Below are 54441 nucleotides of genomic sequence, written 5' to 3' on the forward strand. Positions count from 1 at the left end.
TGAAGGGGCCCGATCGGGCCCCTTCATCGTTCAAGCGGCCGACCGCCACTGGCCTGGTTTTACTCCGCCGCAGCGGCCTGGAATTGGTCCGCCCTTTACATTGTGAAGCGGGCAAACACTGGAGGCACTTGCGGATATACTCCCTCAGAGTTTGCCCCGTTTAACCTGATGAATGCGGACAATCCTTGGATACGAGCACACTTGTCGCATCCGGCCGTGAGGGTGAATCGGTCCCCGCCGGCAATGGCGCAGGGCGGCTCCTGCCAGAGTTCGATCCGGGCGCCCCCCTCGACCACTGTGTGGGACCGGACGTCATTGGCGAGTCCCGCATTCGCTCCCGAGTTCCAAGTGAGCCGCCCGCCGCTGAAGCGGCCGGCGGGAAAGGCGCCGGCCAGGGCCGTCAGCATCTCGCCGGGCTGCGCCGGCGCCAGAACGGTCCCGGTGGTGCGGAAGCGCGGATCGGCGAGATCGACGCGGCAGCGCGCATCGCCGAGATCGGCCCCGCAGGTGGCCCGGAAGGTCCGGCCGCGCTCCTCGTCGAGGCGGTCCATCAAGCCGCGCAGCTCCGCGACGAAGGCGGTGCCGGCCCGGCGGATTTCGCCGATCGTGCCCACATCGAGGAGGAGACGCGTTCCCGGATCGGTCCAGTCCACGAGCCACGTCTCGACGCCCGCCGTGTCGTAGAGCCCGCCCGCCACGTCCGCGTCGGCGATGCCGAGCGAGGTCAGCGCCCCGGCCACCTCGCCGCCCCCCACCGCGAAGCCGAGCTCCGCGCTCGCTTCGGCGGCCTCTAACCCGGAGCGCGCAGCGAAGGTGATGCCGGAGAAGACGAGGTCGCGGTCGTGGTCGGTGAAGCCGAGGGTGAGGCCGTCGCGCCGGGTCAGCGACCAGCAATGGCACAAGGTGGTGGACCCGCCGGCGAGATGCGCGGCGAGGGCGGCGGGGATGTCGCGCATGCGTTCAGGCTCCGGTCAGGGCACGATCTCAATGAGCGGCACGTTCGGGATCTCTCCGGCGCTGAAGGCCTGGAGGTCCACGCTGAGCTCGTCGGTGTCGAAGCGGACGGGCACGTCGAACCAGAACCCCGCCGTCACCGGCGCGCCCGCGGCGGGGGCCGTCGCCAGGGTGACGAGGCCCGTGGTGCCGTCGCAGGTGAAGGAAGAGGCCGGTCGCTCGACACCGGCCACCGCCACCCGCACGGTCTCCGCCACCGGCTTGGCGATGAGGCGGCGATAGGGCAGCGGCCCGGTGCCGTAGGTCTTGGCGAGGGGAAACACCCGCGTCGCACCGTCGCCGAGGCCGAGTGGCTGGTCGCCCGGCCCCACCGCCTGGCTCGGCGGCCCCGAGCGATGGTCGATCCGGTCGCGATAGCGGAATCCGTAGAGGCGCCCGCGCCGCTCTTCGAAGAAGGCCAGGACCGCATGCAGAGCGTCGAGGGTGCGGATGCCCAGGCCCGCATCGTAGCGCCGCCGCGAATCGGCCCAGCGGCTGTTGCGGTGCTCGCGCCCCGAGGCCAAAGTCACGATCTCGGTGAGGCGGCTCGGCCCCCCGCTGCCGCGCAGCGCCACGTCGAGGGGAAAGCGGACCTCGTGGAAATCACCGGCCATTGCGGGCCTCCCTGGATGATGGTCAGGATGCGCGACGGCCCCGCGCTACGGCGCGGGCGAGGGCGGCGGCCACCTGCGCCTCGGAGCGGCGGAAGCTCTCTGCATCCGGCGTCGCGATATGGACGGTGACGGAGACCGGCTGCCCCGCCGCCCCGCCGGCGACCCCGAGACGCCCGTCGCTGCCCCGCGTGAGGGGCAGGATCGCCTCCGGGCCGGCCTCGCCCATCAGGCCCGTCCCGTCGCGCATCGGGAAGTAGGTGGGGGCGGCCACCACGCCGCCGCTCGCGAAGGGGCGCACCTTCCCGCCGGAGATCACCCCGCCCTTTGCGAAGGCGGTGCTCGAAGCGCCGGAATTGATCAGGCTCCGCACCAGGGATTCGATGCCGCCCTTCACCGGGTCGAGGACGGCCTTGCCGGCCATGCCGGCGAGCTTGGTCACGAGGGATGTGAGCGCCCCGTCGAGCTGCTTGGCCGGGCCGACCGTGCCGGTGAAGGCCTTGCTCAGGCTGTCGCCGAACTTCTGGGCCAGATTGTCCAGGGTGCTCAGTTGCTTCGCCCGCGCGGCGAGGGTGCGGTCGATCTCGGTCTCGGCCATGGGTGCCTCCTGTCATCTGCGTCTCAGGGGCTCGGTTCTCCCCGTCCCCATCCGATCCACCGACCTCATCCTGAGGTGCCGCAGCGCAGCGAAGGCCTCGAAGGAGGGCTCCAGAAGCCGCAGAGTGGGCTGGAGGGCTCCTTCGAGGCGGCTGTCGCCGCACCTCAGGATGAGGTGGTTTTTTGGGACGAGACGTCCCTCGCGGACAGCACGGCGGCTCGCGCGGGAGCCGGGTTTCATCGACGGCCGAACCAAATCACGACGGGTCTGGATAGGCATCCATCAGCCGCCGCAGGTCGGCGGCGCCGGTCGCGTCGCGGCGGCCGTCGCGACCGGCGGCGGCTATCAATTCGCGGGGCGTCGCCGCCCAGAAGTCGCGCGGGCTCCAGCGCAGGGCGTTCAGGCCCAGGGCCATGGCCTCGTCCCACGGGAAGGCGGAGGGAGCCTCCGGCGCCGTCCCGCCCGTGGGGCTCAAGGGTCCGGCGTCTCGGCCCCGAAGGCGGCGGCGAGCGCCTCGCCGAGGGCCGTTGCGATGGGTTCGATCCCCCCGGAGAGCGGCAGCCGCGCCACCGCTTCGTCGTCGAGATCGTGGCCGCCGCCGCGCAGGGTCGCGCCAAGGAGGGCGATGAGGTCGCGGCTGGCGAGGCGGCCCTCGGCGAAGCGGCCCGCGAGGCCGGTGAGATCGGAGGCGCCGAGCGCGTCTTCCAACTCGGCCAGGGCTCCCAGGGTGAGGCACAGGGTGTAGCGCCGGTCCCCGATCGCGACGGAGACCTCTCCGCGTCTGCGGTTGGCCATCACAGGCTCGTAAAGGTGAGGGGCCCGGCCGAATCGAGGGCCATGTCGAAGGTCACCTCGCCGGCATGGTCGCCGCGATATTCCAGGCTGGTGATCTGAAACAGGCCCTGGATCGTGCCGAAGGCCGGCACCACGACCTGCAGCGTGTCGATGCTGCCGTCGAAGAACATCTGGCGCAGGCGCGCATCGGAGGCCTCGTCGCGAAAAACGCCCGAGCCGGAGACGGCCGCGCGGCGCACCCCCGCCCCGGCCAGCAGCTCGCGCCAGCGCCCGACGGATTCGGCGCTCGTCACGTCCACGGTCTCGGCGTTGAAGGCGAGCTGCCGGGCGCGCAGGCCGGCCACCGCCGTGAACCCCGTTCCCTCGCTGATCCGGATGAGGAGGTCCTTGCCTTTCTGGGCACTCATGGGGTCGCTCCTTGAAGCGGGTTTCGCAAAGGTGGCCACCGGTTCCGCGGAGCAAAACCGGTTCAGGAGGTCGGCAGCCGCTCGGTGACGGCCTGGAGGGTGAGGATGGCGCGGGTCTCGCCGCTGCGCTCGTCACGGGCGCAGGCGAGGGATTCGACCCGCAGGATCGACAGGCCATGGCCGGCGGGGGAGAGCAGCGCCTCGTGCAGGAGCGCGGCGGCCCGGCCGGCGGCCTCGATGGCGCCGCGGCTCGATCCGGGCCTGGCGAAGAGGATCAGCCCGAGCCGATGGGTATGGCGCAGCGCGCCGTCGACGGAATCGTCCCGCATCTCGGCGGGGCCGAACAGCGCGTAGACGGGCGCCGCGCCGCGCGGGGGCTCGTCATGGATGCGGACCGCGCCGCCCATGAGCCGGCCAAGCTCCGCATCAGTGCCGAGGACGGTGAGGATGGCGGCCCGCAGGGCGAGGAGCGGGTTGGCCGGAAGGGACAGGGCATCGCTCACGTCGGGGCTCCCGTGGCTTCGATCAGCTCCTCGACCTCGCAGACGAGGTCGCGCCCGCGCCCGTCGGGATCGCCCGCCGCGCGGATGGCGAAGCGGCGCGAGCCGGAGACGAGCCGCATGGCGGGCGTGACGTCGGCGCGGTAGGCGATGCGAATGCGGTGGGTCGCCACCGCATCGGACCGGCCGCCGCGCGTGCGCTCGGCATGGCCGGTGGAGTCCAGCGTGCCCCAGAGGAGCGGGCCAGCCACGAACCGGCGAAGGTGCCCGCCGAAACCGTCCGGGTCGTCGACGAAGCGTTCGAGCACGTAGCGGCGTCGCCGCGCGCCGATGGGCGGGTGCGTCATGGCAGAGCTCCGGACGGTACGGTTAGAGGCGCATCCGGCGGTGCGGCGCGACGAGCGCCTCCACCATCGGGGCGAGGGTCACCGGCAGGTCGCCCCGGTTCTCGAACCCGTGCGCCGCCACGAGCCGGATCGCCTGGACGAGGGCGGGGGGGACCGGTGGACCCGCCCCTCCGTATCCGGCATCGACCTCGATCAGGGCGGCGGCCCGGGCGAGCGAGGGAAGGGCGGGGGAGACGATCAGCCCCGGCGCTTCCACCGTATCCGGCGCGAGGCGGACGAGGCCGGGGGCGAAGGCCGTGACGGTCCCGGTCGCATCCACCGAGCCCGCGCTCGCCAGGGCGACGAGGGGGCTCAGGGGCAGGGGCACGAACCCGTCGGCGGGCCAGGCCGTGAGCATCACCCCGTAGCGGCCCGGCGCCAGGATGCGCCGCGTCGCCAGCTCCACCATGGCGCGGGCCGAGGCGATCAGGCCCTCCACCAGACCGTCCTCGGCGGTGTTGTCCGGGTCGAGGCGCAGGTGGGCGCGCATGTCGGCCAACGTGACCGGCTCGACGATGGCGGCATCGACGCGTATCGGACTCATCGTCGTCTCCGGGTGGGGCGATGAAGGGGATGGGCGGAATGGATCTCGACATGCGGTCTGCGGGTGTCGCGCTGCTGCTCGGCCTCGCCGCCGCGCCGGCCGGTGCCGTGGTCGGCGGCCGCGAGGCGCCGGAGGCGGCCGGCTCGGCCGTGATGGTGCTGTCCTCGAACGGCGGCGTGTGCACCGGCATCGTCGTGGCGCAGGATGCGGTGCTGACGGCGGGCCATTGCGTGGCGGTGGGCTCCCGCCGGGGCGGCGCGGAGCACCGGGTGCATTTTCGCGACGAGGCGGGCCAGCCGGTGCTGGTCGATCTCGCGGCCCGCACGGTCCATCCCGGCTACGATGCGGGCGCCATCGCCGGGCGCCGGCGCTCCATCGACTTGGCGCTCATCCGCACCGCGACACCGCTTCCCAGCCGCTTCCGGCCGACCCCCCTGAGCACCGCCCTGCCGCGCGCCGGCGAGAGCCTCGTCCTCTCCGGCTACGGGGTGTCGAAACCGGGCGAGGCGCGCACCACCGGCACCTTCCGCAGCGCCGTCCTCCCCGTGGTCGAGCCCTACGGGCAGAGCCGCATCCTGGTCTGGATGAAGCCGTCCGGCGGCGCATCCGGCGCCTGCCAGGGCGATTCCGGCGGGCCGATCGCGGATGCGCCCGGCGGGCCGCCGCTGGCCGTCTCCGCCTGGGTCGGGGGCGGCGCCTGCGGCGCCATCTCGCAGGGCGTCCTGCTGGGGCCGCAGCGCGAGTGGATCGACCAGACCCTCGCCGGATGGGGCCGCTCCGCCGGCTGGTCCGCGCCCTGACGCCGCGCCGCCTCAGCGACGGAACCGGAGCTTGGCCGAGGGATTGCCTTAGGCTAGGCTTCATTCCAGGGACGTCCGGGGCTTTCAGACGGGCGCGGGAGAGACACGATGTTCGCGACCGCGCTCCGCAGGGCCGTCGTAACGGCGCTGGTCGGGCTGATTCCGGCTCCGGCCTTTGCCGTGATCAACGGCGAAGTCTCCCGTGATCCCAATGGGTTGCGCGCCTCGGTGGTGCGCATCGAGAGCACCCAGGGCGAGATCTGCTCGGGCACGCTCATCGGTCCCGATCTCGTGCTGACCGCCGCGCATTGTGTCATGCACCAGGCCGGCTACAGCGTCGTCGCCGTCGACCGGTCGTTCCGCCAGCGCCGCATCTCCGCCATCGCGGCGTCGATGCACCCCGATTTCGTGCCCGGCACCACGCCGGAGGATCAGCCGGGCATCGACTTGGCCCTCATCAAGCTGTCCGAGCCCCTGGGGGCCGATTTCCAGCCCCTCGATCCGCGTGGCGGCGGGGCCATCGGCACCGGCGAGTCGGTGGACATCGCCGGCTTCGGCGTGGTGGCGGAGAACCGCCGCAACACCGCCCGCACCCTGCGGCAGGCGCATCTGGTCTCCATCGGCTCGCTCCAGGTCGCCAACACGGTCACGGTGGTGACCGACCGGCGCAAGCTCGCCGAGACGGCGGGAGCCGGCGCCTGCCTCGGCGATTCCGGCGGGCCGATCCTGCGCGGCGGTCCGGGCGGCTACCAGATCGTCGGCGTGGTCAGCTGGTCGAGCGGCGCCATGCGCCAGGACAAGCGCGCCCGCACCGCCTGCGGCGGCTTCACGGCGGTGACCCCCACCGGCCAGCATGCCGGCTGGATCACCTCCCGCGCCGCCGAGATGGCGCAGCTCTCCCAGAGCGAGGCACCCGCGAGCTTCCGCCGCTCCAACCGCTCGGACTGGATGGCGCGGCCGGGTCGGCGGTAGGGCGCTGCAAGGGCCGCCCCCAGGCTGTTTCGACCGGGGGCAGCGAAGTTTACGCGAACTTCAGCAGCTTGATCGCGTCGAAGTCCTGCACGCCGCCGCCGACGCGCTTGGTCGTGTAGAACAGCACGTAGGGCTTGGCCGAGTAGGGATCGCGCAGGACGCGCAGGCCGGCGCGGTCCACCACGAGGTAGCCGCGCTTGAAGTCGCCAAAGGCGATGGACAGGCTGTTGGCCGCGATGTCCGGCATCGCCTCGGCCTCGGCCACGGGGAAGCCGAGCAGGGTCGCGATCCTGTCGGCCGAGACCGGCGGCTGCCACAGGTAGTTTCCGTCGGCATCCTTCATCTTGCGGATCGTGCTCTGGACCTTGCGGTTCATCACGAAGCTGGCGTTCTGGCGGTAGCCGGCCCGCAGGGCATAGACGAGGTCGAACAGCACGTCGGACGGGTTGGCGGTGGGGAAAGCCCCGGCCGCGCCCGTGGCGACGAAGCCGAGCTTGCCCGGTACCCAGGCGGAATTCGCCACGTTGTCCACGCTGAGGAAGCCGCGCGGGCGGCTGACCCCGTTGCCGGTGACGAAGGCGACGCTCTCCTGTTCGGCGAAGGCGGTCTCCACCTCGTCGGCGAGCCAGGCGTCGATATCGACGATGGCATCGTCGAGGAGCGTCTGGGTCGCCGCCGGCATGGCATAGAGCTCCATGGCCGGGAAGCTCAGTTCCGAGAGGGACGGAGCGTCGGTCTGGGGCCGCGCCGCGGTCTCGGCGACCCAGCCCGAGACCGCATCGGTGGTGGAGACGGCGCGCTTGTAGAGCCCGCCGGAGATGGTGCGCACCGTGGCGAGCGACCGGATCGGCGAGAGATTGGCGAGCCGCCGCAACACGTCCCGTTCGATGGCCTGCGGCACGAGGTAACCGCCATCGGGGCCGGAGCCGGCCGAGAGCGCCTTCTCCTCCAGCCGCTTCAGCCCGCCGCTCTCGCCCGCCCGGACATAGAGATCGAAGGCGGCCTTGTGCTCGACGGACGCCGGATCCGGACGGCTCGGCCCGTCCTCGCCCAGGGGCGGACGGCGGCCGTCGAGGGTCAGGCGGTCGAGGCGGGTGCGCGCCGAGTCGAGGGCCGCGTCGATGCGGGCGAGCTTCTCCTCGGTGAGCGCGTCGCCCGAGCGGCGACCCTCCAGTTCGGCGAGCCGGCTGTCGTTGGTTTCCTTGAAGGCCTCGAAGGCGCGGGAGAGCTCGCCCATGGCGGCGCCCACCTCGGCGTCGGAGGCGGGGCGCGCCGCCTTGTTTTCGAGAAGGGCGTACGGGTCGGCCTTGGTCTCCGGGGCGGCGGCAGCGGCGTTGGGCGAGACGTGGACGGTCATGCGAGCCTCTTGGGTTGGGCGACGGAGGGGAGGGTGAAGGGGGAAACGGCGGGCCGGCCGGACGGCGCTCCGCGCGGGGCGAGCCGACGGGCGAAGGCGCGCAGCTCCATGGCGAGGGGCGCCGCCGTCCCGTCCGGCACGGCGGCGCGGGCGCCGGGCAGGAGGGGGAAGGTGACGAGGGAGATCTCCCAGAGGTCGACCGCCAGCAGGCGGCGCAGGCCGCCGCGCTGTGGGCTCGACCGCAGGGTGCGAAAGCCGATGGACAGACCGTCGAGGCCACCCTCGCGCATGAGCGCGTCGACCTCCCGCCCGCGCTGGACGGCGAGATTGATCACCCCCTCCACCCGCAGGCCGCGCGCATCCTCGCGCAGGGAGAGCCAGCGCCCGATCGGCTCGGCCGGATCGTGCTGGAACAGCATCCGCACGCCGGCGGCCCCGCGCTCGCCGAGGCTCGCCGCGAAGGCCCCGGCGGACACGACATCGTTGCCGAGATCGGGCACGCCGAACAAGCTGGCATAGCCGGTGAAATGGCCGTCCATGGCGGGCTCCCGCTGGGTGGGGTGACAGTAGGGAGAGGGCGGGATATCCTTATCATGCGAAGGATATCTCGGAGGTGCGCATGCCGCTCTACATCAAGGACGACGAGACAGCGGGCCTGGTGGCAAAGCTCGCGAAAGCGTCCGGCGTCACCAAGTCCGAGGCCGTGCGCCGGGCCGTCACGGCCGAACTGAGCCGTCTGACCCCTCCGGTGCCGCTGCGCGAACGCCTCGCCGCCTTGAGGGCCCGTCATCCACTGCCGAAGCCCACGGGGCAGGCCGCCGACAAGGCCTTCTTCGACGACCTGAGCGGAGAATGACGCTCTTCGTCGATGCCTCCGCCCTGATCGCGATCATCGCCGGCGAGGCGGAGGCCGATGCGTTCGCAGATATCCTGGAGACCGATCCCGACAGGCTGTGTTCGGCGCTCTCGCTCTGGGAAACCATCGCCGGCCTCGTGCGCAGCTACGCCTTCACGGTCGAGGCGGCCCGCGAACGGGTTCGCCTGACCTGCGAGGAGTCGGATATCCGCCTTGTTCCGATTTCCGGGCGCGAGTTCGAACTCGCTGTCGAAGCCTATGAGCGCTTCGGCAAGGGCCGGCATCCGGCGTCCCTCAACATGGGCGATTGCCATGCCTATGCCTGCGCGAGAGCCCATCAGGCGGTCCTGCTGTTCAAGGGCGAGGATTTCACCCTCACGGATATCGTTCGGGCCGGACCTTCCAGATAAGCCACCGGCTCGATCGACGTGACACCCGAACTGTCGCGCGCCGATCGAGACGATCGGCCGGGTTGGCAATATCCGCGCGGTTACACCAATATTTCGCTTTCCTCATTGCAGATCAGTGACATTATTCGACTTCGATCGGCTGCGAGTCGGAAATGGGGGATCATCATGAGCTTGGGCGTTAAGCTATGCATCGCATCCGTTCTGCTGTGCCTGCTTGGACCGATCCCGGCCTCAGCCGCGGATCCCACCGCCGATGCCCAGGCCGCGGCGGCCCGCTGGGACAAGACCTATAATTCCGGCGACATGGACGGCCTCAAGGCCCTCTACACCACCGATGCCATGGTGATTCCGAAGGGCGCCCCCGTATCCGGCGCCGACAAGATCGGTGCCTTCTTCGCCGGGCTGAAGGCGAAGGGGTTCGAGGAGCACGCGATCAAGGTCAACTCGGCGCAGATGAAGGGGGACGTTCTCCTCGTCACCGGGCGCTGGTCCATGTCCGGCCCCGGCGAGGGGGGCGCGAAGAAGACGTTCGAGGGCAACTGGGTCAACGTCCTGGAGCGCGAGGGCAACGACTGGCGCACGGTGCTGCACACCTGGAACTGACCGACCTACAACGCCGCCCCGTAGCCCACCGCCTCGCGTTTCTCCGCCTGGCTAAGAAAGTCCGCCGCCTGGACCCGGCGCCAGAGCGATTCCCGCTCCGGCGCCAGCGCCTCGATGGCGTCGAGGTCGGGCTCCAGGCGCGCGGGGCCGAAGGAGGGTTCCAGCCATTGGGCGAGGCTCTCGGCGGTGCGGCGTGCCAGCGGGATCACCGTCTGCCGGTAGAAGGCGCGGTTGGCCTCGGCGTAATTGGCGTGGGTGTTGTCGCCCGCGAGGCCGAGCAGCAGGGGCGGTACGCCGAAGGCCAGGGCGATCTCGCGGGCGGCGGCGGCCTTCGCCTCCACGAAATCCATGTCCTTGGGTGAGAGCGAGAGCGGCTTCCAGTCGAGGCCGCCCTCCAGCAGCAGCGGCCGGCCGGCATTGGCGGCGCCCTGGTAATTCGCCTCCAGCTCGCCCTTGAGGCGGGTGAACTGCGCGTCGCTCAGGGTCGCGCCGGTGGAGGTGGCGTAGACCAGCGCCCCGGAGGGCCGGGCGGCATTGTCGAGGAGCGCCTTGTTCCAGGCCCCGGCGGCGTTGTGGATGTCCAGCGCCACCGCCGCCGCCTCCATGGGCGACAGGCCGTAATGGTCGTCGGCCGGGTGGAACAGGGTGAGATGGAGGATCGGCGGCACGCCCTCGCGGGTCTGGTCGTGCCGCAGAACCCGCCCGCCGACGGTATGGTCGTAGGCGATGGGCCATCCGTCGGGACCCGGCACCACCCGCATCCGGTCCGGACGCAGAGCGTGGAGTTCGCGCGGGGTGCCGTCGAGGCTCACCGCCTCGAGATACGCGTTCCCCGAGACCATGAGGTGCCCGTAGAGCGTCTCCAGCAGGCGCGATCCACCCTCGCGGGCATTCGGCCGCGCGAGGAGGGCGAGGAGCGGATGCGGCCCCGCCCGGTCCGTCAGCACCAGGGGCAGGGAGGCCGCGGCCTCCGCCACCAGCCGCACCGCCCGGTGGACGATGGCGTTGCGCTGGAACCCCTCCCGCGCCAGCGCCCCGTAATCCCGCGCGGTCCAGACCGCCCGGCCCTCGCCATAGAAGGCGATGCCGAGGCCGGAAACCGGCGCCGCCTTGGTCTCGGCAACGGGAAAGGCGGCCCGCGCGAGGCGGGCGAGGAGGTTCGGCATGGGAATGTCCTCGACGGGGAACAACCCTCCCCCCTCTGCGGGGGAGGGTGGTTGCGGAGCGACCGGGAGAGGGGCGGCGCAGGTCTGTCCTGAGAAGGCGGTGCTCCCCTCTCCCCGCACGCGGGGAGAGGGCCACCCTCCCCCGAAAAGGGGACGATATTCACACATCTCTCGGGCAGCGCCGCCCTGCCCTCCTCCCCCTTGTGTGGAGGAGTTGGAGGTGGGGGTGGTCGGGCGACCCTCGAGCCGCGGAGGCTGGCGGAACCACCCCCACTCCTGACCTCTCCCCACAAGGGGGAGAGGGACGCGTCAGCCTGGAAAAGGAGATGTGTGAATCCAGTAGCCCGCAAAGGGGAGAGGGGAATGCGCTCACATCCGCCGGATCCGCGGCTCGGCCCTCGGGCCCAGCATCAGGTGGGTCAGGGCCCAGACGAGGGCGTCGAGGCGGTCGGGCGAGGCGCCGCTGGAGAGGCCGCCCGGCCCGAAATCGCAGAGCTCGTCCTCGAGCGCCGGGAGACTCCCCACATGGTGGACGCGGCCCTGCGCATAGAGCACCGAGACCGGCTCGGCCCGCAGATACTTGCCCCGCGTCGCCCGCACCGGGATCACCGGCACCGAGGCGTCGACCTCGGCGATGACGGCGATGGCCATCTCGCCGCCCTGGTTGACCTCGACCACGAGGCTGTCCGCCTCCAGGCGATGATAGAGCGCCAGGGCGGCGCCGGCCCAGGCCTGCGGGCTCGCCCGGCCCAACGTGGCGTCGGCGACCACATAGGCATGCCCGTCCGGCCCGAGCCCGGCGGCGACGATCCCGCAGGCATCGGCCCCGGCCTTCGAGGAGGCGGGCGGGTCCACCGCCACGACGATCCGCCGAAGCTCCGGCATCCCGTCCCGGCGCGCGGCCTCGATCCCTTCCCGCGTCCAGAGCGCGTCGGGCCGGTCCTCGATCAGCTCGCCGTCGAGCTCCTGCCGCCCGAGCCGCGTGCCGGCGTAGCGCCCCACCACGGCGTCGAGGAAGGAGGGCGCGAGGTTGGCGGCGTTGTCGGCGGTGCGCGAGCGGCTCACCACGGTGAGCGGATCGGCGAGGATGCGGCGGATCAGCGGGATCGGCCGGGGCGTGGTGGTGACGAGGTTGCGCGGCCGGTCGCCGAGGCGCAGGCCGAACTGGATCATGTCGTAGGTGGCGTCCGGCCGGCGCCATTTGGCGATCTCGTCGGACCAGGCGGCGCCGAATTGCGGCCCGCGCAGGGAATCCGGCTCCTCGGCGGAGAAGGCCATCGCCACCGCGCCGTTGGCCCATTCGAGCCGCCGCCGCGAGGGCGACCAGAGCGGCCGCGCCCCGGCCAGCGCCAGCAGGCCGGACGGCCCCTCGATCATCACGTCGCGCACGTCGGCATAGGTCTCGCCGATGAGGGCGATGCGGCCCACCGCCCGGGCGCAGAAGGCGGGGTCGCCCGTGGCCAGGGCCCGCACCCATTCGGCCCCCGTGCGGGTCTTGCCCGAGCCGCGCCCGCCGATCACCGCCCAGGTCGTCCAGTCCCCCCGCGACGGGCAGGGCGGCAGCTGGTCGCTCCGGGCGTTATGGAGCCAGTCCGAGGCCAGCGCCCGGATCAGGTGCGGCGGCAGGCTCGCGAGGAAGGCCGGCATCCGGCCGCTCGCCGAGGCATGCCGCATAGCGCGCCGCGATTGCCGCGCGCAGGGCGGGCAGGTCGCTGTCATCGGCCGGGGGGCGGGACGTCGCAGAAGCCCCGTCCGCAAGGTTGCGTTGCGCATCGCTTCGCTCCCGGTCTTCGCTGGAGAGGTCGTCGAGCAGCCGTTTCAGGCCGCCGAGGTCGCGCAGCACCTTCGCGGAATCGAGCGCGGGCGGCGTCTCGCCGCTCAGGGCCGCGTCGAACCGCGCGATCTGGCGGCCGATATGGGCGCGCAGGGCCTCGCCCAGATTGTCCATCACCCGCGCCGCCGAAGGGGCCGCCCCGGCCTTCGGCGGGCGTGGTGCCGGGCGGGCGCGCGGCCTGCGCGCGAAGCCGCAGGCGCGGAACAGGGCCGGCGCACCGGCGACGGTGCCGCCCAGCGCCAGAGCCAGCGTCGCGGGCTCGATCTCCATCATCCCGTAGAGCGTCTCCACGGCGCGCCGCCGCGCGGGCGCCCAGGCTCCGGGGTCGAGCCGACGCTGCGCGTCGCTCACCCCCTCGCGCCAGCCATGCTGGCGGTTCCACGTGCTGATCGTCTGGGGGCGGACCCCCGTCCGCTCCGCGATCTCGCGGCTCGTCATGCTCGTCGTCCGCATCAGTTGCTCGACGAGCCGGCGTGTCTCCAGGGGAAGCTCCATCTCGCTGCCCCTCTCGTCACACTTCCTGAGCGTTCCTCATTGATACCCGAGGAGCGTCCCGCTGTCAATCATAAATTCCTATTATAGGATTTTTAGGCGAATGTCCGATGGGGAGGTGGGGGGAGGAGCGGCGGTGGGACGCCTGACACTTGGTCGAGCCTGCTCCCGACCCAACTCAGACATTGACCCCGCACCAATCTCAGCACCCGTGATGGTGATGACCCACGAACTCTACCGCGTGATCCGCCTGCTCGAACGGAAGCGGGTCCACTATCGTCTCGACCGCCATCGCGACGACAGCATTATGGTCACGGCGACCCTGGTCGGCGAGCGGATCGAAATCGACGTGTTCGAGGACGGACACATCGAATACTCCTGCTTCTTAGGGAACGAGGATGTGGAGGGCGAAATCCCCCTACTCGAAGCGCTGCTGTGCGAGAACGGCAAGGGGTAATGAACAGCCACTTCCGACCTATCTCGGACGTTGGCTGAAACCGAACCCCGTACTACGATCCAGTAATAATCATGGCTTGGTATGAATGAAAGATTTTGCACCGCTTGCAGTTATTGTCTTATGCTTCATAGCCGGCATCTTCCTACTAGTGGTGCTTTTAAAACGCATTCGTGGGAAGCTCCAGGGTAAATATCCTTTTGGCTTTGGTGTGCTTAGTCCTTCAATCGCTGTATCTTTAGAGGAAGCCCAATTCTTCAATATCAATGAGCACGATAAGCCGCTTATAGAGAAATTTAGAAGGACATTATTTGCTGGTGTGGCGATCCTAATAGTTCTCTCCTTCGTGGCCCTCAACGTGCTACACCAAATATTTCCGTAACTAGATAATGACTGCTTCCCACCCATTGCAGATTTTAAGAGCCGCTGGTTCAATAGCTTGGGAAGCACGAGGGATTAGTAGCACTTGCAAAACAGGCCATGTTTATGAGCATCGCTCAACAGTTCGCACGCGACGACGGCCGATCACGTCTAACCATCCATCAGCGGCAGGACGGCCTTTTTTTCTACACTGAAGATAGCTTCTACGACGGCTGGGACAATGCGCCCGCAATGTGGCGGGAAGGATACCCACCTTCCGGCCTCTTCGCGACTGTGGAGGATGCCAGAGCTGAGGCCACAGCCGTCATACCCTGGCTGCGAGCAACCCACACCTGATGGCTGCTCCCCACCCTGAGTCGACCTTCCTCGCTAGTGCCTAAGGTCGAAAATCATTCGTTTCGGTTGGCGAGGGAAGGGTGATGAGAGTCTTCACGAGCACGGGCTCGATCGCGCGCCGCAACCGCTGCCCCTCGGCGGCGGTTCTGTCTGCCGATGCGGCGCGCGTCGAGCGACCCCCCTCAAGCCGGGATCGCGTCCGCGCTGGGCGGCGTCCGGGGGCGGGGCATGATCGTCGCCGGGCAGGGCGGCGGCTCGTCGTCGTCGTTGCGGCGACGCGGGCGGAGATAGCGGTGCAGGTTCGCGAGGCGCGGCCGGCGGCGCGGCGCAGGCCGAGGGGCCCCGGCGGCCGTCTCCGGGGCGGCGGGGCCGTCGAGTTCGGCGAGCGCCGCGAGCAGGGCCTCGACGGTGACCGGCTCGGCCCTGGCCCCGGTGAGGCAGCGCAGGCCCGGTGCGTTCTCGAGGGCGCAGGCGTCCGAGACCCAGGAGGCCAGGATCGTCCGCTTCTCCTCGCGGGAGAGGAGCGGGTGCGCCAGCACCTCGCGCGGATGACGGAACACGTCCCCGGGGGCGACCACGGCCTGCCACGCCTCGAACGAGGCGGACTGGGTCGCGGCTGGGTTCATGGGGCCGTTCATGAGGCCGGACGTTCCGAGGCCGGAACGGGACAAGTGCGTCTCCCTCATCGACATGATCGATCCTCCCTGATGGCTGTGAGGCAGGACTAAAACGATGCGGCCCTCGCGGACCCGAAGGCCCCCGAGGTTCGACTGTCATGGCTCAAGGCGGGTTCAGGCCGCCTCGGCGTGGTCCTCGACCTGCGCGTGCGCGTTGTCCTGAACCTGCGCGTTGTCCTGGCCGATGGGGCTCGTCGCGCCGGCGATGGCGATGCGGCGGGGCTTGAGGGCCTCCGGCACCTCGCGCTTGAGGTCCACGGTCAGCAGTCCGTTGTCGAGGCTGGCGCCCGTGACCCTCACGTGGTCGGCCAGGTTGAAGGTCTGCCGGAAGGGCCGCGTCGCGATTCCGCGATGCAGATAGGCGCGCTCCCCGTCCTGGTCGGTGGTCCGGTCGCCTCTCCGGCCGGTCCTCTGGCCCGTGACCTGGAGGACGGTGTCGTGCTGCGTCAGGTCGATCTCATCCGGGGTGAAGCCGGCGACCGCCATGGTGATGCGATAGGCGTCGTCGGCCACCTTCTCGATGTCGTAGGGCGGCCAGGTCGTCGACGGCTCGACGCGGGCTGCCTGGTCGAGCAGCGAGATCATGCGGTCGAAACCGACGGTCGAGCGATAGAGCGGTGCGAAATCCAAGGTCCTCATGACCACATCCTCCTGAAGAGCAACGTGATGACAAAGGCCGCCGGACACCGTGTCCGGCGCCAAGGTGCGAGCCGTTCATGGCCTCGCACGCGTGAAACGCAGAGGTCGGCGTGCGGTTCCGGGGCGATGTGGATTTTTTCGCGGTGTGAGGGCCGGGCTTCGGACCCGCCTTCCATCGCGAATCGCCCGGAAACGCTATCTCTGAATACTTCGCCGTCTCAGCGCGCCGCCGCCGTCGTCGCGGATCGTGGCGGCGTCTCGGCGACGATGTGGAATGCCGCCGGGCGGCGGAACAGGAAGACGAAGGGCGTGTGGCGCACCACCCGTTCGATGGCGAGGGGGACGAGCACGGCGACGAGGGTCACGACGAGGCTGGCCAGCCCGATATCGGTGACGGCGCCGGTCTTCACGATCAGCATCCGGGTCGCCGCCATGGGCAGGAAGAAGGCGAGGTAGATGACGATCGAGCGCTCGCCGCAGGCTCTGAGCGCCGCCGTCAAAGGCCCCCCGGCGAGGGTGAGCAATGCGCCGACGGCCACGATGGCGAGCGCCCCGGCCCCGCCGAGGGCGAGGCTGACGAGGGGCAGGCTCGCCAGGGTCGGAAAGGTCGCGTGGCCGGTGGCGGTGAAGGCGAAGAGGCCGTTCACCACGGCCCAGGCCGCCAGGCCGACGAGGGCGGCGCGGGGGTGGCGACGGACGAGGTCGGCGAACCGGAAGATCCGGGCCGCGAACAGGTAGCCGGCGACGAACCAGACGTAGCGGCCGCAGAATTCGGTGACGAGATCCGAATATCCGTCGAGGGGAAGGCTCTGGAGCAGGGCGGCCCCGCCGAGGAGCAGCGCCGGATGCAGGCCCCGCAGCAGCTTCGTCAGCACCGAGAACACGGCGAGCAGGTAGATGAACCAGAGGGTGGAATAGGGCTCCACCAGAGCGTGGGCGAGATGGGCGAGAAAAGCCCCCGGCCCGGCGCCATCGACGATCTGGCCGTATTTCACCGCCGATTGGATGAGGACCCAGAGCAGATAGAAATAGGCGAAATGCACCACCCGCCGGTCGGCGAAGAGGCGCCAGTCCCGGTCGATCACGCGGCCGACGAACAGACCCGACAGGAGGAAGAAATCGGGGATGCGGAACGGCTTGGCGAAGGCGACCACATTGTGGAGGAAGCCCTCGCCACCCATCTCGTTGCCGGTGCCGAGGGTCGAGTGCATCATCACCACGAGGACGATGCACAGGCCCTTGGCGACATCGACCCAGGCGAGTCTCAGGGCCTCCTCGGCGCCGGGGCCTGGGATCTGGGTCGCTGGGGCCAAAGCTGCACTCCGTCGCAATCCGGGGACGAGCATGGCCGATCCGGGGTCAAGGCCGGCTGCCTGTGATGCAGCTTTCCTTGATCGATGCCGGATGCACGGTCAACGCGACGGTTCGGATGCCGGGCAGTCCGCGGCGGACCCTCGAAGCGGGCGAGGCGCCGGGGGGCGGGGCGTCAGGAGACCTTGCGGCGCGAGAGCTTGCGAGCCCGCGTCATCCGCGTCGCGGCGTGGAAATCGTCCGGCTTGGTGCGCACCCAGGCGAGGAAGCCGCTGATTTCGGGGTCGGCCCGCAGAACCTCGATATCGGCCAGACGCCGGGCGATCTCGGCCTCGCTGTAGCGGGCGTGGATCGCCGAATGGCAGATCTGATGCAGGCGGACGGTGCCGGCCTTGGCGCCGCCCTTCAGCTTGGGCGTGAGGTGGTGCAGGCTCGATTTGGCGCGCGGCGGGATCGGCCGTTCGCAGAGCGGGCAGATCGCGGGGCCGGACGAGCGGTTGCCGGTCTCCTCGTCCTCCCGCCATTGCCGGGCGCGTCGTCCCAAATTCCCGTCTCCCATCCTGCCGGTATCAAAGCGGCATTGTCGGAACGGGCTCGGCACTCAGGACGGGACGGAACGTCGCTTCCGCCTCCGCATCGCGTTGGCCGAGGAGCGAGACGTGATCGCCCGGTACCGCGACGAACCGCGCCCTGGTGCCGGCGAGGGCCGCGAGGTCGCGCCCATGGGCCGCCGGAATGACGGGATCGTCGGTGCCGTGGACGATGAGGATGCGCCCCGCCGCCGCACCGATGCGGCGATCCGAGCGCCAGGTATCGCGCAGGAGCAGCCGGGGCAGCAGAGGGAAGTGTTCGCCGACGAGGCGGGTGAGGGAGACGAACGGGGCTTCGAGATAGAGGCCGAGATGCGGCTCGCGTGCGGCCAGGGCCACGGCCACCGCCGCCCCCATGGAATGGCCGTGGAGCAGGATCGGCGCGTCCGGGGCGCGGTCGCGCACGAAGCGGTAGGCGGCCAGCCCGTCCTCGATGAGGCCCGCCTCGCTCGGTGATCCGGTGGAGCCCGGATAGCCGCGATAGGCGATGGCGAGGGTGCCCCAGCCGGCGGCGCGCCAGACCCCGTTCGAGAACCGCGCGGCATGCGGCTCGGGAAACGAGCCGTTGCCGTGGAAGGTCAGCACCACGCCGCGTCCCGGTTCCGGCGCCCGCCACAGGCCGTAGAGGCGGTGGCCGTCGGACGTGGTCAGCGTGACCGCCTCCGTCCCGGCCGGCACCCCGCGCTCGCCCTCGCCGAAACCGGCCCCGAAAGCGCCGGGATAGATGAGATGACGCTGGAACAGGAACAGGGCGCCGAGGGCCGAGGCGGTAAGCCCGAGGGCGAGGAACAGGAGGACGCGGAGCAGGGTCATGCGGGGCGGGCTTGGCTCACGGAAGAGTGGACGAGAAGCGCCGTCGGGGACGGTGCGCTGTTGAGACCACCACTTTATCGTGTCATGCGCACGAAGCATCCCGCGTTGCGACAGTGCCGCGCGGGGGTGCGCACGGAGGGAAGGCCGGGATCGTCACCCGCCGCCGCCCGTCCGTCGGTCCGAGGCTCCATCGGGGGTGAGATGTCGTCAGAGCTTCCGCCAAGCCAGGTTCGCGCCGCGACCCTTCCGGTCGGCCCGAGCGCGAACTTCCTGCTGATCGCCCTGATCTTCCTCGGGACCGGCCTCGCCATCGGCACCGGCGTCGTGGAGGGGTCCGGCGCGGCCTTCGTCTTCGTGATGGCGGGCTGGCTGCTCAGCCTGTGCCTGCACGAGTTCGGCCATGCCTTCGTCGCCTGGAAAGGGGGCGATGCGGACATCCCGCGCAGCGGCTACCTCACCCTGGACCCGCGGCTCTACGCCGACGCGCTCTCCTCCATCGTCCTGCCGCTGCTGTTCACGATCCTCGGCGGGATCGGGTTTCCCGGCGGACGCGTGTTCGTGAACACCCATCTCCTTCGCAGCAAGGTCTGGATCTCCGCCGTGTCGGCGGCCGGCCCGGCGATGAACGGCCTCGTCCTCCTCGCGCTGGCCCTGCTCTATTCCCTCACGGGCGAGGAGTCCGACACGCTGCGGGCGGTGCTGGCCGTCTCCGCCCTGTTCCAGGGCACCGCCATCATCCTCAACCTGATGCCGCTTCCGGGCCTCGACGGTTACGGCATCCTTCAGCCCTGGCTCCCCGAGCCCGTGCGCCGCGTCGCCGACCAGGCGGCCCTGCACGTCAACCTGATCCTGGCGGGGCTCTTCCTGTTCTCCAGCGCTTTCGGCCCGGCTGTGTTCCGGGTGAGCCTCCTCCTCATTGGCCTTCTCGGCATCGAGATCGTGGATGCGCGCGTCGGCTACGGCCTGATCCGTCTCTGGTAAGGCGTCCGCGCCCGGCCTATGAGGCAGGGAGGGCGGTGCGGCCCACGGAGACGGCAATGGCCCTGAAGACGACGTTCGTGGTCCAGACCTTCGTGATCAAGCGCAAGCGCCTCGTGCCCGGTGACCGCGAAGTGGCGCCAACGGAGAGCGGTGCGCTGAAGAAGGCGGAGGCCATGTCCGGCCGCATGCCCGGCACCGCCGCCCTGAAGGTGGTGGCCGACGACGAGACCGGCGAACTCGAAAGCGCGACGATCCTCGGCCAGTTCGGCGAGGTGCCCGACGATTTCGCCGAAAGCCTCACCGGCGGCTGACAGGCTCACGGGCGGGTGAGGGGCGGGCGCGCGTGAAAACCGCGCAGGCCGGCGGCGCCGGCAACGCACTCCCGGCTCAGGCGTAGGTTTGGAGGTTCTTTCCAACCCCTGCAGCGACCGGGAGCCCCCGCCGATGAGACATAAACCCCTGCGCGAGCAGGTGATCGTGATCACGGGGGCATCGAGCGGCATCGGCCTCGCCACCGCCCGCATGGCCTCCGCGCGGGGCGCACGTGTCGTCCTCGCCGCACGGAGCGGGGATGTCCTCGCCGGACTCTGCGAGGAACTCGGAGGCCCCGGCCGGGCCGTCTCCGTCGTGGCCGATGTGGGGTCCCGCGAGGATGTCCAGGCCATCGCCAACGCTGCCATCGCCACCTTCGGCGGTTTCGACACCTGGGTGAACGTCGCCGGCCTCACCGTCTACGGGCCGCTCTCGGCAATCGCCCAGGAGGACCACGAGCGGCTCATCCGGACGAACCTCTGGGGCACGGTGAACGGCTCCCTGATCGCGGTCGAGCATCTGCGCCGGCGCGGGGGAGCGCTCGTCAATGTCGGCAGCATCGCCTCCGACCTCGCCTTCCCATTCCAGGGCCTCTACGCGACCTCGAAACACGCGGTGAAGGGCTTCACCGACACGCTGCGCATGGAGCTGATCGCGGAGGATGCGCCGGTCACCGTGACGCTGATCAAGCCCGCTTCCATCGACACCCCGCTCCCCGACCGCGCCCGCAACTACATGGACCGGCGCCCGACCCTGCCGCCGCCGATCTACCCGCCGGAGGAGGTCGCCAACGCGATCCTTCATGCGGCAGAGCATGGCCAGCGCGACATCATCGTGGGTGGCGGCGGCAAGCTGTTCGTCATGGGCAAGGACTTCGCGCCCGGCGCCTACGACCGGTTGGCCTCCGCCATCATCGCGCTCCAGCAGCGATCCGAGCCGGCGGAGCATTCCGAGGGAGCCTTGCACGCTCCGCGCGGTGCCGGCGCGGTCAGGGGCTCGCCGCCGTTTCCCGTCATGCGATCGAGCGCCTATACCCGGGCGACCCTGCATCCGCTCGTGGCCATGGGCACCGTGGCGGGCCTCGCCGCCACCGCCGCCGTGATCCTCGGCCGCAAGTCTTTGCCCGGAAGACGATACTGAGGTGGCGTTGAGGATCGATGCCGAACCAAGCCGCGATGCAGCTCTCCCCGAAGCGTTGCCCCCGCCTGTGACGCGATGGGGGGCTGTGCCGCCGCGCCGCTTCCTCGACATCCCGGCCGGGCCGAGGATCGCCTACGTGGAAGCGGGGTCGGGGCCGGACCTGATCCTCGTCCACGGCGCAGTGATGACCCTGGACGACATGTGGCTCGGCCCGATGGAGGCGCTGTCGCGGCATTTCCGCGTGGTCGCCATCGACCGCCCCGGCCATGGCGAGAGCGAGCATATCCCCTTCAGCGATGCGTCGGTCTGGCGGCAGGCCGAGATCGTCCGTGAGGTCGCACGGGGCCTGGGGCTCCGGCGTCCGGTCCTCGTCGGCCATTCCTTCGGCGGGGCCGTCTGCCTCGCCTTCGGCATGGCCTATCCCGACGAGGCGGGCGGCGTGGTCGCCATCTCACCCATCTGCTTTCCCGAGCCTCGCCTCGAGCAGGTCCTGTTCGGGCCGCGCGCCAGCCCGATGGGCGGGGACGCGCTGTCCAGGATGCTCGCCGGAAGCGACGCTCTCCTGATGCCGTTGCTGTGGCGGGCCATGTTCCTGCCGCAGCCGATGCCGGCGCGTTTCGCCGCCGAATTCCCCTTCGGCCTCGCGGGCCAGTCCCGGCGCCTCGTCGCCGATGGCGAGAACGCCAACATGCTGTGGAGCGACCTCTCCCGCAGCGCGCTCGGCTACGCCACCTGCCGCGTGCCCGTGGCCATCCTGTGCGGCAGCGCCGACATCGTCACCAACCCGCTGATGCACGGGCGCCAAGCCGCGCGCCTGATCCCGGACGCGACCTTCCGATGGCTGCATGGCCTCGGCCACATGCTGCACCATTTCGAGGTCGACGCGGTGGTGGAGGCGGCGCTGGACATCCAGCGCAGACGTGAAGACGAGGCGTGAACGGTGCCGCTGGGGAGCGTTGCTCGTTTATCGGATCTCCGCCGCGACCGTCTCCCGGTCGAGGGCGTCGAGGTACGGCGCGGCCGCTTTCTCCGCCGCCGCCTCGATGGCGCGGTAATCGCGGACCAGAACCGTCCCGAAGGCCGTGAGCCGCGCGCCGCCGCCGCTCCTGCCGCCGATCTGCGCTTCGACCACCGGTCGGCCGAAGCCGGTGTTCACCGCTTCGATCAGCGTCCAGGCGCGCCGGTATGACATGCCGAGGGCCCGGCCCGCCGCGGAGATCGAACCGTGCTCGGCGACCATTTCGAGGAGGCGGATCTTGCCGGGTCCGAGGCGGTTCCCGGGGCCGAGATCGATCCGGATGCTCAACGTCGCCATCTCACCGCCCCTCGCCGCGCCACACCCTGGAATCGTTCCGGTGAGGATCGACGATAGGCCGGGCCGTCGGGCGATCAATCCTTGAGCGACCGGTATGTTCAGATGTATATAGCGGCATGCCGGGACTTTCGTCGATGACGAGGTCGGGCGAGGATGGGGCGGGGTGGCACCGGGCCGCCTCGGCCAGCAGATCGCGGAGATACGAGCATGTTCACCTGCACCGGCTACGCATCCACCAGCGCGGAAGCGCCGCTCTCGCCCTTCACCTTCCAGCGTCGCGACCCGGGCCCCTCCGATATCGAGATCGAGATTCTGTATTGCGGCGTCTGCCATTCGGACCTGCACACCGCCCGCAACGAATGGGGCGGCACGCTCTACCCCTGCGTTCCCGGCCACGAGATCGTCGGCCGGGTGACGCGGGTCGGCGCGGAGGTCTCGGCCTTCAAGGCGGGCGACCTCGCCGGCGTCGGCTGCATGGTCGCCTCCTGTCGCGAATGCGACAGCTGCAAAGAAGGGCTGGAGCAGTATTGCGTGCCCGGCTTCACCGGCACCTATAACGGCCCCGAGCCGCAGACCGGCGGACACACGTTCGGCGGCTATTCGAGCCATATCGTGGTCGACGGCCACTTCGTGCTGCGCATCCCCGAAAACCTGGATCTCGCCGCCGTCGCCCCCCTTCTCTGCGCGGGCATCACCACCTATTCGCCCCTGCGCCACTGGGGCGTGAAGGCCGGGCAGAAGGTCGGCGTGGTGGGGCTCGGCGGCCTCGGCCATATGGGCGTCAAGCTCGCCCACGCCATGGGCGCGCATGTGGTCCTGTTCACCACCTCGCCCGGCAAGGAGGCCGATGCCCGGCGGCTCGGCGCCTCCGAGGTGGTGATCTCGAAGGATCCCGACGCCATGGCGGCACAGGGCGAGACCTTCGACTTCATCCTCGACACCGTGGCGGCCGACCACGACATCAACGCCTATCTCGGCCTGCTCAAGCGCGAGGGCACCCTCGTGCAGGTGGGCGCTCCGGAGAAGCCGCTCTCGGTCAACGTGTTCAGCGTGATCTGGCGGCGGCGCAACTTCGCCGGCTCGCTCATCGGCGGCATCGCCGAGACGCAGGAGATGCTCGATTTCTGCGCCGCGCACGGAATCACCTCCGACATCGAGATCATCCCCATCGACCAGATCGAGACGGCCTATGGCCGCATGCTCAAGAGCGACGTGAAATACCGCTTCGTCATCGACATGGCGTCCCTGCCCAAAGCCGCCTGACGATCCGTCCCTGCCTGTCTTCGGGAAGCTCCCCTTCATGCGCCACGCCTTCCGTGCCCTCGTGCTCGCCGGTCTCGTCGTTCTGGCGCCTGCCGCCGGGGCGGCCGAGACGGCCACGGTCTTCGCCGCCGCGAGCCTGAAGAACGCCCTCGACAATGCCGGCAAGGCCTTCACCGCCAGGAGCGGCGTCGAGGTGAAGGCGAGCTATGCCGCCTCCTCGGCCCTGGCGCGGCAGATCGAATCCGGTGCCCCGGCCGATCTGTTCGCCTCGGCCGATCTCGAATGGATGGATTATCTCGGCAAGAAGACCCTGATCCGCGCCGAGAGCCGGGTGAACCTGCTCGGCAACCGCATCGTCGTCATCGCGCCGAAGGGTGCCGCGGCCGCCGACGTGCCGTTCACGGCGGAGGGCTTCGCCGCCGCGCTCGGACCCGACGGTCGTCTCGCCACCGGAGAGGTCAATTCGGTGCCCATCGGCAAATACGCGAAAGCCGCCTTCGAGACGCTCGGCCTGTGGGGAGGCCTGCAGCCGCGCCTCGCCCAGGCCGACAACGTGCGGGCCGCTCTGCTTCTGGTCTCGCGCGGGGAGGCGCCGCTGGGCGTGGTCTACGAGAGCGATGCCAAGTCCGATCCGGGGGTGAAGGTGGTGGGCGTGTTTCCGGCGGACAGCCATCCCCCGGTGGTGTACCCGTTCGCCGTCACGGCCGAGGCCAGGGGAGAGGGGGCCGCCAAGTTCCTCGACTTCCTGAAGAGCGCCGAGGCGAGGCCCTTCTTCGAGGCCCAAGGCTTCACCATCCTCGGCCCCAATTCCGCACGGTAAAAGGGAAACACCATGAAGATCAGCGCGCGCAACACCCTCAAGGGCAAGATCGTCGCCGTCGAGAAGGGCGCCACCACCGCCCATGTGAAGATCGAGATCGCCGACGGCACCGTCGTCACCGCCTCGATCACCAACGAGTCGGTGGATGCGCTCGGCCTCACCGTGGGCGGCGAGGCCTATGCCGTCGTCAAATCCTCCGACGTGATGATCGCCGTCGACTGAACGAGCCAACCCGCCTCATCCTGGCCGGCACCTTCGTTCCGAAGGAAGAGGCGGTCCCCCGCAGGGGCGGGGGAGGGGAGGTGACGCCGTGGCCTTGAACTTCACCCGGATGGGACCTGCCACCTGGGTCGCGCGGATCGACCATATCACCCTCTACCTCGGCGACGAGGACGGCGCGGTGGACCGCGCCCAGGCCGATCTGGCGGCCAAGGTCGCCGCCTCGCTCCCGGCCGTGCGGGACGCGGCCTCGGCCTATCTCGACCTGTTCGTGGACAGGACGAAAGCCTGCGGCCGCGCGGACGAGCCCTGGTGGCTGGACGAGATCGAGTTCCGCGACCCCGCCGGGGAGGAGGGTACCGCCTACGCGCTCCATTTCACCCTGGCCGGCGACGATGGCGGGCTGTGGACGGTCGAGATGCGGGCCTTCGAGGACGAGCACCGGCCGTTCCGGTTCGAGCGACGGCAGGGGTAGGGGCGGGCCTGTCAACCCCGACAGCCCGCGCTTCGGCTAATCCTCGGCGGTCTTGGCCGCGTTCCGCCGGGCGATGAGCCATGTCCCGCCTTCGCCGAGGGCGATGGCGAGGAAGCCGCCGACCCAGAGCGGGACGAGATGCGGACCGAGGGTGTCGCGGAAGGCGAACAGGCCGACGAGGCCGATGGTCGTGGCCGTCGATCCCGCCAGGGTCAGGATCTTCAGCGCCAGCATGGCGATCAGGACGTTCATCGGGCCTCCGTTCGACGAGGATACGACGGGCGGCATCCATGGGCAGATGGACGACACGGCCCGCCCGACATTCCGAGGGGTGGGACTTCCCAAAGTGCAGGACCATGGCCCGTCCGCTCTGTCCAGGCCGGAGCGGCGCGCCGGCGTTAGAGAAGCACGAGGCTGAAACCGCGGAAGAGAGTCCCGGCCGGTGGCAGGCGGGCCAATGTGAGGGAAGGAACGGTCTCTTCCCCTCTCGCCCCTGCCGCCGAAGACTTTGTGTCGATCGATCTCGAAAATCGAAATTCCATTTCGTTGACATGGGTGGCGCGTGTCTCATGATACGGATGTCATCTTGATCAGTCGCCAGGCGGCCTAGTCGAGGGCCGGAACAGACTTCATCGTCGATGGAACTGTAGTTCCGATCATTCCGCTCGATGCCGGGATCACGCCGCTTCTGCGAAGCGGTGACCGATATCCCTTGGCCGATATCCCTTGGCCGATGCCCCGCCCCGTTCCCTTTCCCGGAGCCACCCCATGTCGAACCAGAACACGCCGAACTCGCCCCGGCCCGCCTCGCTTCACCCCGAGACGCTCGCCCTGCATGCGGGCTGGCGCGCCGATCCGACCACGGGCTCGGTGGCGGTGCCGATCCACCAGACCACCTCGTTCCAGTTCCGCGACACGGCCCATGCCGAGAACCTGTTCGCCCTGAAGGAACTCGGCCACCTCTATACCCGCGTGACCAATCCCACCGTTGACGTGCTGGAGCAGCGCCTCGCCGCCCTCGAAGGCGGGGCGGCGGCGCTGGCCCTGGCCTCGGGCCAGGCGGCCTCCGCCCTGTCGGTGCAGAACCTCGCGCGGGTCGGCGACAACATCGTCGCCTCCACCGACCTCTATGGCGGCACCTGGAACCTCTTCGCCAACACGCTGGCCGAGCAGGGAATCGAGGTCCGTTTCGTCGATCCGGCCGACCCGGAGAATTTCCGCCGCGCCACCGACGATCGCACCCGCGCCTATTACGGCGAGACGCTGGCCAACCCGAAACTCGCGGTCTTCCCCATCGCGGAGGTGGCCGAGATCGGCCGGGGCTTCGGCATCCCGCTCATCGTCGACAACACTGCCGCGCCGCTCCTGGCGCGCCCGTTCGACCATGGCGCGGCCATCGTGGTCTATTCCACCACCAAGTATCTCGGCGGCCACGGCATCGCCATCGGCGGGGCGATCATCGATGGCGGGCGGTTCGACTGGGCGGCCAACCCCCAGCGCCAGCCCGCCCTCAACACCCCCGATCCGAGCTATCACGGCGCGGTCTGGACCGAGGCGGCCAAGCCCCTCGGGCCCATCGCCTACATCCTGCGCGCCCGGGTCCGGCTGCTGCGCGACCTCGGCCCGTCGGTCTCGCCGTTCAACGCCTTCCTGACCCTGCAGGGGCTGGAGACCCTGGCCCTGCGCATCGAACGCCACAGCCGCAACGCGCAGGCCGTGGTCGATTACCTCGCGGCCCGGCCGGAGATCGAGCGGGTCATCCACCCCTCGCATGCCACCGGCAAGGCGCGCGAGCGGGCGGAACGCTACCTCAAGGGCGGCTATGGCGGCCTCGTCGGGTTCGAGCTCGCCGCCGGGCGCGAGGCCGGCCGTCGCTTCATCGAGGCCCTGTCGCTGTTCTATCACGTGGCCAATATCGGCGATGCCCGCAGCCTCGCCATCCATCCGGCCACCACCACCCACGCGCAGCTCACGCCCGAGGACCAGCGCGCCACCGGCGTGTCCGACGGCTATGTCCGCCTCTCCATCGGCCTCGAGCACATCGACGACATCCTGGCCGATCTCGACCAGGCCCTGGCCTCGGTCGGGTCCTTCGCGAAGGCCGCCTGACCGTGGCGGCCTCCCCGCTGGCTTCGTGGGCGGCACCGGAATCCTCTGCTCCCGCCGCCTCGATCCCCCGTCTCGACCTGCGCCGGCTGGATGCCGGGCCGGCCGAGCGGGAGGCCTTCCTGGCCGAACTGCGTGATGCCGCCCGCGATGTCGGCTTCTTCCACCTCGTCGGCCACGGCATTCCGGCGGCGGAGATCACGCAGGTCCAGGCCCTGGCCCGGCGCTTCTTCGCCCTGCCTCTCCCGGAGAAGCAGGCGGTGGCGATGGTGCGCTCACCGCATTTTCGCGGCTACACGGCGGCCGGCCGCGAGATCACGCGGGGCGCGCCGGATTGGCGCGAGCAATTCGATGTCGGCGCCGAGCGCGAAGTCCTTCCGCAGACCGCTGCCTCGCCCCCCTGGAGCCGGCTGCAGGGGCCCAACCAATGGCCGGTCGGACTGCCCGACCTCCGCGTCGGCCTGCTGCGCTGGCAGGCGGCGGTGACGCAGCTCGGCATCCGCCTGCTGCGCGCCTTCGCCCTCGCCTTGGGCCAGCCCGAGGACGTGTTCGCCCCGATCTATGAGGGCGCGCCGAACCAGCACATCAAGATCATCCGCTATCCCGGCCGCGAGGCCACGCAGGGAGAGCAGGGCGTCGGCGCCCACAAGGACAGCGGCTTCCTCACCCTCCTGGTCCAGGACGGGCAGAGCGGCCTCGAAGTCGATGGGCCTGACGGTTGGATCGCGGCCGAGCCGGTGGAGGGGAGCTTCGTCGTCAATATCGGCGAACTGCTCGAACTCGCCTCCAACGGCTACCTGCGGGCCACGATCCACCGGGTCGTCACCCCGCCGGCGGGGCGCGACCGCCTCTCCGTCGCGTTCTTCCTCGGCGCCCGCCACGACGCCACGGTGCCCCTCCTCGCCCTGCCGCCCGACCTCGCTTCGGAGGCGCGCGGGCCGGCGAGCGACCCCGACAACCCGCTCTTCCACGAGGTCGGCCGCAACTACCTCAAGGGCCGCCTGCGCTCCCATCCCGACGTGGCGGCGCGGTTCTACGGCGATCTCGCCGAAACGGCCCCCGCATGATCGGCGCTGCGTGGAAAGCCGTCTCCGATCTGCTTCGCGCGCCGCCGTCGCTTGGCGGGGTTTGCTTTGCCAGGCTTCGGCCCGGTGAGATCCTGCACGGGATCCCGGACGCTGCCCATCTCGGCGGGGTCGCCGCCATGTTCAGCCACGTCGTCTTCCGCACCGAGGTTTCCGAACCATGCTCGCCCCCTCCGCCGCCGAGCCCGACGCTTATCGAGAGGTCCGCACGGCCGACGACCGCTCTGCGGAGAGCTTCGACATAGGCACCCTCGCCCTTCTCCCGTCCCGCCGCTTCGCCATCCATGCAGGCCTGAGTGAGGCCGGCCGGCCCACGCCGCCGCTCCATCTCGGGTAGGGGGACTCCATGAGACGCGCCTTGTGGCCGATCCGCTCCCGCTCCCGCCGGATGCTGAAACGCAGGCTGCGGAGGGCGAGGGCGTTTCACCCGGCCCTGCTTCGCGAAAGAAATCGGCTCGCAGCCGATCCGTCTGCCGACGAAACAACTTCGGATTAGATGCGTGCCGCTCAGAGTCTTTTTTGATCGGATGTCTCAGCGGATGCCCATGCCAAAGTCGATCGTCTGCCAAAGTCGATCATCCAAGCAGACCTCCTCATCCTGAGGCGCCCGCGTCAGCGGGCCTCGAAGGAGGCCTCCAGTTGTCGCGCGATCCCTGGAGCCCTCCTTCGAGGCCGCTACGCGGCACCTCAGGATGAGGTAACGCCCTGGACAACAACTCAAACAAGCTCTCAGCCGGGCGCGCCCGCCGCCGGGATCGCCGCGATGCCGGCCGAGGCGGCCCAGGCGGTGAGGTCGGATTTCCGGATCGCCGCCGCCATCAGGTCGGGGAACAGGTCCGGCGTGCAGGCGAAGGCGGGCACACCCAAGGCGGCGAGCCGGCCCGCCAGCGCTCGGTCGTAGGACGGCGCGCCCTCGTCGGACAGGGCCAGCAGCGCCACCACCTGCACGCCCGACGCCACCATCCGCTGCGCGCGCGCCAGGAGCCCGGCCTCGACGCCGCCCTCGTAGAGGTCGGAGATCAGGACCAGGATCGTGTCCTCGGGCCGGGTGATGCGGGATTCGCAATAGCCCATTGCCCGGTTGATGTCGGTGCCGCCGCCGAGCTGGACCGAGAAGAGCACCTCCACCGGGTCTTCCAACTCGTCGGAGAGGTCGACCACCTCGGTGTCGAACACGACGAGACGGGTGGTCACCGCCGGCAGCGAGGCCATCACCGCGCCGAAGATGCTCGAATAGACGACCGAACTCGCCATCGAGCCGGATTGGTCGATGCACAGGATCACGTCCTTGAGGCTGGCGCGCTGGCGCCGGCCGTGGCCGAACCGGGTCTCGGGGATGATGGTGCGGTACTCGGCCTGGTAATGGCGCAGGTTGGCCCGGATGGTCCGGTTCCAGTCGATCTCCGTGTGGCGCGGGCGCCGGTTCACGCTGGCGCGATCGATGGCCCCGGTCACCGCCTGGCGCAGGGGCTCTTCGAGCTTGCGCATCAGGGCCTCCACGACCTTGCGCACCACGAGGCGGGCGGTGTCCTTGGTCTTGCCGCCCAGCAGCCCGCGCATGGAGATCAGGGTCGAGACGAGGGCGACGTCGGGGACCACCGCCTCCAGCATTTCGGGCTCGGTGAGCATGCGCTTGAGGTCGAGGCGCTCGAAGGCGTCGCGCTGCATCACCTGCACCACGGAGGCCGGGAAATAATCGCGGATGTCGCCGAGCCAGCGCGGCACGGAGGGGGACGAGGCGCCGAGCCCACCCTTCCGGTCGGAATCGTAGAGGGCGCCGAGCGCCCGGTCGATGCCGACATCGCGGCCCGACAGGCCGCAGCCGGTGCCGTCCGCCGCGCCCCCGCCGAGGACGAGGCGCCAGCGGCGCAGGCGCTCGGTGTCGCTCATGGCATGCCCTCCGTCGTCTCGCTCTCCACAGGCGCCAGGAGGAGGCGCAGGATCGGCAGCACCCTGGCGGCGCGTTCGGCATCGAGGGTGCGGCCCGATCCCTCTTCGTCGGAAACACCCGTCCCATGGCGGTTCAAAGCCTCGCCGATGGCGCGTCGCTCGCCCTGCGAGATCGTCGCGAAGGTGCGTCGCAGCAGGGGGAGCAATTCGGCAAAGAGCGTCCCGTCGAGGCCGGCGAGCCATTCGTCGATGACCGCGAGCAGGGTGCCGCCATGGATCAAGGCCGTGCCGCTCTCCTCCAAAAACCCCTCGATCCAGGCGGCCGCCGCCATCGTGCCGGAGGCGCGGGACAGAGCGAGGCGAAGCCGGTCGCCGGCCTGTTCCGCATCGAGGGCCCGATCATCGAACAGCAGTCGCACGGCGCGTCCGACGACGCGGCCATGCACATGGCTCTGGTCGGCAAGGCCGCGAAGGGCCTCCTGCCAGACGGCCTTCAGGTCGGGCTCCTCCAGGAGGGAGATCGCTGCGTGGACGCCGACGATCCGCGCCTTGGCCGCACTCGCTGCGTCGTCGTCGAGGCTCTGGCAGGCCGCCGTCAGTCCTGCGGCCGCCCGCGGCACGAGCCCGCGCACCACGCCGAGCACCGGCTCCGTATCGGAGGAGCGCACCGAGCCGTAGCGCGCCAGTTCGGCGAGCGGCGGCAACGCCTCCATCAGGTCGAACACGTCCGCCGAGACGGCGGCGCGGTCGTTGAGGGCGCGGATCACATCCTCCCCGGCTCCGGCGAGATCGGCGTCGAGGAGCGTGCCGATGAGGCCCGACAGTTCCGCGACGCGGGTCGCTTCGTGCGCCCGCCTGCGCACCCGGCTGGCGGCGGCCTCCGCCACCGTGCCGCCATCGGCCGAGGCGGCGACCAGATCCACCACCCATTCGGGCTGCCAGGACAGGAACCACGCCTCCTTGAAGGTGCCGCGCCCGCGCGCCTGCTGACGCCGGCCCCAGGGGATGCCGATGAGGTGGAGCCGGTTGAGGAAATGGCTGCGGGCGAGGTCGTTCTCCTTGCGCAGGTCGAGGACGAGGTCGCCCGCGACCGCCTCCGGCTTGAGGCGCAGGCTCTTGCAGGTCGCGGCGAAATCCGCCTCCACCGGCGTGCCGGGACTGTCCGGCGGGGTCGCGCCCAGGCGCTCGCCGATGACGAGCTTGCGTCGGATCAGCGCCATCGGGGCCGGATCGGCGAAGCACAGGGTCGCCTGCGCGGCCTCGTGCAGGTCGTCGAGGGAGGGGCGTGCCCGGCCCCGGAACCCGGCCAGCGCCTCGGCGAGGCGGGCAGCCTCGATCACGGAGGCCGGCGAGGCGTCGAGGTCTTCCGCGCGGAGCAGGGCCGCCGCGCGCGCGAGCCACCGGGCGGCGACGCGGCCCTCATGGTTCCATAGCGTGTCGTACCATTCGGGCGAGAGCACCCCGGCCCGGTAGCCGCTGGCGGTGGCGAGGCGCTCGTAGGACCAGGGCGCCCAGGCCGCGGCGACCTTGGTCCGGGGCAGCCCTTTCAAAGTCGCCGCATCGAGGCCGACCTGTCCCTTGGCATCGTGGCGCGCCAGCGCGGGGGCGTGCCAGGCGCCGCAGATCACGGCGATGCGGGCGAAACCCTCGCGCGCCGCCTTGCGGAGGCAGGTGCGCATATGCGCCTCGCGCGCCTCCTCGCGAAACACGTCCCCGTCGGCGTCCTGGCCGGGAGCGGTCTCCGCGCCCTCGCGCAGGGCCGTCATGGCCTCCTGGATCGCCGCGAACACGTCGCCGTCCTCGCCCGCGCGGCTCTCGACGAAGGCGTCCCACCAGCGCTCGCCATCGGGAAAACCCGCGACCTCGGCCAGTTCGCCGAGGGGATCGCGCCGCAGGGCGAGGGAGGGAGCTTCGCTTGCATCTTCGGACGCAGGCGCATCGAGCCCGGCCGGCGCCGTCTCGCCTTCGGGCGCCTCTCCCCTCGTTTCGAACCCGTCGGCGAGCTGGATCGCGTGCGGCAGGTCGATGAAGCGCAGGGTCGCCCCATGGTCGAGTCCATGCCGCATGGCCACCCATTCGGGCGAGAAGGCCGCGAAGGGGAAGAAGGCGCAGGTCTGCGGCCGGTCCGCCCGGTAGACGAGCAGGGCCACCGGCGGCGCCATCGCCGGGTCGGCGACGAGGGGGATCAGGGCGTCGGCATCCGGCGGCCCCTCGATGAGCAGGCAATCGGGCCGGAAGTCATCGAGGGCCGCGCGCAGCGAGCGGGCCGATCCCGGCCCGTGGTGGCGGATGCCGAAGATCCGAACCTCAGGCATCGCGGCCGGGGGTGGTGGGGCGAAGGCTCATGGCACGAACGGTCTCGTGGGTGGAATGATGAGGCAGCGAGGGACGGGCGCCGCCGAGTGAAGACGGGCCACGCCTCTCCCCGCTTGCGGGGAGAGGATCACAGGCACCTCGTCGTGCCTGTGATGAGCGGAGCGAGGGTGAGGGGGCGGCTCAGGATGAGGCACTTTCGGAATCGCCCCCTCACCCTCGGCTGCCGCCTCGCCGCGCCGACGACGGGGTCGTCGCGGCCCTCTCCCCGCGCGCGGGGACAGGGATGCTCACCCCGCGTCTCGACGCGCGGGTCACGCGCTCTCGCGGGCGGCGCGGTAGAAGTCCTTCCACTCCGACCGTTCCTTCACGACGGTTTCGAGATATTCGCGCCAGACGATGGCGTCCTGCACCGGATCCTTGATCACCGCGCCACTGATCCCGGAGACGAGGTCGTGGGCTGAGAGGTGGCCGTTGCCGAAATGGGCGGCCAGCGCCAGCCCGCTGCCGACGACGCTGATCGCCTCCGCCGTGGAGAGCGTGCCGGACGGCTGCTTGACCTTGCTCTTGCCGTCCGCGGTCACACCCTCCCGCAACTCGCGGAAGATGGTGACGACGCGGCGGATCTGGTCGGCGCCGGGCGGTTCGGCCGGGATCTCGAAGGCGCGCCCGAGGGCGGCCACGCGGGATTCGACGATGGCGATCTCGGCCTCGATCGTGGCCGGCGAGGGCAGCACCACGGTGTTGAAGCGGCGCTTCAACGCGCTCGACAATTCGTTGACGCCGCGATCCCGGTTGTTGGCGGTGGCGATGAGGTTGAAGCCCCGGGCGGCGGCGATCTCCTCGTTGAGTTCCGGGATCGGCAGGGTCTTCTCGGAAAGGATCGTGATGAAGCTGTCCTGCGTCTCGGAGGGGATGCGGGTCAGTTCCTCGACGCGGGCGATTCTGCCCTCCTCCATGGCGCGCACGATCGGGCTCGCCACCACGGCCTCGCGGCTCGGCCCCTTGGCCAGCAGCAGGGCGTAGTTCCAGCCGTAGCGGATCGATTCCTCGCTGGTGCCGGCGGTGCCCTGCACGATGAGGCGCGAGGTGCCGCAGATCGCCGCCGCCAGATGCTCGCTGACCCAGCTCTTGGCGGTGCCCGGCGTGCCGAGGAGGAGGAGCGCCCGGTCGGTGGCCAGCGTCGCCACCGCCACTTCCATCAGGCGCCGGTCGCCGATGTATTTCGGCGTGACCTCGAATCCGGATTCGAGCCGTCCGCCCATGAGGTAGGTGACGACGGCCTGTGGCGAGAGCAGCCAGTTCGGCGGGCGCGGCCTGTCATCGGCGCCGCGCAGCGCCTCCAGCTCCTCGGCGAAGGCATCCTCGGCGGCCCGGCGCAGCTGCGTCGTCTTGGTTCCGTTGGTCTGGCTCATGCCTCAGGCGAACTCCCGTCGGATGGTGGCGCGCAGCGCGAGGGTTTCGGCGAAACCCTCGATCTGCCGGCGCAGGTTGTCCTCGGCCTCGTCCGGCAGCCGGGCGAGGATGGCGGCGGCGGAGGCCGCATGGTCCTCGTCGGGCCAGGCCCGTTCGGCGAGGCGGGTGAGCAGGTAAGCGGAGGCGAGGTCCTTACGGTCGGATTGCGAGGTCCGCGTCACCGAGGCGAGCCAATCGAGGAGGGCCGCCGTGAAGGCCTCGGACAGGGAGGAGGGGGGCTGCCTCAGAAGGGTCAGGATCGTATCGATCTCCCCCTTGGCGAGCATCTGCGTCACCGTCGCCTCCCATTCCGCAGCGGGAAGCGACCGCACGGCGCTGGCCCAGGTCTCACGGAGGGCATCGCCCGGCTCGATGCCGGCGAGGCGCCCGGCGGCCGCCTCGCCCAGCACCGACACCATCGTCCGTACCCAGTCGAGGTCGCGCTCGCGGCGCGCGGCGGTGAGAAGGCCATCGACGATCTGGATCGGCCATTCGCTGCGCAGGGCCAGTTCGATCCAGAGCCTCGGCGGATGTTCGGCGAAGGCGTGGAGGGGAGCGGCGGCGATGACGCTCTCGAGCAGACCGGCCCTCGCGCCGCCGCGCCTCCGCTCGTAGGCGTTCGGCTCGATCCCGTCCCGGGCGAGCGTCGGCGATTCCTCCGGCAGCGTGACCACCAGAGTGTGTTTCGTCCCGCCGAGGAGCTTCTCGCTGCTCTCGACCACGAGGGCGGTTCGCGCCCGCGCCGCCATGCGGGAGGCGAGGAGCGACTGGGTGAGGCGCGGCAACAGACTCCTCGCCGCCGCGCGCACGCCGCCCGCGCGATCGTCCAGGCAGGTTTCGAGAAAGGGCGAATCCGCCTCCGATAGGCCGATCTCCAGGATGTGGACGAGGCGCTCACGCATGTCCGCCTTCTCGGCGCGGAACCCAGCCTCCAGTTCGGCGCGGGCTCCCGCCGGATCGCGCCGGCGGAAGTCGGCGAAGGCGGCGTGGCGCTCGGCGGGGCTCTCCTCCGGGCCGTCCGGGGCCGGAGTCGCCGCCTCGGCGCCTCGGGCGGAACAGGCCGCTTCCAGCCAGGCGAGCTCCTCGCCCGCGACCGCGTCGATGATCTCTTCCCACTCGCGCCGGTAGGGCGCGAGGGCCGGAAGCAGCCAGGGCGGCGCGCGCATCCCTGCTGCCGCGGCGAGCTCACACCACTCCTTCAGGCGGCCCCGCGCCTCTGTGCCCCCGGCGAGGAGCAGCCCGAGCCGCGCCGCCGCCGCAGGCGGGCAGGGCCGGCCCTTCGCCTCGTAGGGGGGCGCCGGCGTGAAGGCGCCGGGCGGAAAGCCGCTGCCGGCGAGATGGTGGATGCCCGCGACCGCGACCCGCGCCAGCAGGGCCATGCCCGGCTCCGCGCGCGGAAGCACGCCGGCGACCGTCTCGAGGTCGGCGGGGGCGGGAGAGCTGTCGGCCCCCAGCAGGACGGAGACGAGGGCCGACTCCCAATCGTCGGGGGCGGATGCGTCGAGGCTCATCAGGCCGCCCTCACCAGGATCGGCCGGGAATCCTGGGCGGGAACGGCGTAGAGGTGGCCGTCGGCCACCATGGCCAGGGGCGTGAGCGCGAACCCGTCATAGAGCCCGAAAAGATCGACAGGGCCGCCCGCCGCCACCGCCATCAGAGGGGGGAAATGTGCGGAATCGGCGAGGGTGAAACAGCCGGTGGCGTCACCCGCGCCCATGGCGCCATCCGCGAGATGTCCGAGGCGCAGGCCGGACAGCCTGACCGGCCAGCGGTCGATCCATGGCGCCCGCGCCAGGGCCTCGGCGAAACCGTCGAGGGCCTCGGCGACGCTCGTCGCGCCGGGCAGGGCGCCGGACTGCGCCGGTCCGGCACGCCCCTCGCGAAACACGGCCCTGAGCGGCGGATCGCCGGGATGGAAGGCGAGCGCGCCCGAGAAATCCTGCCCCGCCGCCGGGACCGGCGGCAGCGGCGAGCCGGAGGTGCCGTAATCGACCACCTGGGCCATGGCGCCACTCGTGCGTCCGGCGAGCCAGACGGTGCGGGCGGTGAGCTTGTCCTCGTCCTCCACCGCATGGGCGAGGACGGCCCACTCGTCGACGAGACCCGGACGTGCCGCCATCTCCTCGGCGGTCACGGGATAGCCGATGGCCGCGCGGACGCCCGCTGCCTGTTCGGGCGCGAGCCGGTCCAGACGCCGGGCGGCCCGGGCCAGCAGGGACAGGCGGCCGAGGGCGAGGGCAAGGGTCGCCTCCGGACGTGCGGCAGAGCCGGGCGCGGCCGCGACGAGGCCCGGCATGGCCCGGACCCTGCGGGCGAGGCCCGGGGCCTGTCCATCGACGAGGCGTCCCGCCATGCGGTCCCAGAAGGCATAGGGCTCGCGCCGCACCGTCGCGAGGCCGCGCCGCATCAGGTCGCCGAGCCAGAGGTCGAGTTCGCCGAGGGACGCCGAGACCTTGTCCTCGCGGGCCTGGCGGCGCTTGGCCTGCCCCTTCTCGTCGACGGGGGCGGAGGCTTGCTGGGACCGCGTTTCGGCCGAGACGGCGCGGCTCTCGCGGCCCCGGATCCAGGCGGCGACCCAATCCGGCGGTTCGGCCTCGGAGATCGGCGCGGCGGCATCCACCAGCATCAGGCCGATTGCGTGCTTGCAGGGAAATTTTCGGCTCGGGCAGGTGCATTTCGAGGCCGGACCGGAGAGATCGGCCACCGTGCGATAGGGGTTCGCTCCGCTTCCCTTGATCTCGCCCCAGACGACGTCGCCCGCCCGCCCGAGCCCGCTCCACTTGGCCGCCTTCGCCTGATCCTGCCCGGCCTTGCGGCTCGACGCATCGGGAGCGAGGTCGAGGATTTGCGCGGAGGTGAGGCTCATACGGCGATGGGATGGCGATTCCGAAGCGGGATGATTCGCCGAAGCCTAACCCGCCGAGGCGGCAATGCAAGCATAAATCGCCAGCTCAAATATCTATTAAGAAAATGCTGAGAAATTATATCGAATAACAAGCCTGCACAAATTTCAGACAAGGCTAAAACGTCAGAAATCATAGATTCTCATGGACCATGAGCGTGGTCGAAGTTTCGCTCATCCGCGATCGCCGGGCGCGCTGACATCGTTCGACCTCGACAGTTGCTCTCGTTATTCCGGTGGCACGCTCGCTCGATGGTCATCGGCACAGCAGGGATGGCAGTTCGGCGCCTCCCACGAAACTCCCGCTGCGGCTTTCTCATCGACAAGAGCGCGGACTTCTGCCCGGAGATGCCCTCGCCCAAGGCTGCCTGTGTCGCGAAGGGACTCATGTCCAGGGCACCCGGTCTCTCCGCCGGAGGGAGACCATTCCCCATGAGCCGCGACATATGAACCTATCGTCGGCCTTCGCGTTTACAGTCTTCGTGTCAGAGAGGGAGTTGGGATGCGCATCGAGGAATACCGCGAGCCCAGTTGGCCCAGGCCCCGTGCCACGGATCTGAACAGCGCATTGACCGAGACGACCCGGCGGCGTCTCGGCGAGGAATTGCAGGCCCTCTATGAGCCGGTCATCGACGAGCCGCTGGACCCACGCCTTGCCGAACTCATGAAGCAGCTTGAGGCGGATCGGGACCGGTAGGGGCGGGTCTGATCGAAGGATCGCGGGCGATCCACTCGGCGTGGCGAGGGGCGGATCGTAAAGACGAGCTGCTCGATCGTTCACCCCGAGCGGCCTTCGATCTCGGCGGGTCACTCCGCTGACTGATCCTGCCGATCGACCGTCGATCGTATAGGGCCGGCTGAGGACATCACGAGGATGGGGACGCGACGATCCCCGGCGTGGGTTCAATGAATGTCCAGACAGCCCATGTGCGACGGCAATGCCGGTCCGTCGCCCTGGAAATCAGGCGACTACAGTGATCGTCGAGTCATTGTAGAATGACTCTCGCCTTGTCTTACCGGTGGTCCGCCTCGCATTCATTCCGCGCCGTCGGTCGCATCGCCCCACTCCTGCGACACGATCTGCATAGCAGCCCGGCACGCGCGATGGGCGACGGGCGGAGCGAAGGGGAAGACGCCCTGCTCCAAGCGAGCCATCGGCACGCTATCAAGGCCATGCAGATGCGGGCCAAGAGGGCGGCACGTCTCGCTCAATATGGGCTGTCATAGCCCAAGGTTACGCGGCGCATTCCTCAGGCACCGCTACGGGCTCTGCCAGTCCTCGGGCATAAAGCTTGGCGACGGCTGCCCAGAAGCTGACCCCGTCTTCGCCTGGAGACATCTGTAAGCGGAGGTCGATGGCCTCCCTCGCCGCCTGCGCCATGGCGGTCAACTCGTCTTCGGCGGCTTCGAGCAACGACGGCATCGCGGCATCCTCATGCTGTGTCGCACCATGTGAAACGTCGGCATTGAACGAAACGATCCATCGGCTGCGCGAAGCGCGTCCGGCGGCCTCACAATTTGTGCGATAACCCAGAGGGTCGGATCAGGCACACCATAAGATAGTGCTTAATCGAGCCGCGCTTTTTCTATTCCTGGCGTCTCAGACCTCATTGTATCCCGGCCTTCGCAAAGGCATGCCTGCCAGCCATTGAGCTGAGCCTTGATTGTCGGATGGCAATCCGTGCTCGCCTCTCAAACGGATGTCAGGGTAGGCGTCTAGTGTAAATCCAGCCATGATATGTTTTATGTATTTCGTTAATTCTTCGCATTGAATTCGCTCTGAAACGGGAGTTTATACTATGAGTTATGCAGGATTGGCAATTTTTGACGACGATCGCATCAAAGAAGTGATTTTTTTGAGCAATAACGCCGATCCGAACTCAAACAAAGACGCGCCTCTCAAGGTGGGCTTCGCCGGCGGGTTCCTGGGCCTGTCCTTAGGGGGAGCCCCTTCGGTAAGATATACGTATCTAAGTGGTGGCGCCCAGGTCAATGTCGCCGATGGGGCCGGACCGTTAATTCTTGCCTATGACGACAGGACTGGCGATTCCGTTCTGCAGGGTGGTAAACTTGGTGACTTCCTATACGGCGGCTCGGGCAATGACGTCTTGAATGGCGGTGGCGGCGACGACACCTTGATAGGCAATCTGGGTACCAATATCATCCGAGGCGGTTCCGGAAACAATACCGCCAGTTATGTGGGATACAGCGGACCGAACGCTCCGGATACTTTGGGCGTTCAGGTCTTTCTTGACGAGCGCGAGGCCTACAACAGGGACGGCTTCGGATTTCATGACACGCTCATCGACATTCAGAATGTTGTCGGCACTCGTTTCCTCGATATCTTGGTCGGTGATGCGGGTGACAATATCCTGGAAGGTCTCAACGGCGCCGACGTCATCCGAGGTGGCGCAGGTAACGACACGTCGAGCTACGAGACGTCAGCCTTTTCTGTCGATGTGAACCTGACGACCAAGGTCAACGATGGTGGGGCGGCGTGGGGGGATATTCTCGAGAGCATCGAGAACGTTCGCGGAAGTGACTACGCGGATTCTCTGACGGGCGATGCAAAAGCCAATGTGCTCGAAGGCGGCGCGGAAGCCGACCAGCTTCTCGGCGCGGGTGGCAGCGACACGGCGAGCTACGAGCATTCTCTCTTCGGTGTGACCGTCAATCTGACGACGGGGGCCAATACCGGTGGCGACGCTGAAGGTGATATCCTGACCGATATCGAGAACCTTCGCGGCAGTCGATACGAAGACGTTCTGACAGGCGATGCGACGGCCAATGTGCTCGAAGGCGGCGCGAAAGCCGACCAGCTTTTCGGCGCGGGTGGCAGCGATACGGCGAGCTACGAGCATTCCCTCCTCGGTGTGACCGTCAATCTAGCGACGGGCTCCTACAGTGGCGGTGACGCGCAAGGCGATATCCTGACCAGTATCGAGAACCTTGCCGGCAGCCAGAACGCCGATACGCTGACGGGCGATGCGGCGGCCAACGTCCTCGCTGGCGGCGCGGGAAATGACCGGCTTTTCGGAGGTGAGGGCAACGATACCCTGCGCGGGGACGCTGGCTCCGACACGCTGGTCGGGGGAGTCGGCGACGATAGGCTGGTGGTTATCGAGGCGCCGACGCTGGTCCAGGGGGATGCCGGCAACGACAAACTCTTCCTTCAGGGGGCGGAAACCTTCACGTTCATCGACATGAACTTCAAGGAGGTCGAGGCGGTCTATGTGCGCGATTCGCTGACCCTCGATATGTCTGGTGTGAGCACGAAGGTCGCGATCACCGTACAGAATGCCGCAACGACGCTCGCTACGGTGACGGGCACCAAGGGCAACGACACCATCACGGCCGGTGCGGGTGACACGGTCCTTGACGGTAGCACCGGGAGCGACAAACTCTCTGCCGGCGCAGGGGCTGATACCTTCACTTTCAAAGCGAACTTTGGACGCGACAATGTCTATGGCTTCGAGTCAGGTGCAGACCATTTTGACGTGTCAGCCCTCGTCAACAGCTTCAATGACATCAACATCAGCGGACTGAATGGCGGAGCGAATACGCTCATCACATTCGAGGGCGCTGGGTCAGGCAACAAGATCATCCTTCATGATGTTGCCGCTTTGTCGCTGGATGCGAGCGATTTTGGGTTCCTCCTCACCTAAGTTCAGTTCCCATCCCCTAACCCGAGCCCGGCCGGATCACTCCGTGCCGGGCCTTTTTCTGGCGTGATGCCGGCCGCTGTGCGGCACGTCCCAACGGGCGCGCTCGGAGTCTCACCGGGGATCCGTCGAAGGTACCTGTGGACCTCGCCCGCCAGCGCCGGTGTTCGTCGTCGCGACGGTGAGCGGCCCAATCAGGCAGGTAGGGGCGCCGCAGAAACCACAGAATGACGGGGCGGCGTCCCCACTTCCGTAAACCGGTGCGGGCGAGAAGGCCCAACGATCTCAATGCGGAAATGGCATAAAAGGAAATGGTGCCCAGGGACGGAGTCGAACCGCCGACACTGCGATTTTCAGTCGCATGCTCTACCAACTGAGCTACCTGGGCCTCCGCCGAAGCGCTTGGCGCCGTCGACTGGAGCGGGGGTATAGTGAGGTCGTGGGGCCCTGTCCAGCCTCCTTCTCACGCATCCTGCAATCGGATCGATTCAACCGATGTCCCCTCCGGCCCCGCATCCTCCACAAGACCAGACGATGCAGGCGGTGAGTTGCGAGGATGAGGGGGTCTGCTTGGGAAAATGGACCTTGGCGGATGACCGACTTTGGTATGCGCCGCCGCCGAGAGGTCCCATCGAAGGGCTCTCAGGCGGGCTCGGCGTCGAGCCGCCGCGATCTGCGGATGGGCGCGAGGTCGCGAAGGGCGTCGTGGTGGAGGAGAAGGACGCCGGTGGCGCCCGACAGCCTGCGCGCGGCGGGGGTGAAGCCGGCATTGGAGACGACGGCCGCCATGTCCGCCTGCCAGTAGCGCGCCGCCGCCGAGGCCTCCTGCACCGCCGCGTTGCCCACGGGCTTCGTGTAGCGCTTGCACTGGAGCACGAGGCGGATGCCTGAGCGCTCGGCGACCACGTCGGCCCCCTGGTCGCCGCTGGCCTTCGTCTGGCGCGCCGTCCAGCCCGCCTCGCGCAGGGCCTCGGCGCAGAAGCGCTCGTAGGCGATGCCGTCCTCCGGCGCCTCGTCCTCGTCCGGCAGATCGACGGAGAGAGCGACATCGTCCACGATGTCGAGGACCGTCTGCCAGCGGGTATCGGCGAGATCGGTGAACCCCCTGGCGTCGAGATGCGGCAGGATCGTCCGCTCGGCGAAGTAATCCCGCTCGCGCAGCCAGCCGTCGTCGATCCGGTTGCCGTAGGCGTCTTCGAAACATTCCTGGCGGCGGCGCAGAGCAAGGGTCTCGGCATGGGTGCGCGCGAGCCGGCGGACCGTCCGCCTGAAACGCGCGGGCCTGTCGAGGCGATGCAGCAGGATCAGGCCAAGGCAGAGGCCGGTTGCGGCCAGGGCGGGTAGTCCGAACCAGAAGGCGAAGCCGCCGCCGACGATCGTGGTCCAGAACAGGCGCGCGACGAGGCTCGATCGACCGGACATGCGCATCCCTTCCCGCCTTCGGGGCGGCCGCACCGGCCGCCTGTTTTCCGAGAATGCAGGGAGGGCCTTGCGACAGGCCTAACGGCACGGCGGCGAAAGACCGCCGGATGGACCACGATCGTCTCGCGGCATGACCAGGGACGGCGCGTCCTCAGTCTCTCTCAAAGAGATCCGGTGTGATTCCCGGTCCTATCGGGCACAGATCTTGTCGTCCCGCCGGCGTTCGACAGACATCATGTCCCGATATCGGGATATCCTATTATATAGGATAGATAGGAATGAGTTTCATTCAAATGTATCGCGAAATTAGGCTCGGTTTTTTCGATAAATCGAACAACGGGCGCGGGTATGGTCGGTTGTCGTGACGAGCCGGACAGTCACCGGCGCCACAACTCTCCTGTGGATAGGTTCGCGGCTGCGGCTGTTTCGCCCCGAAGGTGCTTTGGGCACCTTGGTTCGATGCCTGTCCGAGGAGGTCCCGATCGTCGCGAGACATGTCGAGCGGCTTGGGATCGTTGATCCAGCGAGAATGGGTCATTCCATCCGCTCGTCACACGCACGGCTTTGCTTCACTTGCCTTGGACGAAGCGCTCCGGAAACCGAAGCGCGTCCTGGTGGCTCCGTCGTGGCCGTCGCCTCGCCCCTCGAAGTCTCGCCCCCGGAAGTCTCGTATCCCGGGGTGAGGTTGCGCCTCGGTGAGGCGAGCCACAGACTCGTCGGGCTCAGGAGGCGTTGGTGGCCGTGCGAGGGCGACGACCGCGCGGCGCGGGTGTCGGCGGTGCCTCGACGACGGGTGCCTTCACGCGGGATTTCCTGCGCTGCTGGCCGAGCCCCATGTTCTTCGCCAGTTCCGACCGTGCGGCCGCATAGTTCGGAGCAACCATCGGATAGTCGCTCGGAAGGTTCCATTTTGCCCGATATTCTTCGGGCGTCATGGAATAGCGCGTCCGAAGGTGGCGCTTCAGCGATTTGAACTTCTTGCCGTCTTCGAGGCAGATGACGAAATCCGGCGTGATCGAGCGTTTGATCGACACGGCCGGGGTCAGCGGCTCGGCCTTTTCCGGCGTCTTCGCCGTCGTCAGACTGCCCAGGGTCGTATGAACCGATGCGATGAGGGCCGGAATATCCGAAACCGGCACGGAATTGTTGCTGACGAATGCCGAGACGATATCCGCCGTAAGCTCAATATAATCCGCCACGAAGTCGTTTTCGATTTCCACGCGCACCCCCGAAAGTAGGACAGCCTTAGACCGCTGCCAGGCGCCGATGGAGCCTGGCCGAAAGGTCTTGTCTTCAGATTGAATTGACTAGGCAGTTAGTATGATAGCCATTAACAAAGCGCAAGAGGCTTTGGCAAGACCAGGGTAACCGCAACAATTTGAAGGAAGCTTCTGGTGTGCTGCGGGAGCTTTCGGCATCTGAGGAATGGCCGACGATCTTTGCGTGAGGGGAGACTTTTTTAACTCCCTAGGCTGGAAAAAAAATCGAACTGAACAGAGGTTTCAAAAGTTATTTGTGAAACTGGAACCTTTATGCTAGTTGGTGAGCTCTTTTAGCTCACGCTCGCAACTTCAGATGCGCGATGCGGTAAAAAACTACACGGTGCATCGGCTCGCACATGCGGTGCCCGACGCGGCCGGCGGGGCGGCCGAATGACCGCGCCGGGAAGAAAATTTTCTGGAAAACCCGATGTCGGGAGGCCGGTCACGGCCTCCGAGGGCGCGTGCCGAGCAACCTCTACGTAATCATCGCGGCCCGAGCCCTTGGACGTAGGGGCGAACTCAAGGCGTTTCTGTGCGGCTCCGTGGCCCATAGTTTTCGAAGCGCCTGATCGTTCGCGCGATCTCGGCGTCGGACAGTATGACCGGCTTCCCGACCTGGAGGGCGACGGCGTATTGGCGGCACAGGGCCTCCATCTCTACCGCCAGCCACAAGGCCTTGCCGAGATTACTGCCGATCGCGATCATGCCATGGTTGGCCAGGAGGCAGCCGAGGCGGTCGTCGAGGGCGGCCACCGCCGCGACCGACAGGTCCTCGGTTCCATAGGGAGCATAGGGCGCGCAGCGTATCGTCGGGCCGCCGGCGGCCGCGATCATGTAATGGACGGCGGGAATCTCGGTGCCGCACATGGCGAAGGCGGTGCAATAGGTCGGATGGGCGTGCACGACGGCATCGATCTCGGGCCGCCGCCGCAGGATGTCGCGATGGAAGCGCCATTCGGAGGAGGGGGCGAGGGCATGGCCGTGCTCCCCCTCCATGCTCATCGGCACGATGTCCTCCGGGCGCAGCGCATCGGCCGGGATGCCCGAGGGTGTCATGAGAAAGCCGTCGCCGTGGCGTACCGAGACGTTCCCGGCGGTGCCCTGGCTCAGGCCCAGGGTGATGAGGGAGCGCATCGCCTCGACGATCGCGCAGGAAATCTCGTAAGCTGTGGGTTCTGACATGTGGTTCCCCCGGTCGAGAGTGATCCGCGCCCTATACCTTGCCGTTCGGCGCGATGTCGCACGCCGTCGCCCCGGTCCGATCGAAGGTTACGCCAGTCCATGAGCACCTATCGCTTCGAGGCGTTGCTCGCCCCGCGGGCGATCGCGGTCGTCGGCCTCGGCCAAGGCGCGGTCGGCCAGGCCGTGGTCGGCAACCTGGGGAAGGCCGGGTTCGCCGGCCCCGTCCATCTCATCGGCGAGGCGGGCCTTCCCACCCTCGACGACCTGCCCGAAACGCCGGATCTCGTGGTGATCGTGGCCCAGGCCGCGGAGGTGGAGGGCTGGGTGGAGAAGGCGGGGCTGCGCGGTGCCGCCGTGGCCGTCATCCTGACCGCCGATCTGCCGGACGATCTCTGCGAGGCGGTGCGCAACCGGGCCCGGCAATGGGGCATGCGTCTTCTCGGCCCCAACAGCATGGGCCTGACCGTGCCGCGCGCGCAGCTCGATGCCAGCCTGTTCGCGGCGGCGCCCAAGGCGGGCGATCTCGCCCTCATTTCGCAATCGGGCACGGTGGCGGCGGGCATCGTCGCCTGGGCCGCGCATCGCGATGTGGGATTCTCGGCCATCCTGTCCCTCGGCACCGCCTGCGACATCGATATCGCCGATTGCCTCGACCATTTCGCCGCCGACATCCACACCCGCGCGATCCTGCTGTCGCTGAACGTGATTCCCAACGCGCGCAAGTTCATGTCGGCGGCCCGCGCCGCCGCCCGCGCCAAGCCGGTCCTGGTGCTGCGCACGGGGCGCCACGCGGCTCCCCTGCGCCACACCGTTACCCATACCGGCGCCCTCGCCCGGCCGGATGCGGTCTACGAGGCGGCGTTCCGGCGGGCGGGGTTGCTGAGCGTCGACGGGCTCGACGCCATGTTCTCGGCGGTGGAGACGCTGGGCCGGCAGCGCCCCTTTCCCGGCCAGCGCCTCGCCATCCTGGGGAACGGCGAGGGCATCGGGGCGCTCGCCGCCGACAGGCTCGCGGACCGGGGCGGCACGCTGGCCGCGGCGGGGCTCGGCGGCAACCCCACCGATCTCGGCGTCGAGGCCGATGCGAAAGCCTATGCCGACGCCCTCAGGCCCCTTCTCGCCGATCCCGCCAACGACGCCGTGCTGGCCATCCACGTGCCCACCGCCCGCTCCGACAGCGCCGGCGTCGCCGCGGCCATCGCCGACACGGTGAGCACGGCCCGGCGCAAGGGCGGACGGCGCAAGCCCGTCTTCGCGGTTACGGTGGGCGACGACGGAGAGGCCGGCGCGGTGCTCGCCGCCGCCGGCATCCCGCGCTTCGCCACGGACGCCGACGCCGTGGAAGGCTTCATGCACCTCGTCCGCTACCGCGAGGCGCAGGACGACCTGATGCGCACGCCGGATTCCCTGCCGCGCGAATTCTCCCCCGATGTGGAGGCCGCCCGCGCCATCGTGGTGGCCGCCATTGAGGCGGGGGAGACCTGGCTCGATCCCCATGCCGTGGCGAGCCTCCTGGCCGCCTACCGCATCGACAGCGTGCCGCTGACGCTCGCCCCCGACATCGATGCCGCCGCGGCGGCGGCCTGGCCCATCATCGCCGAGGGCGGCGCGGTGGCGCTGAAGGTGGTCTCACCGGACATCGTCCACAAATCCGATGTCGGCGGGGTGCGCCTGGACCTCACCAGCGAGGCCGATGTGCGCGCCGCCGCCGCCGACATCCTCACCCGTGCCCGGCGCCAGCGGCCGGATGCGCGGATCATGGGGTTCGCGGTCCAACCCATGGTGCGCAAGGGCAAGCGCCGCGAGCTCATCGCCGGGCTCGCCGAGGATCCCGTCTTCGGTCCGGTGGTGGTGTTCGGGCGGGGCGGCGTCGCCGTGGAGGTCATCGACGACCGGGCGCTGAGCCTGCCTCCCCTCGACCTCCGGCTCGCCAGCGAGCTCATCGACCGCACCCGCGTGGCGCGGCGGCTGGCCGCTTATCGCGACGTCCCGGCGGTGGACCGGAGGGCGCTCGGCCTCGTCCTCGTCAAGCTCGCCCAGCTCTCCGCCGACCTGCCGGAGGTGCGCGAGCTCGACATCAATCCCCTGCTCGCCGATGCCAACGGTGTGCTAGCCCTGGACGCCCGCGTGCTGGTCGGCCCGGCCCCGGAGCGGCGCGGCGGCACCCGCAATCCGCGCTTCGCCATCCGCCCCTATCCGGTGGAATGGGAGCGCAACCTCGTCCTGAAGCGCGAGAAGGTCACCGTGCGCCCGGTGCGGCCGGAGGACGAGGGGCTGTTCAAGAGCTTCTTCGAGCAGGTCAGCGCCGAGGATCTGCGCCTGCGCTTCTTCATGCCGGTCCGCGACTTCAACCACGCCTTCCTGGCCCGGCTGACGCAGCTCGATTACGCCCGCGCCATCGCCTTCGTCGCCATCGACGCGCAGACGGCGTCGATGCTCGGCGCGGTTCGCCTCCATGCCGATGCCAACCACGAGAGCGGCGAATACGCCATCCTCATCCGCAGCGACCGCAAGGGCACCGGCCTCGGCTTCGCCCTGATGCAGCTGATGATCGACTGGGCGAGGGCGGAGGGGCTCCAGCGCATCGAGGGCACGGTCCTCCGGGAGAACCGTCCCATGCTGGCCGTGTGCCGCAGCCTCGGCTTCGCGGTCCATCCGGACAAGGAGGACGGCGCGGTGATGAAGGTCGGGCTGATGCTCGGTGAGCCGTAGGCGGAGACGGGTCCGATTTAGTCTTTGGCTTTATTGTTGTAGAACAGGATTCCGACGAAAATCATGCCGACGCACCATTTGGTGAGATAGATGGCATCGAAGCTGGCATGGGGATAATTGGGGTAGAATCCCAGCCGAAATAGCTCGATGACGTGCGAGAGCGGGTTCCAGGAATAGATCGTCCGCACGGGCTCCGGTGTCAGGTCGACCGTCTTGAACGCGCCGCTGAACATCATCATCGGACGGCTCAGGAAGCCATAGATTGTGCCCCAGCCCGGAAAATACGACTGGATGGTCGAATTGACGAGCGCCATTCCGAAGGCCAGGAAGCCGACTGCGGTCAGGCTCAGAAGGCAGTTTTCGGGAGCCCAGGGCATGGCCTCTCGTATCCCGTATACATAGAGCGACGAGAAGAACAGGGCCATCAGCATGAAATTTTGAATCTGATGGATGAAGAATCTCGATAGTAGGAAATCGAACGGCTTGACGAAGTAATACTCCTTCGCTCGCGACTTCTGTGCACGAACACCGCGCGCGCAACGGCGAAAGATGTAGAACGGGAAGACGCCGGTCCCCATGAACAGGAGAACCGAGGGGCCGAAGGGAGGCTCCTTTCCGAAGAGATAGATTCGCAATCCCGCAATCATCACAACGAGGATGACCGGCTCGATGAAGAGGATGACGCCCAGGGCCGGATGATAATTGCGGAAGCGGACCCAGAAATCACGGACAATCAACGCCGTCATGATCGTCAGCCATGGCCGTGCCCTCTGCTTGGAGGGGGCGACCGGAAGGACGATCGAGGAATGTGCCATCGTTCAGTCGCGATCCAAGGATGCCGGGTGACGCGGAGTGGCGGGTTGCGGGACCGGCACCTCGTGCCGGGCGTTGCCTCGTCACGAGGCCGGAATTCTGGCCGAGGCCGCGCCGACGGTCATGACGACCGACGGCCGGCCTGGGATCAGGCGCGGCTGTTCACGATCGAGCGCACGGCAAGCAGGCCGATGAACCAGATCGCCGCCAGGATGAAGGCTCCGAGCACCATCGACAGGAAGACGCGCGGGCCGCCCGCGCTTTCGGGCAGGGCCGGGCGAACGTAGGGGGTGAGATAGAGATGCTGGGCCGCCGCGCTGGCCCGAGCGCGGTCGAGGGATTGCAGCGAGGTGAGCAGGATCGCCTGCGCGTATTGCCGGTCCATGTCGAGGGCCTCGAACCGGGCGACGACGCCGGCCAGGACGTTGCGGCCGGAGCGGCTGCCCGAAACCTCGCGCTCGACGGAAGCCAGCTGCTCGCGTGCGGCCTGGACGCGGGACTTCAGTGCCACGACCGATGGTGCCGACTCGCTGAGATTCTGCCTCCGGATCGTGTCGTAATCGGCCTCCAGCTGCGACACCGATCCGCGCAGGGTGCCGATGAGCTGGGTGTTGCCCGAGACGACGCTGGGTATCGGATCGATCACGCCTTCCTTCTCACGGAACTCGGCCATGGCGGCGCGGGCCTTGTCGAGGCCGGCTTTGGCCCGGACGACCTCCTGCTCGGCGAACTTGACGGCATCCTCCTCGGCGCGTTTGGCGATCTTGTTGACGAGGTTCTCCGACAAGGTGACCAGCTGGTTGGCGATGGTCAGGGCATCGTCGGGCCGGAACGCCTTGATCTCCACGGAGGCGAGCCCGGTGAGCGGGTCGTAATTCGCCCAGACCATCTTGTTCCAGTATCGCACCAGGTGCTCGGTCGACCGGCTCCTGTCGAACCGGTTCGGCCAATCGATCTCGGGACGGCTGTAGATCTCTCGGACATTGACGGTTTGGGACAGCTCGTCGACCACCTGACGGCTCTTGAGATAGTCGATCACGACGAAGTTCTGCGCGGTGCCGCCGCCGGCTGCCGCGCTGTGGCCACCCATGGCGCTGGCGACCGCCGCCGCGGTCGTGCCCCCGCTGCCCCCTCCGCCGAGGGGACCGGCAGACGGGGTCACTTCGGTGACGGAGAAGCGAAATTCGGCGAAGTATTGCGGCGTGGCGAGGAACAGGAAGTACAGGCCGAGCAGGCACAGCGGCAGGATCACGACGATGCCGAAGCTGAGCAGCGTGCGGCTCCAGTTATGTTCGGGGTGCGGCAGGGGGATGAGGGAAAACGTCTCGTCTTCCCCTGAATCGAGCGCCAGCTCCCGCCTCGCGTCGTCGTCCCGCCGGGGAACCATCTCGCGGTCGTCGTTCACCGCCAGTTCGCTGGACCGGGCCCGCTCTTCCTTGGTCACCGCCTCCTTGGACTCGAGTGCGGTGGCCCTGGCGGTCGGCAGGCGCGTGATGTTGTTGGGCGCTGAGCTCATGCGTCGCGGGGCCTGTCACCGAAATTTTGTCGCCCCCGACACTAGGAGATTTCCCGGCCCTTTTATGGCAACGCAGCGAGGATGTGGCGGGTGTGGCTTTCCAGTCGCCGACCGAAGCCTCGCCAATGATCGTCGAGAAGGCGGGGGCATGGCTGCAATCCTCCGAGAGGATTCGTGAGATAAACCGGATCTCGCCTGCGTTCTTTACCGTCGCACGACCCGGCCCCATTTGCCGCGAGGCAGGGTCACACTTTCGCGAGGGGGGCGATTGCTTCGGCGCCCCCCGCGCCGTGGGGCCGGGTCGGGTCACCTGCCTCGTGAGGGGCGGCGATCCCGAACGAATGCCCGAGCCTACGGGTAGCCGTAGCGTGACTTGGCGGCGGCGAGCAGGCCGATCGCCTCACGCTCGCGGCCGGCGGCGCAGGCTTCCGCGGCGCGCGCGAGGTCGGAGGAGAACCGTGCGCCCACCGGCGCGTTGAGGTTGCCGGTCGCCACATCGCTGTCCACCACGGCCTGTGTGCGGGCGATGCTCGGACCGCAGCCGGAGCCTGCCGGCAACGGGGCCGAGGCGACAGCGACCGGGGCGGCGGCCGGCGCCACCGCCGCCTTCGGAGAGGGGCCGGACGAGGTGCAGGCTCCGAGCCCCGCGGCGAGGCCGATGGCCAGCATCAGGCTGGCCGGTTGCGGCGGCACGATGTTCCTGGTCACGGCGGCTCTCCTTCACGCTCCGGCGCGATGGCCGGCACGGCATGGACGCCGCGCCGGGTTCTTGCCTTCACGCGAGGGGCGGGTCAATCACCGCAGCCGGGGCTCCGGCGACGATCCCGGACCCCGTGTCGGACCGTCACGTCAGCCCGTCACGCGAGCGCGTCATTTGGCCTTCTCGGCGATGGCCGCGAGGCCGGACTCGTAGATCCCCGTGATGGCATCGGTCGCCACCGTGTCCGGGACACCCTTGGCCTTGAAGGTCCCCGTCCACGTCACCGTTGATCCTGAGCCTTTCGGGCTCACCGCGAGGGTGGAGGAATAGTCGGAGACCGGCAGCGGGCTCTCGACGATGGCGTAGGTGTAGCTCATCGCCTTGTCGTCGCGCGCCGTCTGCGATTCGACGATGGCGCCGCCGCCCTTGAGGCTGAGTGTGCGCAGCATCGTGCCGCCCTTGGTGGAGGGCTCGCATTTGGCGATGGCCGGGTGCCAATTGCCGATGCCGCAGAAATCGCCGATCGTCGCCCAGACCTTGGCCGGGGGAGCCGCGATATCGATGGTCTTGGTGAGGTCGATGGCAAAGCCGGGGGCGGTGCCGGCAACCAGAACGAGGCCGGGCAGCACGATTCGACGCAGGAAAGTGCGCGACATGGACGGGTGTTTCCTTCCGATATTGTTATGTCGGCGCGGTACGAGGCGCACGCCGTGCCGTTGAACGGACGAACGTCAAGCTAGTCGCGAACCGGCACGCGACAATGGCCGGATCCCTGCCCACGAAGATGTGATGGACGGCGGTGCGTGCAGAGCGATCCTTGTCAACGGGGGCGTCGAGGGGTACGAAGCCGTTCGGTCGCATCGTTCGCGCGCCCGCTACGCCATTCGGGAGAGACGAGCCTTGGCCAGCGCCGGCTCCACGCAGGGAACCGCAGACACCGCCTTCGCGGCGGTGCGTGGTCATGCGCGTCCCCGAGCGCTCCTCGTCGGCCTTCTCCTCCTTATCCGCCCCTGAGGGCCGTCCGGGCGCGTGCGCCTGGGCTCTCAGGGGATCGTTTCGCGACCGGGGCCCTCGAGGGCTTCGTCGAGCCGATCGATGGATCAAGGCGCCGCGTCCCTCAGCGACCGCGCCTCCGACAGGACGACACGCCATGACCGACATCACCGCCCAGCCCAACGCCTCCCCGAAGGACCGGGTCCTCATCTTCGACACGACCCTGCGCGACGGCGAGCAATGCCCGGGGGCCACCATGACCCTCGACGAGAAGCTGGCGGTGGCCGAACTCCTCGACACGATGGGCGTCGACATCATCGAGGCGGGTTTCCCCATCGCCTCGATCGGTGATTTCGAGGCCGTCTCCGAGATCGCCCGCCGCTCGAAGCGCGCCACCATCGCCGGCCTCGCCCGCGCCATCCCCGCCGACATCGCGCGGGCCGGCGAAGCCGTCCGCCTCGCCCGGCGGGGGCGCATCCACACCTTCGTCTCGACCTCGCCGATCCACCTCGCCCACCAGATGCGCAAGTCCCAGGACGAGGTGGTCGAGATCATCCTCAAGACCGTGGCCCAGGCCCGCGACCTCGTGGAGGACGTGGAATGGTCGGCCATGGACGCGACGCGCACGCCGATCGACTATCTGTGCCGCTGCGTCGAGGCCGCGATCCGGGCCGGTGCGACGACGATCAACCTGCCCGACACGGTGGGCTACGCCACGCCCGACGAATACCGCAGCATGTTCCGCCAGGTGCGAGAACGGGTGCCGAATGCCGACAAGGCGATCTTCTCGGTGCATTGCCACGACGATCTCGGTCTGGCCATCGCCAACTCCCTGGCCGGCGTGGAAGGCGGCGCCCGGCAGGTGGAGTGCACGGTGAACGGCATCGGCGAGCGGGCCGGCAACGCGGCCCTGGAGGAGATCGTCATGGCGATCCGCACCCGCGGCGACGTGATGCCCTACGAGACCGGCATCGAGACCACGATGCTCACCCGCGCCTCGAAGCTCGTCTCGCATGCGACGAACTTCCCCGTGCAGTACAACAAGGCCATCGTCGGCCGGAACGCTTTCGCGCATGAAAGCGGCATCCACCAGGACGGCATGCTCAAGCATACCGAGACCTACGAGATCATGACGCCCGCCTCCGTCGGGGTCGCCAAGACCTCCCTGGTGATGGGCAAGCATTCGGGCCGCGCGGCCTTCCGCTCGAAGCTGGAGGAACTCGGCCTCCATCTCGCCGACAATCAGCTGCAGGACGTGTTCGAGCGGTTCAAGGCGCTCGCCGACCGCAAGAAGCACGTCTACGACGAGGATATCGAGGCCCTGGTCGACCAGGGCCTCGCCACGGCGCATGACCGCATCCGCCTCGTCTCGCTCTCGGTCATCGCCGGCACGCGCGGGCCGCAGCGCGCCACGATGAAGCTCGCCATCGACGACCGCATCGTCACCGAGGAGGCCGACGGCAACGGCCCCGTGGACGCCGTGTTCAATGCGATCCAGGCCCTGGTCCCGCACGAGGCGCAGCTCGAACTCTACAAGGTCGACGCCGTGACGCAGGGCACCGACGCCCAGGCCGAGGTCTCCGTCCGATTGAAGGCCGGCGACCGCAGCGTGACGGCGCGGGGCGCCGATCCCGACACGCTGGTGGCCTCGGCCCGCGCCTATCTCTCCGCCCTGAACAAGCTCTCGGCCACGGCGGTGCGCCTCCACGCCCAGCACGCCGCATCGGTTTAGCCGGAAAAATGACGCCCCGGGGGTGGACACCCCCCGGGGCCTTTGCTATCAGCCCCCTCGTCGCAGCGGGTTTGGTGGCTGCCGCGACTGCCGCAAGGCAATGGGTGCATAGCTCAGTTGGTAGAGCAGCTGACTCTTAATCAGCGGGTCCAAGGTTCGAACCCTTGTGCACCCACCAAATAAATCGCTGATTCGATCGCGGTTTTCCAAAACACTTCAAAGCAGTCAGTCTCGGTCGGGAATGCGATCGGGGCTTTTTGCTGTGTTTTCCGGCATCTCTGGTGCGACCCGGCCAAGGGGCGGTCTTCGCTTCCTTGCAGTTCACCAGCGTTGGGAGCAACGAGGCGTTCGAGCCTTCCGCGCGGGCGCTCTCCCTTGCGGCTGTCCTCCACCTTCACAGCCACCTCGCCATGCCGTTCACCGTGGCACGCAGGGTATCGAGGGTGGCCAATCCTGCGCGCTTCCGCCCGGGCCGCTTTCCGCCCTGGGGCCTCAGTCGCGGTGGCGTGGCGGGGTCGGCCTCACCGATCCCGTCGTGACTGCGCCGTCCGCATCGATCCGGGTGCGAATGGGGCGGGAGAAGCGGCTGTCGTATTCGCCGACGTTCCGGGCGGCGGCCTGTCCGTCGAGACCGCCGGGGGCGGTCGCTGCCGGGATGCCGGCCGGTGCGGTGTAACTTTGCGCGAAAGCGGTGCCGGACAAGGCGAGACCGAGGGCGGCTCCCAGAATGAGGCGTGTCGTCATGGATGTCGTCCCAGGTTCGGGCCGGACTGCCTGAGGAGACGCGGCAGTCCCGGCCAATAACCTAGAATTTGTGCACCAAAGCCTCGTAAAGCAACACGGAATGGTCAGTGCGTTTGCATCATGTTCATGCACCGAGCGTGCAAGCCATATCCTCCGGATCGATGGCCACAGGAATAAGCCGTTTCATCCCATGGGTTTGGTTCGGGCTGCGACATTTTTTGCCAGTCATGGCCGGCATGGCATGACTCTTCCGCCGCCCGCGCGTCCTCGCTCCATCGACGCGCTTGCCGGACGTTCGGGGATTACGGGGACCGGGCCGGGCGCCCGTGGTCGCGGCCTCGCGGAAGGCCGTTCGGAAGGCGGCACTCCCCCTCTTCCGAAGGGCCGGGATCGTGCGGCTCAGCCTCGCCCGATCGTCGCCTCGATCTGACCGTGGGGCTCGTCGGTGGGCAGGAACACCGTGTTGGGGTTCTCCAGCCCGAACGGTGTCAGGTTGATCGGGATGTAGTGCTTGTTCGGCATGGCGAACCCGATCTCGGCGATCTCGGGAATGGCCGCCAGGACCGCCTCGCCCATGCGGTACATGCTGTCCTGCACGCTGGCGCTGTAGGTCGTGCCGAAGACCTCGATCAGGATGTCGAGCACCCGGGCATTGGTCGCGGTGTAGTCGGCGGGCGCGCTGGCCCAGGTCCAGGTGGCGTCCATGGCGGTCGCGGCGATGCGGTCGGTGGCGTCGGCCAGGGTGCGGTACGCGTCATCGACAAAGTCGGCCCAGCCCGATTGCGTGGTCTTCATGAAGGTGAAGCCCCGCAGCCCCGACTGCAGCACGGCGCCGTCGCGGCTCGCCACGAGCTTGACGTAGCCCGTCCCGTTGCCGTCGAGGGTGAAGACGTGGCCATGCG

Annotated in this window: 58 protein-coding genes and 2 tRNA genes (1 of these 60 only partly in view); 23 read left to right on the top strand and 37 right to left on the bottom strand. The window is 68.9% G+C overall.

The features are described 5' to 3' along the window. Positions 1-95 precede the first annotated feature (95 nt). From ASF08_RS07565 to ASF08_RS07610, 9 genes are all read right to left on the bottom strand, one after another. The gene (locus tag ASF08_RS07565; protein WP_056143353.1) at positions 96-956 is read right to left on the bottom strand and encodes a DUF2163 domain-containing protein; all 861 of its coding nucleotides are present in this window, start codon (positions 954-956) and stop codon (positions 96-98) included. Positions 957-971: 15 nt separating this feature from the next. Further along, positions 972-1607: a DUF2460 domain-containing protein gene (locus ASF08_RS07570; RefSeq protein WP_056143356.1), complete on the bottom strand. Its 636-nt coding sequence runs from the start codon at positions 1605-1607 to the stop codon at positions 972-974. A 22-nt stretch (positions 1608-1629) separates the two neighbouring features. Continuing rightward, positions 1630-2202: a phage tail tape measure protein gene (locus tag ASF08_RS07575; RefSeq protein ID WP_056143358.1), complete on the bottom strand. Its 573-nt coding sequence runs from the start codon at positions 2200-2202 to the stop codon at positions 1630-1632. Positions 2203-2458: 256 nt separating this feature from the next. After that, complete coding sequence (locus ASF08_RS07585; protein WP_056143362.1) at positions 2459-2677, bottom strand: phage tail assembly chaperone; 219 nt, start codon at positions 2675-2677, stop codon at positions 2459-2461. Continuing rightward, positions 2674-2997, bottom strand: coding sequence for a gene transfer agent family protein (locus ASF08_RS07590; RefSeq protein ID WP_056143364.1), 324 nt, complete (start codon positions 2995-2997; stop codon positions 2674-2676). Before ASF08_RS07590 ends, ASF08_RS07585 begins: the two co-directional genes overlap by 4 nt. After that, positions 2997-3404, bottom strand: a complete 408-nt coding sequence (locus ASF08_RS07595; protein WP_018045758.1) for a phage major tail protein, TP901-1 family — start codon at positions 3402-3404, stop codon at positions 2997-2999. The genes ASF08_RS07590 and ASF08_RS07595 overlap by 1 nt, the downstream gene beginning before the upstream one ends. A gap of 62 nt (positions 3405-3466) precedes the next feature. Further along, positions 3467-3907 (bottom strand): tail completion protein gp17, encoded by a 441-nt coding sequence (gp17, locus tag ASF08_RS07600; RefSeq protein ID WP_082473118.1) that lies wholly within the window; start codon positions 3905-3907, stop codon positions 3467-3469. Beyond that, positions 3904-4251 (bottom strand): phage head closure protein, encoded by a 348-nt coding sequence (locus ASF08_RS07605; protein WP_056143366.1) that lies wholly within the window; start codon positions 4249-4251, stop codon positions 3904-3906. The genes gp17 and ASF08_RS07605 overlap by 4 nt, the downstream gene beginning before the upstream one ends. 22 nt (positions 4252-4273) lie before the next feature. After that, positions 4274-4834, bottom strand: coding sequence for a head-tail connector protein (locus tag ASF08_RS07610; RefSeq protein WP_056143370.1), 561 nt, complete (start codon positions 4832-4834; stop codon positions 4274-4276). 29 nt (positions 4835-4863) lie between these two features. Here ASF08_RS07610 and ASF08_RS07615 point away from each other — a divergent pair, with 29 nt between their 5' ends. Together ASF08_RS07615 and ASF08_RS07620 are read left to right on the top strand one after the other, a co-directional pair. Beyond that, positions 4864-5634, top strand: a complete 771-nt coding sequence (locus tag ASF08_RS07615; protein ID WP_056143372.1) for a S1 family peptidase — start codon at positions 4864-4866, stop codon at positions 5632-5634. A 108-nt stretch (positions 5635-5742) separates the two neighbouring features. Further along, positions 5743-6606: a S1 family peptidase gene (locus ASF08_RS07620; protein ID WP_056143374.1), complete on the top strand. Its 864-nt coding sequence runs from the start codon at positions 5743-5745 to the stop codon at positions 6604-6606. A 49-nt stretch (positions 6607-6655) separates the two neighbouring features. On the opposite strand, the gene ASF08_RS07625 is transcribed toward ASF08_RS07620, so the two are convergent. Both ASF08_RS07625 and ASF08_RS07630 read right to left on the bottom strand, forming a co-directional pair. Then, positions 6656-7963, bottom strand: coding sequence for a phage major capsid protein (locus ASF08_RS07625; protein ID WP_056143377.1), 1308 nt, complete (start codon positions 7961-7963; stop codon positions 6656-6658). Beyond that, positions 7960-8502 (bottom strand): HK97 family phage prohead protease, encoded by a 543-nt coding sequence (locus ASF08_RS07630; RefSeq protein ID WP_056143379.1) that lies wholly within the window; start codon positions 8500-8502, stop codon positions 7960-7962. Before ASF08_RS07630 ends, ASF08_RS07625 begins: the two co-directional genes overlap by 4 nt. 80 nt (positions 8503-8582) lie before the next feature. Between ASF08_RS07630 and ASF08_RS07635 the strand changes: the two genes are divergently transcribed. From ASF08_RS07635 to ASF08_RS07645, 3 genes are all read left to right on the top strand, one after another. Then, on the top strand, positions 8583-8819 hold the full coding sequence (locus ASF08_RS07635) for a type II toxin-antitoxin system VapB family antitoxin (protein ID WP_056143383.1): 237 nt from the start codon (positions 8583-8585) through the stop codon (positions 8817-8819). After that, positions 8816-9229 (top strand): type II toxin-antitoxin system VapC family toxin, encoded by a 414-nt coding sequence (locus ASF08_RS07640; RefSeq protein ID WP_056143386.1) that lies wholly within the window; start codon positions 8816-8818, stop codon positions 9227-9229. Before ASF08_RS07635 ends, ASF08_RS07640 begins: the two co-directional genes overlap by 4 nt. 165 nt (positions 9230-9394) lie before the next feature. Further along, a complete protein-coding gene (locus ASF08_RS07645; RefSeq protein WP_056143389.1) occupies positions 9395-9832 on the top strand; it encodes a YybH family protein in 438 nt (145 codons plus the stop codon). A 5-nt stretch (positions 9833-9837) separates the two neighbouring features. On the opposite strand, the gene ASF08_RS07650 is transcribed toward ASF08_RS07645, so the two are convergent. From ASF08_RS07650 to ASF08_RS07660, 3 genes are all read right to left on the bottom strand, one after another. Beyond that, entirely contained in the window at positions 9838-10998 is a 1161-nt protein-coding gene (locus ASF08_RS07650) for a phage portal protein (RefSeq protein WP_056143392.1), read from the bottom strand. 369 nt (positions 10999-11367) lie between these two features. After that, positions 11368-12645: a DNA-packaging protein gene (locus tag ASF08_RS07655; protein ID WP_056143395.1), complete on the bottom strand. Its 1278-nt coding sequence runs from the start codon at positions 12643-12645 to the stop codon at positions 11368-11370. Then, positions 12578-13327 (bottom strand): hypothetical protein, encoded by a 750-nt coding sequence (locus ASF08_RS07660; RefSeq protein ID WP_056143400.1) that lies wholly within the window; start codon positions 13325-13327, stop codon positions 12578-12580. The genes ASF08_RS07655 and ASF08_RS07660 overlap by 68 nt, the downstream gene beginning before the upstream one ends. Positions 13328-13544: 217 nt before the next feature. On the opposite strand from ASF08_RS07660, the gene ASF08_RS07665 reads away from it, so the two are divergent. Both ASF08_RS07665 and ASF08_RS24635 read left to right on the top strand, forming a co-directional pair. Then, positions 13545-13781 carry a hypothetical protein gene (locus ASF08_RS07665; RefSeq protein WP_056143598.1) on the top strand — a complete coding sequence of 79 codons (237 nt, stop codon included), beginning with the start codon at positions 13545-13547 and terminating at the stop codon, positions 13779-13781. Positions 13782-13866: 85 nt separating this feature from the next. Next, positions 13867-14160 carry a hypothetical protein gene (locus ASF08_RS24635; protein ID WP_156629504.1) on the top strand — a complete coding sequence of 98 codons (294 nt, stop codon included), beginning with the start codon at positions 13867-13869 and terminating at the stop codon, positions 14158-14160. A 517-nt stretch (positions 14161-14677) separates the two neighbouring features. On the opposite strand, the gene ASF08_RS07675 is transcribed toward ASF08_RS24635, so the two are convergent. The 5 genes from ASF08_RS07675 to ASF08_RS07695 all read right to left on the bottom strand — a co-directional run bounded on the left by ASF08_RS07675 (position 14678) and on the right by ASF08_RS07695 (position 18525). Beyond that, complete coding sequence (locus ASF08_RS07675; RefSeq protein WP_056143405.1) at positions 14678-15187, bottom strand: hypothetical protein; 510 nt, start codon at positions 15185-15187, stop codon at positions 14678-14680. Positions 15188-15286: 99 nt separating this feature from the next. After that, complete coding sequence (locus ASF08_RS07680; RefSeq protein ID WP_056143408.1) at positions 15287-15811, bottom strand: Hsp20 family protein; 525 nt, start codon at positions 15809-15811, stop codon at positions 15287-15289. A 218-nt stretch (positions 15812-16029) separates the two neighbouring features. Then, positions 16030-17157, bottom strand: coding sequence for an acyltransferase family protein (locus ASF08_RS07685; RefSeq protein ID WP_443136806.1), 1128 nt, complete (start codon positions 17155-17157; stop codon positions 16030-16032). Positions 17158-17297: 140 nt separating this feature from the next. Continuing rightward, a complete protein-coding gene (locus tag ASF08_RS07690; protein ID WP_187273525.1) occupies positions 17298-17681 on the bottom strand; it encodes a restriction endonuclease in 384 nt (127 codons plus the stop codon). Between the two features lie 10 nt (positions 17682-17691). Beyond that, entirely contained in the window at positions 17692-18525 is an 834-nt protein-coding gene (locus ASF08_RS07695) for an alpha/beta hydrolase (RefSeq protein ID WP_056143411.1), read from the bottom strand. 201 nt (positions 18526-18726) lie between these two features. Between ASF08_RS07695 and ASF08_RS07700 the strand changes: the two genes are divergently transcribed. From ASF08_RS07700 to ASF08_RS07715, 4 genes are all read left to right on the top strand, one after another. Further along, complete coding sequence (locus ASF08_RS07700) at positions 18727-19506, top strand: site-2 protease family protein (protein ID WP_056143412.1); 780 nt, start codon at positions 18727-18729, stop codon at positions 19504-19506. A gap of 56 nt (positions 19507-19562) precedes the next feature. Further along, a complete protein-coding gene (locus tag ASF08_RS07705; RefSeq protein ID WP_027171111.1) occupies positions 19563-19817 on the top strand; it encodes a hypothetical protein in 255 nt (84 codons plus the stop codon). Positions 19818-19950: 133 nt separating this feature from the next. Next, positions 19951-20958 (top strand): SDR family oxidoreductase, encoded by a 1008-nt coding sequence (locus ASF08_RS07710; protein ID WP_056143416.1) that lies wholly within the window; start codon positions 19951-19953, stop codon positions 20956-20958. An 85-nt stretch (positions 20959-21043) separates the two neighbouring features. Beyond that, positions 21044-21895: an alpha/beta fold hydrolase gene (locus tag ASF08_RS07715; protein WP_244474481.1), complete on the top strand. Its 852-nt coding sequence runs from the start codon at positions 21044-21046 to the stop codon at positions 21893-21895. 27 nt (positions 21896-21922) lie between these two features. Here the strand turns inward: ASF08_RS07715 and ASF08_RS07720 are convergent, their stop codons facing one another. Then, positions 21923-22273 carry a winged helix-turn-helix domain-containing protein gene (locus tag ASF08_RS07720; RefSeq protein ID WP_056143419.1) on the bottom strand — a complete coding sequence of 117 codons (351 nt, stop codon included), beginning with the start codon at positions 22271-22273 and terminating at the stop codon, positions 21923-21925. Positions 22274-22480: 207 nt separating this feature from the next. On the opposite strand from ASF08_RS07720, the gene ASF08_RS07725 reads away from it, so the two are divergent. From ASF08_RS07725 to ASF08_RS07740, 4 genes are all read left to right on the top strand, one after another. Beyond that, a complete protein-coding gene (locus tag ASF08_RS07725; RefSeq protein ID WP_018041718.1) occupies positions 22481-23536 on the top strand; it encodes an NAD(P)-dependent alcohol dehydrogenase in 1056 nt (351 codons plus the stop codon). 37 nt (positions 23537-23573) lie between these two features. After that, the gene (modA, locus tag ASF08_RS07730; RefSeq protein ID WP_056143422.1) at positions 23574-24356 is read left to right on the top strand and encodes a molybdate ABC transporter substrate-binding protein; all 783 of its coding nucleotides are present in this window, start codon (positions 23574-23576) and stop codon (positions 24354-24356) included. Positions 24357-24368: 12 nt separating this feature from the next. After that, positions 24369-24578 (top strand): TOBE domain-containing protein, encoded by a 210-nt coding sequence (locus ASF08_RS07735; RefSeq protein ID WP_018041720.1) that lies wholly within the window; start codon positions 24369-24371, stop codon positions 24576-24578. Between the two features lie 88 nt (positions 24579-24666). Then, on the top strand, positions 24667-25050 hold the full coding sequence (locus ASF08_RS07740; RefSeq protein ID WP_082473120.1) for a hypothetical protein: 384 nt from the start codon (positions 24667-24669) through the stop codon (positions 25048-25050). Between the two features lie 36 nt (positions 25051-25086). Here the strand turns inward: ASF08_RS07740 and ASF08_RS07745 are convergent, their stop codons facing one another. Further along, positions 25087-25302 carry a hypothetical protein gene (locus ASF08_RS07745; RefSeq protein ID WP_018041722.1) on the bottom strand — a complete coding sequence of 72 codons (216 nt, stop codon included), beginning with the start codon at positions 25300-25302 and terminating at the stop codon, positions 25087-25089. A gap of 516 nt (positions 25303-25818) precedes the next feature. On the opposite strand from ASF08_RS07745, the gene ASF08_RS07750 reads away from it, so the two are divergent. From ASF08_RS07750 to ASF08_RS24640, 3 genes are all read left to right on the top strand, one after another. Beyond that, positions 25819-27159 carry an O-acetylhomoserine aminocarboxypropyltransferase/cysteine synthase family protein gene (locus ASF08_RS07750; RefSeq protein ID WP_018041723.1) on the top strand — a complete coding sequence of 447 codons (1341 nt, stop codon included), beginning with the start codon at positions 25819-25821 and terminating at the stop codon, positions 27157-27159. Between the two features lie 2 nt (positions 27160-27161). Beyond that, positions 27162-28223, top strand: a complete 1062-nt coding sequence (locus ASF08_RS07755) for an isopenicillin N synthase family dioxygenase (protein ID WP_056143428.1) — start codon at positions 27162-27164, stop codon at positions 28221-28223. Between the two features lie 178 nt (positions 28224-28401). After that, positions 28402-28578, top strand: a complete 177-nt coding sequence (locus tag ASF08_RS24640; protein ID WP_156629505.1) for a hypothetical protein — start codon at positions 28402-28404, stop codon at positions 28576-28578. A 392-nt stretch (positions 28579-28970) separates the two neighbouring features. Here ASF08_RS24640 and ASF08_RS07760 read toward each other — a convergent pair whose 3' ends face one another. The 5 genes from ASF08_RS07760 to ASF08_RS07780 form a co-directional block, all read right to left on the bottom strand. Beyond that, positions 28971-30131, bottom strand: coding sequence for a VWA domain-containing protein (locus ASF08_RS07760; protein ID WP_056143432.1), 1161 nt, complete (start codon positions 30129-30131; stop codon positions 28971-28973). Further along, entirely contained in the window at positions 30128-32446 is a 2319-nt protein-coding gene (locus ASF08_RS07765; RefSeq protein ID WP_056143435.1) for a DUF5682 family protein, read from the bottom strand. The genes ASF08_RS07760 and ASF08_RS07765 overlap by 4 nt, the downstream gene beginning before the upstream one ends. A 312-nt stretch (positions 32447-32758) precedes the next feature. Next, on the bottom strand, positions 32759-33859 hold the full coding sequence (locus tag ASF08_RS07770) for an ATP-binding protein (RefSeq protein WP_056143438.1): 1101 nt from the start codon (positions 33857-33859) through the stop codon (positions 32759-32761). 3 nt (positions 33860-33862) lie between these two features. Then, a complete protein-coding gene (locus ASF08_RS07775) occupies positions 33863-35410 on the bottom strand; it encodes a DUF5691 domain-containing protein (RefSeq protein ID WP_056143441.1) in 1548 nt (515 codons plus the stop codon). Next, positions 35410-36765, bottom strand: coding sequence for an SWIM zinc finger family protein (locus ASF08_RS07780; protein ID WP_056143445.1), 1356 nt, complete (start codon positions 36763-36765; stop codon positions 35410-35412). The genes ASF08_RS07775 and ASF08_RS07780 overlap by 1 nt, the downstream gene beginning before the upstream one ends. Positions 36766-37303: 538 nt before the next feature. Here ASF08_RS07780 and ASF08_RS07785 point away from each other — a divergent pair. After that, positions 37304-37498: a hypothetical protein gene (locus ASF08_RS07785; RefSeq protein ID WP_018041732.1), complete on the top strand. Its 195-nt coding sequence runs from the start codon at positions 37304-37306 to the stop codon at positions 37496-37498. Positions 37499-38035: 537 nt separating this feature from the next. On the opposite strand, the gene ASF08_RS07790 is transcribed toward ASF08_RS07785, so the two are convergent. Next, entirely contained in the window at positions 38036-38224 is a 189-nt protein-coding gene (locus ASF08_RS07790; RefSeq protein WP_018041734.1) for a hypothetical protein, read from the bottom strand. A 376-nt stretch (positions 38225-38600) separates the two neighbouring features. Here ASF08_RS07790 and ASF08_RS07795 point away from each other — a divergent pair, with 376 nt between their 5' ends. Beyond that, a complete protein-coding gene (locus ASF08_RS07795; RefSeq protein ID WP_082473121.1) occupies positions 38601-40466 on the top strand; it encodes a calcium-binding protein in 1866 nt (621 codons plus the stop codon). 309 nt (positions 40467-40775) lie between these two features. On the opposite strand, the gene ASF08_RS07800 is transcribed toward ASF08_RS07795, so the two are convergent. The 4 genes from ASF08_RS07800 to ASF08_RS07815 form a co-directional block, all read right to left on the bottom strand. After that, a tRNA-Phe gene (locus tag ASF08_RS07800) sits at positions 40776-40851 on the bottom strand. 254 nt (positions 40852-41105) lie between these two features. Further along, on the bottom strand, positions 41106-41885 hold the full coding sequence (locus ASF08_RS07805; protein ID WP_056143613.1) for a restriction endonuclease: 780 nt from the start codon (positions 41883-41885) through the stop codon (positions 41106-41108). 722 nt (positions 41886-42607) lie between these two features. After that, entirely contained in the window at positions 42608-43105 is a 498-nt protein-coding gene (locus ASF08_RS07810) for a MucR family transcriptional regulator (RefSeq protein ID WP_056143616.1), read from the bottom strand. 561 nt (positions 43106-43666) lie between these two features. Next, complete coding sequence (locus tag ASF08_RS07815) at positions 43667-44329, bottom strand: class II aldolase/adducin family protein (RefSeq protein WP_056143452.1); 663 nt, start codon at positions 44327-44329, stop codon at positions 43667-43669. A 99-nt stretch (positions 44330-44428) separates the two neighbouring features. Between ASF08_RS07815 and ASF08_RS07820 the strand changes: the two genes are divergently transcribed. Further along, the gene (locus ASF08_RS07820) at positions 44429-47041 is read left to right on the top strand and encodes a bifunctional acetate--CoA ligase family protein/GNAT family N-acetyltransferase (protein WP_056143455.1); all 2613 of its coding nucleotides are present in this window, start codon (positions 44429-44431) and stop codon (positions 47039-47041) included. 17 nt (positions 47042-47058) lie between these two features. Here ASF08_RS07820 and ASF08_RS07825 read toward each other — a convergent pair whose 3' ends face one another. The 4 genes from ASF08_RS07825 to ASF08_RS07840 form a co-directional block, all read right to left on the bottom strand. Further along, positions 47059-47856: an ABC transporter permease gene (locus tag ASF08_RS07825; RefSeq protein WP_056143457.1), complete on the bottom strand. Its 798-nt coding sequence runs from the start codon at positions 47854-47856 to the stop codon at positions 47059-47061. A gap of 146 nt (positions 47857-48002) precedes the next feature. Continuing rightward, entirely contained in the window at positions 48003-49370 is a 1368-nt protein-coding gene (locus ASF08_RS07830; protein WP_056143460.1) for a hypothetical protein, read from the bottom strand. 351 nt (positions 49371-49721) lie between these two features. Next, positions 49722-50039 carry a hypothetical protein gene (locus ASF08_RS07835; protein ID WP_043764995.1) on the bottom strand — a complete coding sequence of 106 codons (318 nt, stop codon included), beginning with the start codon at positions 50037-50039 and terminating at the stop codon, positions 49722-49724. A 201-nt stretch (positions 50040-50240) separates the two neighbouring features. Then, positions 50241-50726, bottom strand: coding sequence for an SRPBCC family protein (locus ASF08_RS07840; RefSeq protein WP_056143464.1), 486 nt, complete (start codon positions 50724-50726; stop codon positions 50241-50243). Between the two features lie 494 nt (positions 50727-51220). Between ASF08_RS07840 and ASF08_RS07850 the strand changes: the two genes are divergently transcribed. Beyond that, positions 51221-52795 (top strand): 2-isopropylmalate synthase, encoded by a 1575-nt coding sequence (locus tag ASF08_RS07850; RefSeq protein ID WP_056143471.1) that lies wholly within the window; start codon positions 51221-51223, stop codon positions 52793-52795. 102 nt (positions 52796-52897) lie between these two features. Continuing rightward, positions 52898-52973, top strand: a tRNA-Lys gene (locus ASF08_RS07855). A 314-nt stretch (positions 52974-53287) separates the two neighbouring features. On the opposite strand, the gene ASF08_RS07860 is transcribed toward ASF08_RS07855, so the two are convergent. Continuing rightward, positions 53288-53539 carry a hypothetical protein gene (locus ASF08_RS07860; RefSeq protein ID WP_056143474.1) on the bottom strand — a complete coding sequence of 84 codons (252 nt, stop codon included), beginning with the start codon at positions 53537-53539 and terminating at the stop codon, positions 53288-53290. 399 nt (positions 53540-53938) lie between these two features. Then, positions 53939-54441, bottom strand: partial view of a factor-independent urate hydroxylase gene (gene pucL / locus ASF08_RS07865; protein ID WP_056143476.1) — the 3' portion only. The gene runs 337 nt beyond the window's last position; only the last 503 of its 840 coding nucleotides appear in the window; its start codon lies off the right edge, out of view; it ends in the stop codon at positions 53939-53941.

The organism is Methylobacterium sp. Leaf85 (genome assembly GCF_001422125.1).
GTDB classification, from domain to species: Bacteria; Pseudomonadota; Alphaproteobacteria; order Rhizobiales; family Beijerinckiaceae; genus Methylobacterium; species Methylobacterium bullatum.

Coding starts and splice junctions, on each gene's coding strand:
- ASF08_RS07565 (WP_056143353.1), bottom strand. CDS start 956: ATGCGCGACATCCCCGCCGCCCTCGCCGCGCATCTCGCCGGCGGGTCC.
- ASF08_RS07570 (WP_056143356.1), bottom strand. CDS start 1,607: ATGGCCGGTGATTTCCACGAGGTCCGCTTTCCCCTCGACGTGGCGCTG.
- ASF08_RS07575 (WP_056143358.1), bottom strand. CDS start 2,202: ATGGCCGAGACCGAGATCGACCGCACCCTCGCCGCGCGGGCGAAGCAA.
- ASF08_RS07590 (WP_056143364.1), bottom strand. CDS start 2,997: ATGGCCAACCGCAGACGCGGAGAGGTCTCCGTCGCGATCGGGGACCGG.
- ASF08_RS07595 (WP_018045758.1), bottom strand. CDS start 3,404: ATGAGTGCCCAGAAAGGCAAGGACCTCCTCATCCGGATCAGCGAGGGA.
- ASF08_RS07605 (WP_056143366.1), bottom strand. CDS start 4,251: ATGACGCACCCGCCCATCGGCGCGCGGCGACGCCGCTACGTGCTCGAA.
- ASF08_RS07610 (WP_056143370.1), bottom strand. CDS start 4,834: ATGAGTCCGATACGCGTCGATGCCGCCATCGTCGAGCCGGTCACGTTG.
- ASF08_RS07615 (WP_056143372.1), top strand. CDS start 4,864: ATGGGCGGAATGGATCTCGACATGCGGTCTGCGGGTGTCGCGCTGCTG.
- ASF08_RS07620 (WP_056143374.1), top strand. CDS start 5,743: ATGTTCGCGACCGCGCTCCGCAGGGCCGTCGTAACGGCGCTGGTCGGG.
- ASF08_RS07625 (WP_056143377.1), bottom strand. CDS start 7,963: ATGACCGTCCACGTCTCGCCCAACGCCGCTGCCGCCGCCCCGGAGACC.
- ASF08_RS07630 (WP_056143379.1), bottom strand. CDS start 8,502: ATGGACGGCCATTTCACCGGCTATGCCAGCTTGTTCGGCGTGCCCGAT.
- ASF08_RS07635 (WP_056143383.1), top strand. CDS start 8,583: ATGCCGCTCTACATCAAGGACGACGAGACAGCGGGCCTGGTGGCAAAG.
- ASF08_RS07640 (WP_056143386.1), top strand. CDS start 8,816: ATGACGCTCTTCGTCGATGCCTCCGCCCTGATCGCGATCATCGCCGGC.
- ASF08_RS07645 (WP_056143389.1), top strand. CDS start 9,395: ATGAGCTTGGGCGTTAAGCTATGCATCGCATCCGTTCTGCTGTGCCTG.
- ASF08_RS07650 (WP_056143392.1), bottom strand. CDS start 10,998: ATGCCGAACCTCCTCGCCCGCCTCGCGCGGGCCGCCTTTCCCGTTGCC.
- ASF08_RS07655 (WP_056143395.1), bottom strand. CDS start 12,645: ATGCCGGCCTTCCTCGCGAGCCTGCCGCCGCACCTGATCCGGGCGCTG.
- ASF08_RS07660 (WP_056143400.1), bottom strand. CDS start 13,327: ATGGAGCTTCCCCTGGAGACACGCCGGCTCGTCGAGCAACTGATGCGG.
- ASF08_RS07665 (WP_056143598.1), top strand. CDS start 13,545: ATGACCCACGAACTCTACCGCGTGATCCGCCTGCTCGAACGGAAGCGG.
- ASF08_RS24635 (WP_156629504.1), top strand. CDS start 13,867: ATGAAAGATTTTGCACCGCTTGCAGTTATTGTCTTATGCTTCATAGCC.
- ASF08_RS07675 (WP_056143405.1), bottom strand. CDS start 15,187: ATGTCGATGAGGGAGACGCACTTGTCCCGTTCCGGCCTCGGAACGTCC.
- ASF08_RS07680 (WP_056143408.1), bottom strand. CDS start 15,811: ATGAGGACCTTGGATTTCGCACCGCTCTATCGCTCGACCGTCGGTTTC.
- ASF08_RS07685 (WP_443136806.1), bottom strand. CDS start 17,157: ATGCTCGTCCCCGGATTGCGACGGAGTGCAGCTTTGGCCCCAGCGACC.
- ASF08_RS07690 (WP_187273525.1), bottom strand. CDS start 17,681: ATGGGAGACGGGAATTTGGGACGACGCGCCCGGCAATGGCGGGAGGAC.
- ASF08_RS07695 (WP_056143411.1), bottom strand. CDS start 18,525: ATGACCCTGCTCCGCGTCCTCCTGTTCCTCGCCCTCGGGCTTACCGCC.
- ASF08_RS07700 (WP_056143412.1), top strand. CDS start 18,727: ATGTCGTCAGAGCTTCCGCCAAGCCAGGTTCGCGCCGCGACCCTTCCG.
- ASF08_RS07705 (WP_027171111.1), top strand. CDS start 19,563: ATGGCCCTGAAGACGACGTTCGTGGTCCAGACCTTCGTGATCAAGCGC.
- ASF08_RS07710 (WP_056143416.1), top strand. CDS start 19,951: ATGAGACATAAACCCCTGCGCGAGCAGGTGATCGTGATCACGGGGGCA.
- ASF08_RS07720 (WP_056143419.1), bottom strand. CDS start 22,273: ATGGCGACGTTGAGCATCCGGATCGATCTCGGCCCCGGGAACCGCCTC.
- ASF08_RS07725 (WP_018041718.1), top strand. CDS start 22,481: ATGTTCACCTGCACCGGCTACGCATCCACCAGCGCGGAAGCGCCGCTC.
- modA (WP_056143422.1), top strand. CDS start 23,574: ATGCGCCACGCCTTCCGTGCCCTCGTGCTCGCCGGTCTCGTCGTTCTG.
- ASF08_RS07735 (WP_018041720.1), top strand. CDS start 24,369: ATGAAGATCAGCGCGCGCAACACCCTCAAGGGCAAGATCGTCGCCGTC.
- ASF08_RS07745 (WP_018041722.1), bottom strand. CDS start 25,302: ATGAACGTCCTGATCGCCATGCTGGCGCTGAAGATCCTGACCCTGGCG.
- ASF08_RS07750 (WP_018041723.1), top strand. CDS start 25,819: ATGTCGAACCAGAACACGCCGAACTCGCCCCGGCCCGCCTCGCTTCAC.
- ASF08_RS24640 (WP_156629505.1), top strand. CDS start 28,402: ATGCTCGCCCCCTCCGCCGCCGAGCCCGACGCTTATCGAGAGGTCCGC.
- ASF08_RS07760 (WP_056143432.1), bottom strand. CDS start 30,131: ATGAGCGACACCGAGCGCCTGCGCCGCTGGCGCCTCGTCCTCGGCGGG.
- ASF08_RS07765 (WP_056143435.1), bottom strand. CDS start 32,446: ATGCCTGAGGTTCGGATCTTCGGCATCCGCCACCACGGGCCGGGATCG.
- ASF08_RS07770 (WP_056143438.1), bottom strand. CDS start 33,859: ATGAGCCAGACCAACGGAACCAAGACGACGCAGCTGCGCCGGGCCGCC.
- ASF08_RS07775 (WP_056143441.1), bottom strand. CDS start 35,410: ATGAGCCTCGACGCATCCGCCCCCGACGATTGGGAGTCGGCCCTCGTC.
- ASF08_RS07780 (WP_056143445.1), bottom strand. CDS start 36,765: ATGAGCCTCACCTCCGCGCAAATCCTCGACCTCGCTCCCGATGCGTCG.
- ASF08_RS07785 (WP_018041732.1), top strand. CDS start 37,304: ATGCGCATCGAGGAATACCGCGAGCCCAGTTGGCCCAGGCCCCGTGCC.
- ASF08_RS07790 (WP_018041734.1), bottom strand. CDS start 38,224: ATGCCGTCGTTGCTCGAAGCCGCCGAAGACGAGTTGACCGCCATGGCG.
- ASF08_RS07795 (WP_082473121.1), top strand. CDS start 38,601: ATGAGTTATGCAGGATTGGCAATTTTTGACGACGATCGCATCAAAGAA.
- ASF08_RS07805 (WP_056143613.1), bottom strand. CDS start 41,885: ATGTCCGGTCGATCGAGCCTCGTCGCGCGCCTGTTCTGGACCACGATC.
- ASF08_RS07815 (WP_056143452.1), bottom strand. CDS start 44,329: ATGTCAGAACCCACAGCTTACGAGATTTCCTGCGCGATCGTCGAGGCG.
- ASF08_RS07820 (WP_056143455.1), top strand. CDS start 44,429: ATGAGCACCTATCGCTTCGAGGCGTTGCTCGCCCCGCGGGCGATCGCG.
- ASF08_RS07825 (WP_056143457.1), bottom strand. CDS start 47,856: ATGGCACATTCCTCGATCGTCCTTCCGGTCGCCCCCTCCAAGCAGAGG.
- ASF08_RS07830 (WP_056143460.1), bottom strand. CDS start 49,370: ATGAGCTCAGCGCCCAACAACATCACGCGCCTGCCGACCGCCAGGGCC.
- ASF08_RS07835 (WP_043764995.1), bottom strand. CDS start 50,039: ATGCTGGCCATCGGCCTCGCCGCGGGGCTCGGAGCCTGCACCTCGTCC.
- ASF08_RS07840 (WP_056143464.1), bottom strand. CDS start 50,726: ATGTCGCGCACTTTCCTGCGTCGAATCGTGCTGCCCGGCCTCGTTCTG.
- ASF08_RS07850 (WP_056143471.1), top strand. CDS start 51,221: ATGACCGACATCACCGCCCAGCCCAACGCCTCCCCGAAGGACCGGGTC.
- ASF08_RS07860 (WP_056143474.1), bottom strand. CDS start 53,539: ATGACGACACGCCTCATTCTGGGAGCCGCCCTCGGTCTCGCCTTGTCC.